Origin of the sequence: Aquicoccus porphyridii (assembly GCF_008369105.1) — a bacterium.
GTDB classification, from domain to species: Bacteria; Pseudomonadota; Alphaproteobacteria; order Rhodobacterales; family Rhodobacteraceae; genus Aquicoccus; species Aquicoccus porphyridii.
The window spans coordinates 1-57,105 of record NZ_VINQ01000013.1 but is presented as its reverse complement, the minus strand read 5'-3'; the positions used below and the strand labels follow the sequence as shown (position 1 = coordinate 57,105).

57 protein-coding genes (1 of these 57 only partly in view) are annotated in these 57,105 nt (G+C 64.6%); 41 read left to right on the top strand and 16 right to left on the bottom strand.

Features of this window, described 5'->3' with window-relative positions; genetic code table 11:
• The 5 genes from FLO80_RS15420 to lpdA all read left to right on the top strand — a co-directional run.
• A protein-coding gene (locus FLO80_RS15420) for a 2-oxoglutarate dehydrogenase E1 component (protein ID WP_111367304.1) crosses the window boundary here: on the top strand, positions 1-316 show its 3' portion. It extends 2,651 nt beyond the left edge of the window; only the last 316 of its 2,967 coding nucleotides appear in the window; its start codon lies beyond the left edge, outside the window; it ends in the stop codon at positions 314-316.
• Positions 317-319: 3 nt separating this feature from the next.
• Entirely contained in the window at positions 320-1,921 is a 1,602-nt protein-coding gene (gene odhB / locus FLO80_RS15415) for a 2-oxoglutarate dehydrogenase complex dihydrolipoyllysine-residue succinyltransferase (protein ID WP_111367301.1), read from the top strand.
• Between the two features lie 59 nt (positions 1,922-1,980).
• Positions 1,981-2,283, top strand: coding sequence for a hypothetical protein (locus FLO80_RS15410; protein ID WP_146611047.1), 303 nt, complete (start codon positions 1,981-1,983; stop codon positions 2,281-2,283).
• 109 nt (positions 2,284-2,392) lie between these two features.
• The gene (locus tag FLO80_RS15405; protein ID WP_111367296.1) at positions 2,393-2,788 is read left to right on the top strand and encodes an MAPEG family protein; all 396 of its coding nucleotides are present in this window, start codon (positions 2,393-2,395) and stop codon (positions 2,786-2,788) included.
• Positions 2,789-2,883: 95 nt separating this feature from the next.
• A complete protein-coding gene (lpdA, locus tag FLO80_RS15400) occupies positions 2,884-4,272 on the top strand; it encodes a dihydrolipoyl dehydrogenase (RefSeq protein ID WP_111367294.1) in 1,389 nt (462 codons plus the stop codon).
• A 60-nt stretch (positions 4,273-4,332) separates the two neighbouring features.
• Here the strand turns inward: lpdA and FLO80_RS15395 are convergent, their stop codons facing one another.
• The 4 genes from FLO80_RS15395 to FLO80_RS15380 are packed head-to-tail and all read right to left on the bottom strand — an operon-like array spanning position 4,333 to position 7,244.
• On the bottom strand, positions 4,333-4,947 hold the full coding sequence (locus FLO80_RS15395) for a pyridoxamine 5'-phosphate oxidase family protein (protein WP_111367292.1): 615 nt from the start codon (positions 4,945-4,947) through the stop codon (positions 4,333-4,335).
• Positions 4,913-5,665: a lysophospholipid acyltransferase family protein gene (locus FLO80_RS15390; protein WP_111367290.1), complete on the bottom strand. Its 753-nt coding sequence runs from the start codon at positions 5,663-5,665 to the stop codon at positions 4,913-4,915. Before FLO80_RS15390 ends, FLO80_RS15395 begins: the two co-directional genes overlap by 35 nt.
• Entirely contained in the window at positions 5,665-6,570 is a 906-nt protein-coding gene (locus FLO80_RS15385; protein ID WP_111367288.1) for a cell division protein FtsX, read from the bottom strand. Before FLO80_RS15385 ends, FLO80_RS15390 begins: the two co-directional genes overlap by 1 nt.
• Entirely contained in the window at positions 6,567-7,244 is a 678-nt protein-coding gene (locus tag FLO80_RS15380) for a cell division ATP-binding protein FtsE (RefSeq protein WP_111367484.1), read from the bottom strand. The genes FLO80_RS15385 and FLO80_RS15380 overlap by 4 nt, the downstream gene beginning before the upstream one ends.
• A 212-nt stretch (positions 7,245-7,456) precedes the next feature.
• On the opposite strand from FLO80_RS15380, the gene FLO80_RS15375 reads away from it, so the two are divergent.
• Together FLO80_RS15375 and FLO80_RS15370 are read left to right on the top strand one after the other, a co-directional pair.
• On the top strand, positions 7,457-8,515 hold the full coding sequence (locus FLO80_RS15375; RefSeq protein ID WP_111367286.1) for a zinc-ribbon domain-containing protein: 1,059 nt from the start codon (positions 7,457-7,459) through the stop codon (positions 8,513-8,515).
• 111 nt (positions 8,516-8,626) lie between these two features.
• The gene (locus FLO80_RS15370) at positions 8,627-9,265 is read left to right on the top strand and encodes a LysE family translocator (RefSeq protein WP_111367283.1); all 639 of its coding nucleotides are present in this window, start codon (positions 8,627-8,629) and stop codon (positions 9,263-9,265) included.
• Positions 9,266-9,460: 195 nt separating this feature from the next.
• Here FLO80_RS15370 and FLO80_RS15365 read toward each other — a convergent pair whose 3' ends face one another.
• From FLO80_RS15365 to argH, 5 genes are all read right to left on the bottom strand, one after another.
• Positions 9,461-12,085, bottom strand: coding sequence for a TIGR02302 family protein (locus FLO80_RS15365; RefSeq protein WP_342781742.1), 2,625 nt, complete (start codon positions 12,083-12,085; stop codon positions 9,461-9,463).
• Between the two features lie 51 nt (positions 12,086-12,136).
• A complete protein-coding gene (gene lysA / locus FLO80_RS15360) occupies positions 12,137-13,402 on the bottom strand; it encodes a diaminopimelate decarboxylase (protein ID WP_111367482.1) in 1,266 nt (421 codons plus the stop codon).
• A gap of 84 nt (positions 13,403-13,486) precedes the next feature.
• Positions 13,487-14,692, bottom strand: a complete 1,206-nt coding sequence (locus tag FLO80_RS15355) for a sugar-transfer associated ATP-grasp domain-containing protein (protein ID WP_111367278.1) — start codon at positions 14,690-14,692, stop codon at positions 13,487-13,489.
• A 153-nt stretch (positions 14,693-14,845) separates the two neighbouring features.
• Positions 14,846-15,019 carry a hypothetical protein gene (locus FLO80_RS22900; protein WP_188078310.1) on the bottom strand — a complete coding sequence of 58 codons (174 nt, stop codon included), beginning with the start codon at positions 15,017-15,019 and terminating at the stop codon, positions 14,846-14,848.
• Entirely contained in the window at positions 15,016-16,407 is a 1,392-nt protein-coding gene (argH, locus tag FLO80_RS15350) for an argininosuccinate lyase (RefSeq protein WP_111367276.1), read from the bottom strand. The genes FLO80_RS22900 and argH overlap by 4 nt, the downstream gene beginning before the upstream one ends.
• 27 nt (positions 16,408-16,434) lie before the next feature.
• Between argH and FLO80_RS15345 the strand changes: the two genes are divergently transcribed.
• The 4 genes from FLO80_RS15345 to FLO80_RS15330 all read left to right on the top strand — a co-directional run bounded on the left by FLO80_RS15345 (position 16,435) and on the right by FLO80_RS15330 (position 19,472).
• On the top strand, positions 16,435-17,037 hold the full coding sequence (locus tag FLO80_RS15345; protein ID WP_111367273.1) for a TlpA family protein disulfide reductase: 603 nt from the start codon (positions 16,435-16,437) through the stop codon (positions 17,035-17,037).
• Positions 17,038-17,172: 135 nt separating this feature from the next.
• Positions 17,173-17,550 (top strand): hypothetical protein, encoded by a 378-nt coding sequence (locus FLO80_RS15340; RefSeq protein WP_111367270.1) that lies wholly within the window; start codon positions 17,173-17,175, stop codon positions 17,548-17,550.
• A gap of 381 nt (positions 17,551-17,931) precedes the next feature.
• Positions 17,932-18,810 (top strand): S-methyl-5'-thioadenosine phosphorylase, encoded by an 879-nt coding sequence (locus FLO80_RS15335; protein WP_111367268.1) that lies wholly within the window; start codon positions 17,932-17,934, stop codon positions 18,808-18,810.
• A gap of 131 nt (positions 18,811-18,941) precedes the next feature.
• Positions 18,942-19,472, top strand: a complete 531-nt coding sequence (locus FLO80_RS15330; RefSeq protein WP_111367265.1) for an adenine phosphoribosyltransferase — start codon at positions 18,942-18,944, stop codon at positions 19,470-19,472.
• Between the two features lie 34 nt (positions 19,473-19,506).
• Here the strand turns inward: FLO80_RS15330 and FLO80_RS15325 are convergent, their stop codons facing one another.
• The gene (locus tag FLO80_RS15325) at positions 19,507-20,931 is read right to left on the bottom strand and encodes a TldD/PmbA family protein (protein ID WP_111367262.1); all 1,425 of its coding nucleotides are present in this window, start codon (positions 20,929-20,931) and stop codon (positions 19,507-19,509) included.
• Between the two features lie 196 nt (positions 20,932-21,127).
• Between FLO80_RS15325 and coxB the strand changes: the two genes are divergently transcribed.
• The 17 genes from coxB to FLO80_RS15245 all read left to right on the top strand — a co-directional run bounded on the left by coxB (position 21,128) and on the right by FLO80_RS15245 (position 37,480).
• Positions 21,128-22,033, top strand: a complete 906-nt coding sequence (gene coxB / locus FLO80_RS15320) for a cytochrome c oxidase subunit II (protein WP_111367260.1) — start codon at positions 21,128-21,130, stop codon at positions 22,031-22,033.
• 60 nt (positions 22,034-22,093) lie between these two features.
• Positions 22,094-23,050 carry a heme o synthase gene (gene cyoE / locus FLO80_RS15315; RefSeq protein ID WP_111367258.1) on the top strand — a complete coding sequence of 319 codons (957 nt, stop codon included), beginning with the start codon at positions 22,094-22,096 and terminating at the stop codon, positions 23,048-23,050.
• 3 nt (positions 23,051-23,053) lie between these two features.
• Positions 23,054-23,221, top strand: coding sequence for a cytochrome c oxidase system small membrane protein (locus FLO80_RS22895; RefSeq protein ID WP_188078309.1), 168 nt, complete (start codon positions 23,054-23,056; stop codon positions 23,219-23,221).
• Positions 23,221-23,814, top strand: a complete 594-nt coding sequence (locus FLO80_RS15310) for a cytochrome c oxidase assembly protein (protein WP_111367255.1) — start codon at positions 23,221-23,223, stop codon at positions 23,812-23,814. Before FLO80_RS22895 ends, FLO80_RS15310 begins: the two co-directional genes overlap by 1 nt.
• A gap of 39 nt (positions 23,815-23,853) precedes the next feature.
• A complete protein-coding gene (locus tag FLO80_RS15305; protein WP_111367252.1) occupies positions 23,854-24,654 on the top strand; it encodes a cytochrome c oxidase subunit 3 in 801 nt (266 codons plus the stop codon).
• A gap of 163 nt (positions 24,655-24,817) precedes the next feature.
• Positions 24,818-25,501: an SURF1 family protein gene (locus FLO80_RS15300; RefSeq protein ID WP_111367250.1), complete on the top strand. Its 684-nt coding sequence runs from the start codon at positions 24,818-24,820 to the stop codon at positions 25,499-25,501.
• Complete coding sequence (gene thrC, locus FLO80_RS15295; RefSeq protein WP_111367248.1) at positions 25,498-26,886, top strand: threonine synthase; 1,389 nt, start codon at positions 25,498-25,500, stop codon at positions 26,884-26,886. The genes FLO80_RS15300 and thrC overlap by 4 nt, the downstream gene beginning before the upstream one ends.
• Positions 26,883-28,148, top strand: a complete 1,266-nt coding sequence (locus tag FLO80_RS15290) for a M16 family metallopeptidase (protein ID WP_111367245.1) — start codon at positions 26,883-26,885, stop codon at positions 28,146-28,148. The genes thrC and FLO80_RS15290 overlap by 4 nt, the downstream gene beginning before the upstream one ends.
• Positions 28,148-28,735: a GNAT family N-acetyltransferase gene (locus FLO80_RS15285; RefSeq protein ID WP_370330626.1), complete on the top strand. Its 588-nt coding sequence runs from the start codon at positions 28,148-28,150 to the stop codon at positions 28,733-28,735. The genes FLO80_RS15290 and FLO80_RS15285 overlap by 1 nt, the downstream gene beginning before the upstream one ends.
• A gap of 77 nt (positions 28,736-28,812) precedes the next feature.
• Positions 28,813-29,640, top strand: a complete 828-nt coding sequence (locus FLO80_RS15280) for an MBL fold metallo-hydrolase (RefSeq protein ID WP_111367240.1) — start codon at positions 28,813-28,815, stop codon at positions 29,638-29,640.
• 61 nt (positions 29,641-29,701) lie between these two features.
• Entirely contained in the window at positions 29,702-31,117 is a 1,416-nt protein-coding gene (locus FLO80_RS15275; RefSeq protein WP_111367237.1) for an FAD-binding oxidoreductase, read from the top strand.
• 89 nt (positions 31,118-31,206) lie between these two features.
• Positions 31,207-32,412 (top strand): DNA-processing protein DprA, encoded by a 1,206-nt coding sequence (dprA, locus tag FLO80_RS15270; RefSeq protein ID WP_111367234.1) that lies wholly within the window; start codon positions 31,207-31,209, stop codon positions 32,410-32,412.
• 406 nt (positions 32,413-32,818) lie between these two features.
• Positions 32,819-35,353, top strand: a complete 2,535-nt coding sequence (gene topA / locus FLO80_RS15265) for a type I DNA topoisomerase (protein WP_111367231.1) — start codon at positions 32,819-32,821, stop codon at positions 35,351-35,353.
• A 113-nt stretch (positions 35,354-35,466) separates the two neighbouring features.
• The gene (locus FLO80_RS15260) at positions 35,467-35,688 is read left to right on the top strand and encodes a hypothetical protein (protein ID WP_111367228.1); all 222 of its coding nucleotides are present in this window, start codon (positions 35,467-35,469) and stop codon (positions 35,686-35,688) included.
• A 96-nt stretch (positions 35,689-35,784) separates the two neighbouring features.
• Complete coding sequence (locus tag FLO80_RS15255) at positions 35,785-36,483, top strand: CoA transferase subunit A (RefSeq protein WP_111367225.1); 699 nt, start codon at positions 35,785-35,787, stop codon at positions 36,481-36,483.
• A gap of 14 nt (positions 36,484-36,497) precedes the next feature.
• Positions 36,498-36,731, top strand: a complete 234-nt coding sequence (locus FLO80_RS15250) for a hypothetical protein (RefSeq protein WP_111367223.1) — start codon at positions 36,498-36,500, stop codon at positions 36,729-36,731.
• 122 nt (positions 36,732-36,853) lie between these two features.
• On the top strand, positions 36,854-37,480 hold the full coding sequence (locus FLO80_RS15245) for a CoA transferase subunit B (RefSeq protein ID WP_111367220.1): 627 nt from the start codon (positions 36,854-36,856) through the stop codon (positions 37,478-37,480).
• 128 nt (positions 37,481-37,608) lie between these two features.
• Here FLO80_RS15245 and FLO80_RS15240 read toward each other — a convergent pair whose 3' ends face one another.
• Positions 37,609-38,424, bottom strand: coding sequence for a lytic transglycosylase domain-containing protein (locus FLO80_RS15240; RefSeq protein ID WP_111367480.1), 816 nt, complete (start codon positions 38,422-38,424; stop codon positions 37,609-37,611).
• A gap of 380 nt (positions 38,425-38,804) precedes the next feature.
• On the opposite strand from FLO80_RS15240, the gene FLO80_RS15235 reads away from it, so the two are divergent.
• From FLO80_RS15235 to FLO80_RS15180, 13 genes are all read left to right on the top strand, one after another.
• Positions 38,805-38,996: a hypothetical protein gene (locus FLO80_RS15235; RefSeq protein ID WP_111367217.1), complete on the top strand. Its 192-nt coding sequence runs from the start codon at positions 38,805-38,807 to the stop codon at positions 38,994-38,996.
• A gap of 155 nt (positions 38,997-39,151) precedes the next feature.
• The gene (locus tag FLO80_RS22890; RefSeq protein WP_188078308.1) at positions 39,152-39,328 is read left to right on the top strand and encodes a Flp family type IVb pilin; all 177 of its coding nucleotides are present in this window, start codon (positions 39,152-39,154) and stop codon (positions 39,326-39,328) included.
• A 304-nt stretch (positions 39,329-39,632) separates the two neighbouring features.
• Positions 39,633-40,481 (top strand): Flp pilus assembly protein CpaB, encoded by an 849-nt coding sequence (gene cpaB, locus FLO80_RS15230; protein ID WP_111367214.1) that lies wholly within the window; start codon positions 39,633-39,635, stop codon positions 40,479-40,481.
• A gap of 220 nt (positions 40,482-40,701) precedes the next feature.
• Positions 40,702-42,132, top strand: a complete 1,431-nt coding sequence (locus FLO80_RS15225) for a type II and III secretion system protein family protein (protein ID WP_111367211.1) — start codon at positions 40,702-40,704, stop codon at positions 42,130-42,132.
• A 21-nt stretch (positions 42,133-42,153) separates the two neighbouring features.
• Positions 42,154-42,810: an OmpA family protein gene (locus FLO80_RS15220; RefSeq protein ID WP_111367208.1), complete on the top strand. Its 657-nt coding sequence runs from the start codon at positions 42,154-42,156 to the stop codon at positions 42,808-42,810.
• A gap of 340 nt (positions 42,811-43,150) precedes the next feature.
• Positions 43,151-44,401: a CpaE/TadZ family protein gene (locus tag FLO80_RS15215; RefSeq protein ID WP_111367205.1), complete on the top strand. Its 1,251-nt coding sequence runs from the start codon at positions 43,151-43,153 to the stop codon at positions 44,399-44,401.
• 14 nt (positions 44,402-44,415) lie between these two features.
• Positions 44,416-45,879, top strand: coding sequence for a TadA family conjugal transfer-associated ATPase (locus FLO80_RS15210; protein WP_111367203.1), 1,464 nt, complete (start codon positions 44,416-44,418; stop codon positions 45,877-45,879).
• A 5-nt stretch (positions 45,880-45,884) separates the two neighbouring features.
• Positions 45,885-46,853, top strand: coding sequence for a type II secretion system F family protein (locus tag FLO80_RS15205; RefSeq protein ID WP_111367200.1), 969 nt, complete (start codon positions 45,885-45,887; stop codon positions 46,851-46,853).
• 19 nt (positions 46,854-46,872) lie between these two features.
• Entirely contained in the window at positions 46,873-47,847 is a 975-nt protein-coding gene (locus FLO80_RS15200) for a type II secretion system F family protein (RefSeq protein WP_111367198.1), read from the top strand.
• A 152-nt stretch (positions 47,848-47,999) separates the two neighbouring features.
• Positions 48,000-48,575 carry a tetratricopeptide repeat protein gene (locus FLO80_RS15195; protein ID WP_111367196.1) on the top strand — a complete coding sequence of 192 codons (576 nt, stop codon included), beginning with the start codon at positions 48,000-48,002 and terminating at the stop codon, positions 48,573-48,575.
• A gap of 53 nt (positions 48,576-48,628) precedes the next feature.
• Positions 48,629-49,486 (top strand): tetratricopeptide repeat protein, encoded by an 858-nt coding sequence (locus FLO80_RS15190; RefSeq protein WP_111367193.1) that lies wholly within the window; start codon positions 48,629-48,631, stop codon positions 49,484-49,486.
• Positions 49,487-49,501: 15 nt separating this feature from the next.
• Positions 49,502-49,996 (top strand): prepilin peptidase, encoded by a 495-nt coding sequence (locus tag FLO80_RS15185; RefSeq protein ID WP_111367190.1) that lies wholly within the window; start codon positions 49,502-49,504, stop codon positions 49,994-49,996.
• 245 nt (positions 49,997-50,241) lie between these two features.
• Entirely contained in the window at positions 50,242-51,549 is a 1,308-nt protein-coding gene (locus FLO80_RS15180) for a DUF8689 domain-containing protein (RefSeq protein ID WP_111367478.1), read from the top strand.
• A gap of 34 nt (positions 51,550-51,583) precedes the next feature.
• Here FLO80_RS15180 and FLO80_RS15175 read toward each other — a convergent pair whose 3' ends face one another.
• The 5 genes from FLO80_RS15175 to FLO80_RS15155 all read right to left on the bottom strand — a co-directional run.
• On the bottom strand, positions 51,584-52,288 hold the full coding sequence (locus FLO80_RS15175) for a LytTR family DNA-binding domain-containing protein (RefSeq protein WP_111367187.1): 705 nt from the start codon (positions 52,286-52,288) through the stop codon (positions 51,584-51,586).
• Positions 52,289-52,479: 191 nt separating this feature from the next.
• Positions 52,480-53,397 (bottom strand): bifunctional methylenetetrahydrofolate dehydrogenase/methenyltetrahydrofolate cyclohydrolase FolD, encoded by a 918-nt coding sequence (gene folD, locus FLO80_RS15170; RefSeq protein WP_111367184.1) that lies wholly within the window; start codon positions 53,395-53,397, stop codon positions 52,480-52,482.
• Positions 53,398-53,484: 87 nt separating this feature from the next.
• Entirely contained in the window at positions 53,485-55,161 is a 1,677-nt protein-coding gene (locus FLO80_RS15165) for a formate--tetrahydrofolate ligase (protein ID WP_111367181.1), read from the bottom strand.
• A 150-nt stretch (positions 55,162-55,311) separates the two neighbouring features.
• Positions 55,312-55,911, bottom strand: coding sequence for an MOSC domain-containing protein (locus FLO80_RS15160; RefSeq protein WP_111367178.1), 600 nt, complete (start codon positions 55,909-55,911; stop codon positions 55,312-55,314).
• A gap of 168 nt (positions 55,912-56,079) precedes the next feature.
• A partial coding sequence (locus tag FLO80_RS15155) for a peptidoglycan -binding protein (protein ID WP_149187082.1) occupies positions 56,080-57,105 on the bottom strand: 1,026 nt, incomplete at its 5' end.

Genomic DNA, 57,105 nt, shown 5'->3' with positions numbered 1-57,105 from the left:
GGCCGGGATCGACGATATCTACCTGCTCAGGATCGAACAGTTCTATCCCTTCCCCGCGCTGAGCTTCGTGAAAGAGCTCGAGCGGTTCAAGGATGCCGAGATGATCTGGTGCCAGGAAGAACCCAAGAACCAGGGCGCATGGAGCTTCATCGAACCCAATATCGAATGGGTGCTGGGCCGCATCAAGGCCAAGCACGCGCGCCCCGTCTATGTCGGCCGCACCGCTGCGGCCTCGCCCGCGACGGGGTTGGCAAAACAGCACAAGGCACAACAGGAGGCGCTGGTGAACGAGGCGCTCAATCTGGAAGGGAACTGATACATGGCAACCGAAGTCCGCGTGCCCACCCTGGGCGAAAGCGTCACCGAAGCCACCGTCGCCACCTGGTTCAAGCAACCCGGCGATACGGTCGCGGTGGATGAAATGCTGTGCGAGCTGGAAACCGACAAGGTCACGGTCGAGGTGCCCTCGCCTGTCGCCGGAACATTGGGCGAGATCGTCGCCGCCGAAGGCGACACCGTAGGGGTGGATGCGCTGCTTGCCAGCATCTCGGAGAGCGGCGAGGCCGCGCCCGAAAAGCCGAAATCCGAGGCCAAACCCGCCAAGGCGGACAAAGGCGATAAGGACGACAAGGGCGGCAAGGACACCGGTAAGGACAAGACCCCCGCGAAGGGCGGTGGCGACACGGTCGACGTGATGGTGCCGACGCTGGGCGAAAGCGTGAGCGAGGCCACGGTCTCGACATGGTTCAAGCAGGTGGGCGACAGCGTCGCGCAGGACGAAATGCTGTGCGAGCTTGAGACCGACAAGGTCTCGGTCGAGGTGCCCGCCCCGGCTGCCGGCGTTCTGGCCGAGATCCTCGCCGAAGAGGGCAGCACGGTCGAGGCCAACGCCAAACTGGCCCGGATCAGCGGCTCGGCCGACGGCGCGGTCGACCCCGCACCGCGCCCACAAGCCGAAGAGGCGCAGGACAGCAGCGAGGATCAAGCCTCGGGCAAGGACGTCGAAAACGCCCCGTCGGCCGAAAAGATGATGGCCGAGGCCGGGCTCGACGCCTCACAGGTCAAGGGCACGGGCCGCGACGGGCGGATCATGAAGGAAGACGTGCAAAAGGCCATCGCCGCGGGCACGTCCGAGCCGCGCACCAGCGCCCCAGCCACCCAGGCATCCGAGGCGAAACCCGCCGCCAGCGCGCCGCGTGCCCCGGTTCCCGCCGACGACGCCGCGCGCGAGGAACGGGTCAAGATGACCCGCCTGCGCCAGACCATCGCCCGCCGCCTCAAGGAGGCGCAGAACACCGCCGCGATCCTCACCACCTATAACGAGGTCGACATGGGCGCGGTCATGGACCTGCGCAGCACCTACAAGGACGAGTTCGAGAAGAAGCACGGCGTGCGCCTTGGCTTCATGTCGTTCTTCACCAAGGCCTGCGTGCATGCCCTCAAGGAGGTGCCCGAGGTCAATGCCGAGATCGACGGCACCGATGTCGTCTACAAGAATTTCGTGCATATGGGCGTCGCCGCGGGCACCCCGCAGGGCCTCGTCGTGCCGGTGATCCGCGACGTCGATTCCAAATCCTTCGCCCAGATCGAGAAGGAAATCGGCGAGAAGGGCAAACGCGCCCGCGACGGCAAGCTCTCGATGGCCGAGATGCAGGGCGGCACGTTCACGCTCTCCAATGGCGGCGTCTATGGCTCGCTCATGTCCTCGCCGATCCTCAACCCGCCGCAATCGGGCATCCTCGGCATGCACAAGATCCAGGAGCGTCCGATGGTCGTCGGCGGCGAGATCGTGATCCGCCCGATGATGTATCTGGCGCTGAGCTACGATCACCGCATCGTCGACGGCAAGGGCGCCGTGACCTTCCTCGTGCGGGTCAAGGAGGCACTGGAAGATCCGCGTCGGTTGCTGATGGATTTGTGAGGAATGGAGGATGGGTGAAATCACCCATCCTACTACCCAGTTAGTAGGGGAGCACCAAGTTGGGCTTCATCGCAGGTTGCTTTCTTGTTGCAATGATCGCAAAGGTTTTTTGGGATTTTTTCACTGGAACCTCGGAAAAAAGGCGAGCGATGTTGCAGGAATATGCAAGTAGACCGTTCGAACACATTTTTCTTACCGTTTGGATGACCTTCTCCGTGATGTTCTTTTTTGGAATTTTCTTTCCACTATTTGGAGAGATACTTCTAACTAATGGCGGCTGGCAAGTTTGGGAAGTTGGTATAATCGGATTCTTTGGGATGACCGCGATACATATCTTCATCAACGAAAATAAGAAGAAATGACCCCCGAACTCACTACCCCCAGGCTGGAGTCTCCCGCGCCCCGGCCTCCGCGCCGGGGCCTCATGGCCAGCCCCGAGGTCCCGGGTCAGGCCCGGGACGGGGCGCGCACATGACCCCCGAACTCACCGCCCTCACCCTCGCGGCCCTCCTGCAGGCCGTGCAATTCGTCCTCTACGCCGTGCCCGCCAACCTTGAGCTTGGCCCCGGCTACACCATGTCGGCGCGCGACCGTGAACCATCGCGCCCGCTCTCGCCCCAAACCGCCCGCCTCGGGCGCGCGATGACCAACCATTTCGAGGGGCTGGTCCTCTTTACCATCGCCGTGGTCGTGGTCACCTTCACCAAGATCACCAGCCCGCTCACCGCCGCCTGCGCCTGGACCTACCTCGCCGCGCGCATCCTTTATATCCCGGCCTATTACTACGGGCTGCGCCCCGGCCGCTCGCTGATCTGGGGGGTGGGGTTCGCCGCCACGCTTCTCATGCTCTTGGCAGCGCTCTTCTGATGCTTCATCTTGCTCAAAATACTCCGGGGGAGTCGCCGCTTGCGGCGACGGGGGCAGCGCCCCCGCCTCCAACGCAAAAGAAAGGACACTGACCCATGGCCTCTTATGACGTGATCATCATCGGCGCCGGTCCAGGCGGATATGTCTGTGCCATCCGGTGCGCCCAGCTCGGGCTCAAGACCGCCGTGGTCGAAGGGCGCGGCACGTTGGGCGGCACCTGCCTCAATGTCGGCTGCATCCCCTCCAAGGCGCTTTTGCATTCAAGCCACATGCTGCACGAGGCCGAACACAATTTCGCCGCCATGGGTCTCAAGGGCAAATCGCCCAGCGTCGACTGGAAACAGATGCTGGCCTACAAGGACGAAACCGTCAGCCAGAACACCGGCGGAATCGAATTCCTGTTCAAGAAGAACAAGATCGACTGGATCAAGGGCTGGGCCAGCATCCCCGAGGCGGGCAAGGTCAAGGTCGGCGACGACACCCATGAGGCCAAGAATATCGTCATCGCCACCGGGTCGGAACCGGCCAGCATCCCCGGCGTCGAGATCGACGAGAAGACGGTGATTTCGTCGACCGGCGCGCTCGAACTCTCCAAGGTTCCGAAGAAGCTGGTGGTGATCGGCGCGGGCGTGATCGGGCTCGAACTGGGCAGTGTCTATGCCCGCCTCGGCAGCGACGTCACCGTGCTGGAATACATGGACGCGATCTGCCCCGGCATGGATGCCGACGTGCAGCGCACGTTCAAGCGCATCCTCGAAAAACAGGGGCTCGAGATCATCACCGGCGCGGCGGTCAAGGGCACCGAGGCGCTGAAAACCAAGGCCAAGGTCACCTACGCGCCCAAGAAGGGCGGCGACGACGTCACACTCGATGCCGATATCGTGCTGGTCGCAACCGGGCGCAAACCCTATGCCGATGGGCTCGGCCTCAAGGATCTGGGCGTCAAGATGACCGATCGCGGTCAGGTCGACGTCGATGACCATTGGAAGACCTCGGTCGACGGGATCTATGCCATCGGCGACGTGATCCCCGGCCCGATGCTCGCCCACAAGGCCGAGGACGAGGGCATGGCGCTGGCCGAGGTGCTGGCGGGCAAGCATGGCCATGTGAATTACGGCGTGATCCCCGGCGTGGTCTACACCACCCCCGAAGTCGCCACCGTCGGCCAGACCGAAGCCGAGGCAAAGGAGGACGGGCTAAAGCCCAAGGTGGGCAAGTTCAACTTCATGGGCAACGCGCGGGCCAAGGCGGTGCATCAGTCCGAAGGCTTCGTCAAGATCATCGCCCATCCCGAAACAGACCGCATCCTCGGCGCCGCCATCATCGGCCCGGCAGCGGGCGAGTTGATCCACGAGGTCTGTGTCGCGATGGAATTCGGTGCCTCGGCCCAGGATCTCGCGCTGACCTGCCACGCGCACCCGACCTATTCCGAAGCGGTGCGCGAGGCGGCACTGGCCTGCGGCGACGGGCCGATCCATAGTTGACTGACAACGAATGCGGGGGGCACCGTTCAGACGGTGATCCCACCCGCCTTCACGCGTCTTCTACCAGAGCGTTTTATTCAACCGTTCGGGCAGCTTTTCGTCATAGTCCCGCGCCGCGATCTCGCCCTCGGTCATCTCGGCGAGGAACTCGCCCAGCGTGGGCAGCCCGGCGCTGTCATCGCGGTTCCAGATCCCCGCCCGGAGCAGCGATTTGGGACATTGCGCATAGACCTCGGCCAGATCGATCCCGATCACCGTCGCGGGCAGGCGCCCTTTCTGCTCGAACCGCTCGCACAGGCGGGCATCGTCGCTCACCCACGCCCGCCCGTTGACCCGCACCACCATCTTGTCGCCCGGCACCATGAACATGACCGCGATCCGCCCGTCGCGGACGATGTTGCGCAAACTGTCCAGCCGGTTGTTGCCACGCCAGTCGGGCATGAGCAGCGTCCGGTCATCCAGGATCTCGACCACCGGGCCATCGTCGCCGCGCGGGCTGGCGTCACAGCCCTCTTCGCCCACGGTCGAGATCACGCAGAACCGCGACGCCATGATCCAGCGGCGATAAAGCGGCGTCAGCCGCGGTGCCACCTTGCGCAGTGCCGCATCGCTGGGCGCCCCGTAAAGCGTCTCCAGATCCTCAAGCGTTTCGAGCTTTCGGTAACTCTCCGTCATATCCCGCCTCCCTCATCAGCGCGTTCGATCCGGCCTCGATCTCGTTTTCAAGATGCGCCATGAACGGCGCCTGCGCCATCCCCGGCTCAAGCCGTGGCATGAATTCGACCACCGCATGCCCCGGCTTGCGCAGCATCGTGCCCTTGGGCCAGAACAGGCCCGCATTCGTCGCCGTCGGCACGCAGGGCTGGCCCAACTGGTTGTAAAGCACGTAAGAGCCCACCTTGAACGGCTTGTAATCGCCCGGTTTCACCCGCGTGCCCTGCGGATAGATCACCAGTTGCCCGGGCGGCACCCGGCCCGATCTGACGTCTTCCATCATCCGCCTGATCGCCGCGCCGCGCTTGCCCCGCGCCACCGGCACACAGCCCAGCCGCCAGGCGTAGATCCCGATGATCGGCGTCCACAAAAGCTCGCGTTTCATGATGAAACGCGGGCGCGGCACGGCCTGGAAGATGATCAGGATATCGAGAAACGACTGGTGCTTGGCCACGATCAGGCATTCCTCGCCGGGCACGTCGCCGCGCAATTCCCAGGTGATGCCGACCAGCCAGCGCGCGGTGAACTGCACCCAATAGGTGTAACTCTTGCACGCGATCAACGCACCCTGCGGCGACAGCACCGCCCATGGCAGGAACACGATACCGAGGATCGCCATCACCACGGCGTTCACCACCACGAACAGGATCGACATGATCCAGCGCCAGATCAGCACCATCAACTGAGTCCTCTCAACGTCTTGCGCGCCGCGTTTCGGGTCGCGGCAAAGCCCACCCCCGCCGCCAGCGGTGGAATGATCAGCGGCCAGAGCCACCCCGCCCCGGCAAAGCCGAGACCGGTCAGGAAACCGCCGGCTTCCTGCGCCTCGGGCAGGAACCACACCGCGACCAGCCCCGCCACCATGCCAACCGCTGCGCCTGACAGCGCGCGCAGCGTAAAGCGGCGCTCGAAAGCGGCGGCGATATAGCTGTCGCGCGCACCCACCAGCCGCAGCACCGCGATCACCTGGGCATTCGCCGCCAGCGCCGCGTTGGCCGCCAGCGTGATCATCGCCGCCATCGCCGTGAAGATAAGACCGATCGACAGCCAGCCCAACGCAAGCAGCCGCGACGCGGCCTCGATCAGCGGCCGCCGCCAGCGCGTGTGATCGTCGAGCACCGCGCCCGGCACCTCGGCCTGAAGCCTGAGGCGCAGCCCGTCGGCATCATAGCCCGGATCGCCCTCTATCACCTCGATCAGTTGGGGAATGGGCAATGTCTCGACCGGTATGTCCGGCCCGAACCACGGTTCAAGCAGCGCGCGCTGCTCATCCTCCGACAGCGCCCGCGCGCTTGCGACCCCCGCCGTTGTTTCCAGCACCCGGAGCGCCGCCGCCGTCTGCTCGGCCATCTGTTCCGCCGGGGCCGAGATGCGCAGCGTGGCCGAACGGCTCAACTCTTCACCCCAGCGTTCCGCGAGCCGCCCCGCCGCCAGCGACAAGGCCAGCGCAAACACCGCCAGGAACGCCATGATCGCCGAGGTGAGCAGCGTCAGCCGCGCCGTGAACCCCGTAGGCGGTACCAGCCGGTCGGCCTGCGGATCGCCCACCAGCAGGGCCGATATCTCCGACAGGGCCCGCCTCACAGGTCCGCCCCCGCAAGATGCAGCTGCCGGTTGGCGATGCGCAGAACCCGCGCCTGCACCTGCGTCTTGGCGGCCCGGATCAGGCCAAGATCGTGCGAGGCGATCATCACCGTCTTGCCCATCCGGTTCAACTCGACCAGCAGTTTCAACAGCCGCTGCGACATCTCCCAATCCACGTTCCCGGTGGGCTCGTCCGCCAGGATCACGTCGGGCGACATGATCACCGCCCGGGCCAGCGCTGCGCGTTGCCGCTCGCCCCCCGACAATTCGGGCGGCAGCGCATCGGCCCGCGCCTTGAGCCCGACCCAGCCGAGCAATTCGCGCAGGTTGGCCAACTCGTCGAGATGCGCCCGTCCCGACACGGTAAGCGGCAGCGCCACGTTATCCGCGACCGGCAGATGATCGAGGAATTGCACATCCTGGTGCACCACCCCGATCCGGCGGCGCGTCATCGCCACGTCATCGCGGCTCATCGTCCGCACGTCGCGGTCAAACAGCCGCACATGCCCCGATGTCGGCACCAGCGCGCCGTAACACAGCTTGAGAAACGTGGTCTTGCCCGATCCCGAAGGGCCGGTCAGGAAATGGAACGATCCGGGCTGCATCGCGAAACTGATGCCGCTGAGGAGTTCCCCCCCGCCATAGCTGTAGGCCACGTTGTCAAGCTCGATCACGGTCCGGCCCCCTGCCATGCCTGCCCGGTCGGGTCCACCGCCCCGGTCGGCCCTTATTGCCCCAGCATTGCACAGGATTCAATCCAGCCTGACATGCCGAAAAGGCACGCAATGGCCCGAATGCAGCAATTGCTTTGCGTTTTTCGCGTGAAAGGTTACAAGATATGGTAAATTGGTGAGGCATATGCCGGTCAACGGCGACAGGTGAGACGATGCGGCTGATCTGCCCGAATTGCGGAGCCCAGTACGAGGTGCCCGACGACATCATCCCGGCAACCGGGCGGGACGTGCAATGCTCGAATTGCGGCGATACGTGGTTCCAGAAACATCCCGACCAGGACGCGGATCTCACCGAAGCGCCGGACCAGCCGCCGGGCGAAGGCGAATGGAGCGACGGCGACGCGGCGTTGACCGAGGAGCCGCACGACGATGAGCCCCCGGCCGCCGAGGCCGAACCGACCGAATCCACATGGCCGGACACATGGCCAGACACCGGGGACCGGGACGCGGAGCAGGCCGGGGACCTGACCGGCGAGTTGACAGGAGAGTTGACCGGGGACAACCCGCCCCCGCAACCCCCCGCCGAGGACGCGCCCGAAGAGGACGCATGGGACGACGACACGCCGGTCGAAGATCCCCCCGCCGAACAAGCCCCCCCGCCGCAGCCGCGCGAATTGCCCGAAGATGTACGCGAGGTTCTGCGCGAAGAGGCCGAACGCGAACGCGAGGCCCGCGCCGCCGCCGCGTCTGCGGGCGGGCTCGAAACCCAGCCCGATCTCGGTCTTGACGATACCGGCGACGATACCAGCCAACAGGAACGCGAGGCCCGCCTGCGCACGGCGCGAATGCGCGGCATGTCCGAGAAAGAGGCGATGACCGCGGCCGGCCTGTCAAAACTTTCCGCCAATGCCTCGCGCCGAGATCTGCTGCCCGATATCGACGAAATCAATTCGACCCTGCGCAAGGAATCCGAGCGCCAGCCCTCCAACAGCCCCGATCCGGAAAATGATCCCGCACCGCCCACCGAATCCTCGGGTTTTTCGCGTGGATTTTCCTTCATGCTGTTGCTCTTCGCGATCCTGCTCGCGGTTTACGTCTTTTCCGGCAAACTGGCCGAGCTGGTGCCCCAGCTTGAGCCGGCGCTTGAAAGCTATGTCAACTGGGTGAACCGTGGGCGGCTCTGGCTTGACGGGCAGGCGGCCGCGCTGGTGCAATGGCTCGACACCATGACCTCCGAAGCCGCCGCGCCGACCGGTGATGGCGAAAGCTGACCGGGGCGTTCGGCGGACCCGACGACCCTGAACCAAACTTGCAGGGTGACAGCCCGAAACTTGTGTGCCTAGATCGGGGTCGCAACATTATCGACCACAGGGGAGGGTGTCATGATCCCGATATACGCTCTGACATGGCTGGGTGTTCTCGCCGCCCAGGTCTCTCCGGGGCCGAACCTTGCCGCCGTCGCATCGGTTGGATTGGCGCAAGGGCGACGTCCCGCGCTTTTTGTCGTGACCGGGATCTCCTCCGGCATGCTTTTATGGTCGATGGCGACCGCCTTGGGTCTCGGCGCGCTTATTGAGGCCTTCCCCTTGTCGCTCTTGCTGCTGAAGCTGCTTGGCGGCGGCTACCTCCTCTTTCTCGGCATCAAGGCCGCTCGCGCGACATTCAGAGGCGGGGCAAGCGCGGCTATTGCAGCGGACACGCGGCCCCTGAGCGATCGAGAGGCCTGGCAACGCGGCTTTCTCGTTCTCCTGACCAATCCCAAGGCCGCTCTGATGTGGGCGGCGGTTGCATCCTTTTTGTTCGGTCAGGGGATGAGCGCCTGGCATGTGCTTGCTTTTGGTCCGCTCGGCGCCCTGTCTGGCCTCGTTATCTATGGAACCTACGCCATGCTTTTCTCAACCGGCGTGGCAATGCGCGGCTATGCGCATTTCTCTCGCTGGGTCGAGGGCGTATTCGCCGCCGCATTCGGTGTGATGGGGGCAAGCCTGTTGTGGTCGGGATTGCGTGAAACACGAAACTGATCTTGTCTCGAAAAGCCGACACGCGAGCAGGCAGACCAAACGTCCGCCTTATCCCGCTTCGGCCACCCCTCGCGCCCCGTAACATATCGCACCGGACCCGAAATCTGACCGCCCCGGCCCCGAGACGGGGCCTCTCACCTTTGTCATGGGCCCCGGCTCAAACCCGGGACAGGTGTTTCCAATCAAACGCGCGCCCTAGAACCGGTCCAGCAACCGCTCGATATAATTGCGCTCGGTCTCGGGCCGCGCGGTCTCGCCCGAGCGGCGGCGCAACTCGTCGAGCAGGTCGCGCGCCCGGCGATAGACATCCTCGCCCTGAAGCATGTTGTCCTCGACCCCCGCCGCGCCCCGCTGGTTGCGGCCCAGCGGGTCCGAGCGGTTCTGCCCCGGCATCGCATCCGCCGCCTGCCCCTGCTGGCCGGGGTTGTTGCGCTGCTCCTCGGCCATCTGCTCGCCCAGCTCGCGCATGCCGTCGCGCAGGTTGTCCATCGCCTCGGCCTGCCGGTCGATCGCCTCGGCCAGGTCGCCCTCGCGCAGCGCCTCTTCGGCGCCGTCCATCGCCCGGCCCGCCCGGTCAAGCGACTCGCGCGCGGCATCGCCGCCCGGCGTGCCTGCCCCCGGAAGGGCGCCGCGCTGCTGGTCGAGCTGGCGGCGCAACTGGTTCTGCCGCTCGGCCAGCGACTCGCCCAGATCCTGCGGCCCACCCTGTTGTCCCGGGCGCTGGCCCTCGCCCTGCTGACCCGGTTCCCCGGACTGGCCTTCGCCCTCGCCTTCGTGCTGCTCGCCTCGGCCCATGCCGCCCGAGCGGCCCTCGTTGCCGCGCGATTGGCCGGAATTGGCGCCCGGGTTGAACTGTTCCTGCAAATCGCGGAACGCCTGATCCGACAGCCCCTGCTGATCGCGCAGCGTCTCGGCCAGGCCCTCCATCGCCTGTTGCCCCGGCGACTGGCCGCCCTGCCCGCCCTGACCTTCGGTCATGCGCATGTTTTCCATCATCTGCTGCAACTCTTCCAGCGCCTGCTGCGCCTCGGCCATGCGGCCCTGTTCCATCAGCTCCTGGATGCGGTCCATCATGCGTTGCAGGTCGTCCTGCGTCATGGTCATCGTGTTCTCGTCGCTCTCGCCCTGATCGGGCTGATCGGTGCCGTCACGCTGGTTCTGCTCGGCAAATTCGCGCTGCAACTGTTCGAGGTAATCGCGCGTCGCCTCGCGCAGCTCGTCCATCAGCCGCGCAATCTCGGCCTCCGACGCCCCGTTCTTCATCGCCTCGCGCAACCGCTCCTGCGCCTGGCGCATCCGTTCCAGCGCATCGGCCAGCGTCCCCTCTTCCAGAAGCAGCGCCAGATCCCACAGCGCCTCGGCGATCTCGTCGCGGGTCTCGTCCGACATGCCATAGCGGGCGCCGGTCTCGATCCGGCGCAGGATGAACCGCAGCCTGAGGTAATCCGATTCGCGGTCGAACATCCCCTCTTCGGGCTTGTAGGACACCGCCCGCAGCACCTGCGCGATACGCCGCGCATTGTCGCGATTCCACAAAAGGTCGCGGCGCATCTCGACCACCACCGCCGCCAGCGGGTCAAAGAACCGCCGCGCGGCAAGGTCGATCTCCTGCACCGGGCTTTGCCCCAGGTTGCCACCCGCATCCTCGGCCCTGAGTTCAAGCTTGACCGGCAGGTTGGCCCAGGCGTGCTGGCTGAAATCCTCGATCAGCACATCCTCGAAATCCTCCCGCCCCCGCGCAACGGGCAAGGGCAGCGGCACCTCGATCGCGTCGCGCGGTTCCGGCTCGATGGCCAGCCCGTAACGCCGGTCCACCCGCTCCTCGTCCAGCGTGATCCGCGCCCGCCCGGCGACCACGCCGTAATCGTCGCGCGCCTCGAAGGGCATGGTAAAATCGCCCACCGCGCTGGCCTCGGCCGGGCCGGTCGCGTCGATCTGCGGTGCCATGTCGGGGATCAACGCCATGTCCCAGCGCCGCCCGCCCGGCCCCTCGATGGCAAGGCTGCCCGCCCGGGCCAATGCGAAATCCTGCGCCGGCTCGGACTCCGTCTCGGCGGCCTCGGCGTCACGCACGGGCGCGCCCGACACGTCCTCGATCACCCGGAGCGCCCCCGCAGGCCCGTAAAGCCGCAGCGTGATCCGGCTGCCCTCGGGCGCGGCAATCTCGCCCGCCTTGAGATCATTGAGGTAAAGCGTCGGTCGCCCGGTATAACCCGGCGGCGCGATCCAGCCTTCCCAGCTCGGGCCGATGGCGGCCTCGGCGCTGCCCACGCCCGGGGTCATGTCGGCCACGCTGCCCACCCGGACGAGCGAGCCAAAGAGAAGCGCCACCAGGAGCACCAGCGCCGCCATGTATCGCAAACCATAGGGATCGCGCGCCGAGACCCGCAGATCGGGCCGCACCGCGCGCGCCGTTTCGGCCCGGGCGCGCATCCGCCCCTGGTGCGCCTCCCAGACCGCGCGCGACGCCGGATCGCCCGCGCCAATCGCCTGCGCATCCATCAGCGCCTGAATCGGCCGCCCCGCCATCGTCGCGTCGAGCCGTGCCAGAACCTCGTCTTCGCGCGGCAGGCGAAACGCCCGCACACCGTGCACCAGCAGGGCCAGCCCTGCCACCAGCGTCACGACCGCCCCGGCCCAGACCGCCTCGACCGGCACCATGTCGTGCAGGCCCAGCATCAGAACACCGAGCACGGCCATCGCCAGCGACCAGAACGGCCAGAACGCGCGCGTGCCCCGCTCGGCCACCATGCCATACCGCGTCAGCCCGATGGGCCAGCGCAGGCGGCTCAGAATCTCGTGGCCGGTCCGATTCGCGATAACGGCGCTCCTTTCACGGCAGGTGCCCCATCATCATGGCGGCATCCGCCTTTACAACCAACACGGAATGCTATCGCGATTCAGCATCTCGTCCAAGGTGGGTCTGGCCCGGATGACAGCGAATTGATCGCCCTGCACCAGGATCTCGGGCACCAGTGGGCGGGAATTGTATTCGCTCGCCATCACCGCACCATAAGCCCCGGCCCCGCGAAACGCCACCAGATCGCCGGGCGCGACCGCCGCCATGTCGCGCGCCCGGGCAAAGGTGTCACCGGTCTCGCAGACCGGCCCGACCACGTCATACCGCGCGCCTTCCGCCCCCGGCGCGGGTTCGCGCACCGGCACGATGTCGTGATGCGCATCATACATCGCGGGCCGAATGAGGTCGTTCATCGCCGCGTCGAGGATCAGGAAATCACGCCCCTCGCCCGATTTGACGTAAATCACACCGGCCACCAGGATTCCCGCGTTCCCCGCGACAAGCCGCCCCGGCTCGATCTCGATCTCGCACCCGAGATGACCCACCGTCTCGCGAATCACCGCGCCGTAATCGCCGGGCAGCGGCGGCACCTCGTTCGACGTCGTATAGGGAATTCCCAATCCCCCGCCGAGATCGAGCCGCCTTATGTCATGCCCGTCCGCGCGCAGGGTCTCGGTCAGCTCGGCCACCTTGGCATAGGCCTGCCGGAACGGTTCGAGATCGGTCAACTGGCTGCCGATATGCACGTCGATGCCCACCACCTCGAGACCCTCAAGCGCCGCCGCCTCGGCAAAAACCGCGCGTGCCCGCGAAATCGGGATGCCGAACTTGTTCTCGCTCTTGCCGGTGGCGATCTTGGCATGGGTGCGCGCATCCACGTCCGGGTTGACCCGCACCGTCACCGGCGCGCGCGCGCCCATCGCGCAGGCCACCTCGCTCAGCGCCCGCATTTCCGGCTCGCTCTCGACGTTGAACTGCCGGATGCCACCTTCAAGCGCCATGCGCATCTCGGCGCGGGTCTTGCCCACCCCGGAAAAGACGATCCGCTCGCCCGGCACACCGGCCGCCTTGGCACGGGCATATTCGCCGCCCGACACCACGTCCATCCCCGCGCCCATGTCGCCCAGAAGCTTCACGATGGCGAGGTTGCTCGCCGCCTTCATCGCGTAGCAGACAAGGTGATCCATCCCCGCCAGCGCCTCGTCGAACAGGCGGTAATGCCGTGTCAGCGTCGCCGCCGAATAGCAATAGAACGGCGTGCCCACCGTCGCCGCGATCTCGGCGACGGCGACATCCTCGGCGAAAAGCTCACCGTCGCGGTAAAGAAAATGATCCATGGCGGCGGTCATAGCAAAACCACCACCGGGATCAATGGGCATTGCATGTCAGGTCGCGATGCCCGCACCCGTTCCGCGCGCGGGCTACTCGCCGCGGCGCTGCCGTTTGCGCTCGGATTTCCGGGCGGCCTTGTTGCGCTTGACCTGCGCCGCCTGACGCGCCGCGATCACGTCGAAGACGGGGGTAAAGCGGGGATTCATCACGCCTTCGCCGGTGGCGAGTTGATACAGGGTGTGAAACGGCGAATTGTTGCCTTCCACGATCAACGGCCCATCCTCGGACACGCCGACATCCCAGCCCATGACCCCGACATTGGGAAACACGGCATGCGCCTGTTCGGCCAATGCCTTGATCTCGGACCAGAACGGGATGCGCGCCCCGACAATGGGCTGCCCGGTGACCGGATGATCGTCGACCCGCGCGGTATCGAGCCCCGTTCCGCGCCGACATCCCAGGACTTCGCCGGTGTCGATATCGACATTCGCCAGCATCGAACCGCTCTGCCAGAAATTGTCGGACATGGCGTCTGGCGACGGGATTTTCCACAAGACATAGAGCACCCGGGGCCGGTCTGCCTCTTCGGTCACGGTCACCACCCGGATCGTGCCCAGCGCGGGGCCCGCGATCGCTGTCAGCGTCGGATGCTGGCGCACGGCGCTCTGGAACAGGAACCCGCGCTTGGCGTGATGCTTGAGAACCTCCTGCGCAAATGCCTCGAGCGCCACCGTCTTGCCATTGCCGAAACGCAGCATCTCGTCCTCCGCGTCCACCCCTTCGATCAGCGCCGATCCGACGCTGAGCGAGCCGAGGGCGGGCTTGGCAAAGAGCGGATAGCGCGCGTCGTTCAACAGGAAATTGCGGATCTCCGCAGGGTCGCGCAGGACGGTCATCTTGCCGAACGAGCGGGAAACATTCACGATCGCCTGGGTTTCCGTCGTCCGCAGCCCCAGCCCCGACAGAAAGGTCGAGAACATCGACTTGTCGTTCATGAGGTCGAAATGCTGGCGCAGGCTCTTGGGCGACAGGCGCAGGTTGAGCCTGTGGCTCCCCACGGTGCCGACGAACTGCGCACGCTCCTCGGCGCTGTAGCGCGGGGCGTAAAGCTCGAAATCGTAATACTCGCTGGTATGTATCCCGGTTCTTTTCATCTGCAGCGACATCATCTGCCCGAACTGGGTCAGCGGCCCGACCCCGTGTTCCCGCGCAACCCGCACCAGTTTCGGTGCATCCGGGGCCTTTTTTCGGGGCGGCCCGGCAAGCAGAGAACTTTCAGCGGCGGCACTGGTCATGAGAACCCTCCAATGTGCAACGTCAGTTGCCCCTAGGTTCCCCAAGAATGTGGCCGGAATAGGTCAAAAAGTGACAATTATTCGAGGCGACCACGAACTGTTTCTGATGTGAGAACAATCCCCGCGCCGGTCGCGCCCCGCATCACGCGCGGCTCAGAATCGCCGCCCGGTGCCCGGCGCGCCACGCACCCAGCCGACGCTGAGCGATCCACTCACCCCCGACTCGCTCACCTCAGCCCCGGCGTTGCGCGTGGGCGTTTCCGGCTCGCCATCCGCGCCGCAACCCGCCAGCACCGCCACGAGGCCCAGAATCGCCAGTTGTCTCATTCCAACACCGCCTTCCAGCGCGCCACCTGCTCGCGCACCCGCAGCGGCGCCGTGCCGCCATACGAGACCCGCGAGGCCACCGAGTTCGCCACCCCCAGAACCGAGAACACGTCCCCGGTGATCGCTTCATGCACCGATTGCATATCGGCAAGCGTCAGGTCGGGCAAATCACAGCCGCGGGATTCCGCCAATGCCACAAGGCTCCCGGTGACGTGATGCGCGTCGCGAAACGGCATGTCGAGCGCCCGCACCAGCCAGTCGGCCAGATCGGTCGCGGTCGAGAACCCGGTCGCCGCCGCCGCCTCGAGCGCGGCGCGATTGGCCTGCATGTCGCCCACCATCCCGGCCATCGCGGCAAGGCCCAGCATCAGGTTGTCCGCCGCGTCAAAGACCTGTTCCTTGTCCTCCTGCATGTCCTTGGAATAGGTCAGCGGCAGCCCCTTCATCACCGTCATCAACGCCACGTTCGCCCCGAAAATCCGCCCGATCTTGGCCCGCAAAAGCTCGGCCGCGTCCGGGTTGCGCTTTTGCGGCATGATTGACGACCCGGTGGACCAGCGATCCGACATCTTCACGAAGCGGAACTGCGCCGAGGACCAGATCACCAATTCCTCCGCCAACCGGCTCAGATGCATCGCGCAGATGCTCGCAGCCCCCAGGAATTCCAGCGCGAAATCGCGGTCGCTGACCGCGTCGAGCGAATTGGCGCAGGGCCGATCAAAACCCAGCTCGCGCGCCGTCATCTCGCGGTCGATCGGAAACGACGTCCCCGCCAGCGCCGCAGCCCCCAGCGGGCATTCGTTCATCCGCGCCCGCGCATCGCGAAACCGCGAGAGGTCACGGCCCAGCATCTCGACATAGGCCATCATGTGATGCCCCCATGTCACCGGCTGCGCGACCTGCAGATGGGTGAACCCGGGCATCACCCAATCCGCCCCCGCCTCGGCCTGCCCCAGAAGCGCGCGCATCAGCGCGATCAAGGCCCCGTCCACCGCGTCGACCTGGTCACGCACCCAGAGCCGGAAATCCGTCGCCACCTGGTCATTGCGCGACCGCCCGGTGTGGAGCCGCCCCGCCGCCTCGCCGATCAGATCCTTGAGCCGGGCCTCGACATTCATGTGAATATCCTCAAGCGCGGTGGAAAACTCGAATTTCCCGGTCTCTATCTCTGACAATACGGTGAGCAGGCCTTCCCTCATCGCCTCGGCATCATTATCACTCACGATGCCCGTCGCGGCCAGCATGGCGGCATGGGCCCTTGAACCGGCAATATCCTGTGCCGCCATCCGCTGGTCGAACCCGATCGAGGCGTTGATCGCCTCCATGATCGCATCCGGCCCCGCGGCAAAGCGGCCGCCCCACATCGCGTTCGAGGTTTTTTCGGTCATGTCACCTGGCCCATGGAAGGAAAGTCAATGTCGCGTTCCGCGCTGATCTATACCGCCCTTGCCGCAATCGCAATCGTGGCGGTGGCCCTCTTTGCCCTGCGCGACCCGGCCCAGCCGATCCCGGCAACGTTGGAAAACCGTGCCGAGCTGGAAAACCTGCGCGAAGGGACGATGAAGAAACTCGCCTTCCACACCGCCCCCAAACCGGTGAGCACGGCGGAATACGAAACCGAATCCGGGGCCAGGGCCACGCTGGCCGATCACCAGGGCCGCTATGTGCTGTTGAATTTCTGGGCCACGTGGTGCGCGCCCTGCCGCAAGGAAATGCCCATGCTCGCCACCTTGCAGGACGAATTCGGCGGCGAGTCGTTCGAGGTGCTCACCATCGCCACCGGCCGCAACAACCCCGCACAGATCAAGAAGTTCTTCGACGATATCGGCACGTCCAACCTGCCGTTGCACCGCGATCCCTCCTCGGCGCTGGCGCGCGACATGGCGGTGCTCGGCCTGCCCGTGACCGTCATCCTCTCGCCCGAGGGGCACGAAATCGCCCGCATGACCGGGGACGCCGAATGGGACTCGGACAGCGCGAAGGCGATCATCGCCACCCTCCTGGACAACGGCGGCTGACTGGCGGCCCGCGGCGGGTGCGCCCGCTATGGCAGCATTGCCCGCATGGCTTTCAACCAAAGCCAGAACGCTCCCGGATTCTCCGGTATTATGGTAAGCTCGAGTCGTGATCCTATCGTTTGAAAGGCAAAAATCATGACTCGTTTCCTGATCTGTTTTTCAATTATTGCCACCCTTTACCCCGCAAGCCTGCCTGCCGATGGCGGCGGCATAGACTTGAGCTACCGCATGCGAATCGTGACCGAAGCGGACTTCCGCGAACATGTCGTCGACCGGCGCGCGGTCGGACGCAACGGCGATTGGAACCTGTCCCGAAGCAATGGCCGATTGCAGGGCATCTATGGCGGTCGGCAGTTCAAGGGGATGTGGAGGTGGTCCAACGTAAACTGGTGCCGCAAGGGAACCCTGGGCGGGGCAATGGTCGATGATTGCTGGCGGCTCGAAATTGACGGCGGCAAATTGCGCGTCGCACCGGCCAAGGGCGGCAATACCTACACCTACAGACTGAACTGACCGACAGGCAGTTCGGCCACCGAGATCGCCGTCATCGGGATGGGCACGGCTGCGAGTGAGCGGTTGCCAGATTGCGTGCCTGCGGCACACAGGATTCCTTGTCTGGGGGCGCTGCCCCCAAGGTGCAAAATCCCATCGGGATCTTGCACCACCCCCGGAGTATTTTCGGCAAGATGAAGCATGGGGCGGCGGTCGAAAGGTTAACGATTCGCCACGCCCGGACGGCCCGTTTTCCCGGCAGCCGGGCGGCAGCCGGGCGGTGCACGCATATCACCCCCCGGTTTCGCGGCGCTTTGCCCCGGTTAACACGGCGCGCGCCGCCTTGCGTTCGAACCGCGACAGGGACAAGAATGCTACCGGATCGGACAAGGAAGACAGGCCATGACAGACACCATGATCGCCGTGATCGGCGGTTCCGGGTTATATGAGATCGACGGGCTCGAAGGGGCGGAATGGCGTGACGTGGAAACCCCATGGGGCGACCCCTCGGACCAGATCCTGGTTGGCACCTTGAATGGTGTGAAGATGGCTTTCCTGCCCCGCCACGGGCGCGGTCATGTGCATTCGCCGTCCTCGGTGCCCTACCGTGCCAATATCGACGCGTTGAAGCGGCTGGGTGCGACCGACGTGATCAGTGTCTCGGCCTGCGGCAGCTTTCGTGAAGAGATGCGCCCCGGTGATTTTGTCGTTGTGGATCAATTCATTGACCGCACATTCGCGCGCGAGAAATCGTTCTTCGGCCCCGGTCTCGTGGCCCATGTCAGCGTCGCGCATCCGACCTGTCCGCGGCTCTCGGCGGCCTGTCTCGCGGCAGGGCGCGACGCGGGCATCACCCTGCATGAAGGCGGCACCTATCTGGCCATGGAAGGCCCGCAATTCTCCACCCTGGCCGAGTCGAAGATGTATCGCGAAGCCTGGGGCGCCGACGTGATCGGCATGACCAACATGCCCGAGGCGAAACTCGCCCGCGAGGCCGAGCTTTGCTATGCCTCGATCGCCATGGTGACCGATTTCGACAGTTGGCATCCCGAGCATGGCGAGGTTGATGTGACTGAAATCATTGCCATTCTGATGGGCAATGCCGACAAGGGGCGGGCCATGGTGCGCGGGTTGCCCGCGCTTCTGGGCACCGAGCGCACGCCCTGCCCGCATGGCTGCGACCGGGCGCTCGAATATGCCATCCTGACCGCGCCCGACGCGCGTGATCCGGTGATGGTGGACAAGCTCTCGGCGGTGGCCGGGCGCGTGCTCAACGTTTGATAAAGGCGTTCCGCGAAAAACCTGGCTCGCAGCTTTTCGTGGAACGCGCGCTTTGTTGATATGATGTTCTGCGTTCCACCTTATCCCTGTCTCGGATATAAGGCGGAACGCTTTAGGGGAAGCCTGCAAACATGAAGACCGTCAAGGATTACATCCGCACCATCGTCGATTTCCCACATGAAGGGATCATGTTCCGCGATGTCACCACGCTGTTCGCCGATCCGCGCGGGTTTCGCATGGCCATCGACCAGATGCTGCACCCGTTCGCGGGGCAGGAGATCGACAAGGTCGTGGGGCTTGAGGCGCGCGGTTTCATCCTCGGCGGGGCCATCGCGCACCAGCTTTCCACCGGTTTCGTGCCGATCCGCAAGAAGGGCAAGCTGCCCGGCCCGGTGATTTCCGAGGAGTACCAGCTCGAATATGGCGAGGCCGTGGTCGAGCTGCATGACGACGCGATCAGCGCGGGCGAGAAGATCCTCGTCGTCGATGATCTTCTCGCCACCGGCGGCACCGCCGCGGCGGGCATTCGCCTGATCGAGCGGCTGGGCGGCGAGATCGTGGGCTGTTCCTTCATCATCGACCTGCCCGCGCTGGGCGGCCGCAAGAAGCTCGAAGCCATGGGCATGGGTGTCGAAACCCTGTGCGAATTTGACGGACTTTAAGGTTTAAAACCAATGGTCTGGACGATTTTCGCCCTTACCCCGCCGCCGAGCCGCCGACGGTCAGCCCGCCGATGAGCGTGGTCGGCTGACCCACGCCCACGGGCACCCACTGGCCCGCCTTGCCGCAATTGCCCATGCCCGGATCAAGCGCCATGTCATTGCCAAGGCCACGGATGTTCATCAGCGCCGTCGCCCCGTCCCCGATCAGGGTTGCGCCATTGACCGGTGCGCCGACCTTGCCGTCCTTCACGCGATAGGCTTCGGTGCAGGAAAAGACGAACTTGCCATTGGTGATGTCCACCTGTCCGCCGCCGAATCCAACCGCATAGATCCCGTCCTTCAACTCCGCCAGCAGATCGCCGGGATCGGCTTCGCCACCCAGCATGTAGGTGTTGGTCATGCGCGGCATCGGCGCGTGGGCAAAGCTTTCGCGGCGGCCATTGCCGGTGGGTGCGGCCCCCATCAGGCGAGCATTCTGCCGGTCCTGCATGAAGCCGGTGAGAACTCCATCCTCGATCAGCGTGGTGCGCGAACTGGGCGTGCCCTCGTCGTCGAAACTGATCGAGCCACGGCGGTCGGGGATCGTGCCATCATCCACCACCGTCACGCCCGGCGCGGCGATCCGCTGGCCCATGAGACCCGCGAAGGCCGAGCTTCCCTTGCGGTTGAAATCGCCTTCAAGGCCATGGCCAATCGCCTCGTGCAAGAGGATACCGGGCCAGCCCGGCCCCAGCACCACGTCCATCACCCCTGCCGGGGCCGGTTCGGCCCGCAGGTTCACGAGCGCGATGCGCAATGCCTCGCGCGCTTTGGCCTGCCAGTCCTCGGGATCAAGCAACCCCGACAGCGCCACGCGCCCGCCACCGCCGGCCGATCCGCTCTCGCGACGGCCATCCTGTTCGACGATCACGCTCACGTTGAGGCGCGTCATCGGGCGCACATCGCGCAAATGCTGGCCATCGGGGCGCACGATCTCGACCTCCTGGCACGAGGCCGCGATGCTGGCCGAGACCTGCACCACCCGCGGATCGAGCCCGCGCAGAAAGGCGTCGATCTCGCGCAGGGTCTCGATCTTGACCGGGAATGCCGCGTCCCCGATCGGGTCGTGATCGGCGTAAAGGCGGCGATTGGTTGGCGCGGGCCCGGCGGCCATCACGCCGCCGCCCTGACCCACGGCCAGGCGCGCGGTTTCGACCGCGCGGGTCACGGCGGCATGCGAAATCTCGGTCGAGCGGCCATAACCCGCCACCTCGCCACGCACCGCGCGCAGCCCGAATCCTTCGGAGGCGTCATAGCTCGCGGTTTTCACTCGCCCATCGTCGAAATGCAGCGCCTCGGCGCGGCGCCGTTCGAGGAAAAGCTCACCATCATCCGCCCCGTCGGTCGCCTGGCGTAACAGATCAAGGGTCTTCTCAAGGTCGAGCGCCTGCTCGAAGGGGCGGAAAGATATCTGGGACATTCCTGTTTCTTCCTGTCTTCCATGCACGCCGAATTTGATCTATGTCAAAAAAAGCGTCCGTTTGCCGCGGTTGGATTTCTTGTTTCTTCCCTCAGAATATGGTTTTTAACCGTGGCAAAACAACGGGCAATTGCCCGCGCAATCTGCGCTCCGCCTAATGAACAGAAGAACCACAGAAAACCGACCAGGGTGTCCCATGCGAATTTTCACTAGCTTCCTGACCCTCCTGACCGCCATCGCGGCCATGCCCGCACTGGCCCAGAGCGGGTTGGAAACCATCGGCAAACCCGTCAACCGTGCGACCGGGTTTCAGCCCGCCTCGACGGAGCTTGCCCGCGACCTGCAATGGCTTGACGGGATGATCAACGTGATCATCATCGGCATCTGCCTTCTGGTCATCGTCCTCGTCGGGGTCATCATCCTGCGCTACAATCGCCGCGCCAACCCCAGCCCGGCAAGCTTTACCCACAACACGCCGATTGAAATCGCCTGGACGCTCGGCCCGGTGGTGATCCTGGTGTTCATCGGGGCCTTCTCGCTTCCGGTCCTGTTCAAGCAGCAGGAAATCCCCGAAGGGGACGTCTATATCAAGGCAACCGGCCATCAGTGGTACTGGTCCTATGAATATACCGATCACGATATCCTCTTCGACAGCTACATGATCGGCCAACCCGCCAGCCTCAACGACTCCGCGCGCCCGGCCGACGCCGATGTCACGCCTTATGTTCTCGACGATGCGATGCGCGCCAAGCTGGTCGATGCCGGCTTCAACGAAGACGAATTCCTGCTGGCGACCGATACCTCCGTGATCGTGCCGGTCAACAAGACCGTGGTGATGACCGTCACCGCAAGCGACGTGATCCATTCCTGGACCATCCCGGCCTTCGGCGTGAAACAGGACGGCGTGCCCGGACGTCTCGCGCAGCTTTGGTTCAAGGCCGAGAAAGAGGGCATCTATTTCGGCCAGTGTTCCGAGCTGTGCGGCAAGGATCACGCCTACATGCCGATCACCGTCAAGGTGGTCAGCCAGGACACATACGACGCATGGGTCGAGGCGATGCAGGACAGCCTGGATTACGTGCAACTGGCCGCGCTCGACTGAAATGACATGACCGGCCCCGGGCCCAAAAGGTTCGGGACCGCGTGACAAAAGGCACCCGGGATGACCGACACGAGCATCAACAACCAGGCAAGGGCAGGCGCCGGCGACGCCGGGTTCGGCGATTACTTCGCCCTGCTCAAGCCGCGGGTGATGTCGCTCGTGGTGTTCACCGCGCTTGTCGGTCTGCTGGCGGCGCCGGTGAACGTGCATCCCGTGATCGGTTTTGCCTCGATCCTGTTCATCGCACTGGGCGGCGGCGCGTCGGGCGCGCTCAACATGTGGTGGGATGCGGATATCGACCGCATCATGAAGCGCACCCAAAGCCGCCCGATCCCCGCCGGAAAGATCACCGAGGGCGAGGCACTGGCGTTCGGCGCCTTCCTCTCCGCACTTTCGGTCGTGATGCTGGGCCTTGCGGCCAATCTCGTCGCGGCGGCAATCCTCGCCTTCACCATCTTTTTCTACGTGGTGGTCTATACCATGTGGCTCAAACGCTGGACGCCGCAGAACATCGTGATCGGCGGTGCTGCCGGGGCATTTCCTCCGATGATCGGCTGGGCCGTGGCCACTGGCGGGATCAGCGTGGAATCGGTGCTGATGTTCACCCTCATCTTCATGTGGACGCCACCGCATTTCTGGGCGCTGGCCCTGTTCATGAAGTCCGATTATCACGAGGCCCGCGTGCCGATGCTCACCGTGACCCACGGTCGTCGCGCCACAAGGGCGCATATCCTGATCTATACCCTGCTGCTCGCCCCCATCGCGCTTGGCACAGGCTTCACCGCCATCGGCGGGCCGGTCTACCTGGTCGTGGCGCTGGTGCTCAACGGGCTGTTCCTCAAGGGCGCCTTCGACATCTGGCGCCGCGACGAGGCCCAGGCCGAGGCCGACGGCTACCGCGCCGAGAAAAAGCTCTTTGCGCTGTCGCTCGTCTATCTCTTCGGCCATTTCGGCGCGATCCTCGCGGAATCGACGCTGGCCCAGTTCGGGGCGCAATTCGGTCTGGGGGGCTGGTGATCCATGGCAATCAAGGTCGAACATGAACTGCACAAACGCCGCCTTGGCCGAAATGTCGGCCTTGGGCTCGTGCTTGTGGGGTTCGTCGCGCTGGTCTTCGGGCTGACCGTGGTCAAGGTCGAACGCGGTGATCTCTCTGCCACCCCGCCAAGCGCGGAAGGAGGGAACTGATGGCCATGGACGGCAAACAGAAGACCCTGCTGCAAACCGTGGCCGTGGTCGTGACCATGGGCGCGCTGGCCTGGGCCTCGGTGCCCTTCTACGACTGGTTCTGCCGCGTCACCGGCTTTGGCGGCGTCACGCAAGAGGCCAGGGCCGACAGCGACGTGATCCTCGATCGCACCATCAAGGTGCGTTTCGACGCCTCCAAGGCCCGCGGTTTCGCCTGGGAGTTCAAACCCATGCAGCGCGAGATGGAGCTGCGCATCGGCGAGACCGGCCTTGCCTTTTACGAGGCCTACAACCCCACCGACCGCCCGATCGCGGGACAGGCGAGCTATAATGTCACCCCCTACGAGGCCGGTGGCTTTTTCTCCAAGATCGACTGTTTCTGCTTTACCGAACAGGTGCTGCAACCGGGCGAACGGGTCGAGATGCCGGTTACCTTCTTCGTCGACCCCGAAATCGTCGACGACCGCGATGCGAAATATGTCCACACCATCACGCTGGGCTATACATTCTACGAAATCGACCTGCCCGAAACGGCAGGCCCGAACGCACAGGCCGCGCTCGACGCGCAGCCGCAGCAGAGCAACCTGAACTGATCAAGAAGCCTCCCACAAGGGAACACGACGAGGGAAACCATGGCGCACGAAAAGAACCACGACTATCACATTCTGAACCCCTCCATCTGGCCCTTGCTGGGCGCACTGGCCGGGTTCATCATGCTCTTCGGGGCGGTGCTCTATTTCCACGACGTGACCGCATGGATGATGATCCTGGGTTTCGTCTTCACCTGCTATGTCATGTATGGCTGGTGGTCCGACGTGGTGGCCGAGTCCCATATCGGCGATCACACCCCGGTGGTGAAGATCGGCCTGCGCTATGGCGTGGTGCTCTTCATCATTTCCGAGGTGATGTTCTTCTCGGCCTGGTTCTGGACCTTCTTCAAGCACGCGCTCTACCCGATGGGCCCCGAAAGCCCGATCGTCGATGGCCAGTGGCCCCCCGCCGGGATCGAAACCTTCGACCCCTGGCACCTGCCGCTGATCAACACGCTGATCCTGTTGTGCTCGGGGATGGCCGCAACATGGGCGCACCATGCGCTGGCCCATGAAAACAACCGCGACGACATGAAATGGGGCCTGGTCATCGCCATCGTCCTGGGCGTGTTCTTCACCATCCTGCAGGCCTATGAATACAGCCACGCCGCCTTCGGCTTTGCCGGCAACATCTATGGCGCGTCCTTCTTCATGGCCACCGGCTTTCACGGCTTCCACGTGGTCATCGGCACGATCTTCCTCGCGGTCTGCCTGTTCCGCCTGATGGCCGGGCATTTCACCCCCGAAAGCCATGTCGGCTTCGAGGCCGCGGCCTGGTATTGGCACTTTGTCGATGTGGTCTGGCTCTTCCTCTTCGCCTCGATCTATATCTGGGGCGCCTGAGCCCCCGCCGCACAGGCCCAGAACACCCGGACGCCCCGCCTCGCAGCGGGGCGTTTGCTTTCTATGGACCGGCGCCTTGCGTCACGCCCGCCCCCTTGGCCGCCGCTCTGATCCGGGCTAGAACCCGACCCTGCGACAAACCCGCATTTCCCCGAGGCCCCGCTTGCGCCGCAACCTGCCCTTCCTGATCTTTTCCCTCGCCGTGCTGGCGGTGTTTGTCAGCCTCGGCAATTGGCAGGTCCGGCGTCTGGCCGAGAAAGAGGCCTATCTCGCCGAGATCGAATCCCGCATCGGCGCCGCCCCCACCGCCATCCCCGCCGCACCCGACCCCGAGACCGACCGCTTTCTCGCCGTCACCGCCACGGGCCGCCTCACCGGCCCCGAGATTCATGTCCTCGTCTCGACCCGCGATCTGGGCGCGGGTTATCGCGTCATCCGCGCGTTCGAAACCGAAGGCCGCCTTGTGCTCGCCGACCTGGGCTTCATCCGCCTGACCGACAAGGACAGCCCCCGCCCCGCCCGCGACGTCACGCTCACCGGCAATCTCTACTGGCCCGACGAGACCGACAGCTACACCCCCGAGAACGACCACGCGGCCAACATCTGGTATGCGCGTGACGTCCCGCCACTGGCCGCCGCCTTGGGCACCGAGGAAACCATGATCATCGCGCGCGAGATCACCCCGCCCAACCCCGCCATCACCCCCCTGCCCACCGACACGTCCGGCATCCCCAACCGGCACCTCGAATACGTGTTCACATGGTATGGATTGGCGGCAACTTGGGTGGTAATGACCCTCTACTTTCTCTCCCGCCGCCGCACGACCCGCAAGAAAGGCAGCCGATGAACTATCTATCGACCCGTGGCACCGCCCCGGTGTTGGATTTCGAAGACACGATGCTCACCGGTCTTGCCCGCGACGGTGGGCTTTACCTGCCCGAGAAAATCCCCTCGTTTTCGCCTGACGAGATCGCGGCGCTGGAGGGGCTTTCCTACGAGGAATGCGCCTTTCGCATCATGCGCCCCTTCATCGGCGACACCTTCACCGACGACACGTTCCGCCGCCTGATCGCGCGCGCCTATGGCGGCTTCGACCACGCCGCCCGCGCGCCCATGGTGCAGCTTGCCCCGGGGCATTTCCTGCTCGAACTGTTTCACGGCCCCACGCTCGCGTTCAAGGATTTCGCGATGCAGCTCATCGGGCAGATGTTCCAGGCCGCGCTCGAACGCAACGGCAAGCGCGTCACCATCGTCGGCGCCACCAGCGGCGACACCGGATCTGCGGCGATCGAGGCGTTCAAGGGGCTCGACAATGTCGATGTCTTCATCCTGTTCCCGCATGGCCGCGTCTCCGAGGTCCAGCGCCGCCAGATGACCACCCCGACCGAGGCCAATGTCCACGCCCTCGCCGTGACCGGCGATTTCGACGATTGCCAGGCCCGGGTGAAGGACATGTTCAACCATTTCGACTTCCGCGACCGGGTCGGGCTGGCCGGTGTGAACTCGATCAATTTCGCCCGGGTGCTGGCGCAGGTGGTCTATTACTTCACCTCCGCCGTGTCGCTCGGCGCGCCCGCCCGCCCGGTCAGCTTTACCGTGCCCACCGGCAATTTCGGCGACATCTTCGCGGGCTACCTGGCCAAGCGCATGGGCCTGCCCATCGACCGGCTCGTTGTGGCCACCAACCAGAACGACATCCTGCACCGCTGCCTCTCGACCGCCGATTATCGGCCCGACGGCGTGACCCCCTCGATCAGCCCGTCGATGGATATCCAGGTCAGCTCGAATTTCGAACGCGCCCTGTTCGAGGCGTATGGCCGCGACGGCGCCGCCGTGGCGCAGCTCATGGACGAATTGAAAGCGGGCGGGTTCAGTGTCAGCCAAGGCGCGTTGCAGGCCCTGCGCGAGGTTTATGACAGCGGCCGCTGCTCCGAGGACGAGACCCGCGCCACCATCGCGCGCCTGCACCGGACAACCGGCGAACTGCTCTGCCCGCATTCCGCCGTGGGCGTCAAGGTGGCCGAAGAGAAGCGCAACCCCGCCACGCCGATGATCACGCTGGCCACCGCCCACCCGGCGAAATTCCCCGACGCCGTGCAAGAGGCCACCGGCATCCGCCCCGACCTGCCCGCGCGCATGTCCGACCTGTTCGAGCGCCCCGAGCGCATGACCCGCGTCGAAAACGACCTTTCCGCCATCGAAACCCTGATCGAGGAGCGCCGTCGCCCGTGACTGTCCAGATCACCACCCTCACCAACGGCTTTCGCATCGTGACCGAGCGCATGCCGGGGCTGCAATCCGCCTCGGTCGGCATCTGGGTCACCGCCGGTGGCCGCAACGAGCGCGAAGACCAGAACGGCATCGCCCATTTCCTCGAACACATGGCCTTCAAGGGCACCAAGCGGCGCAGCACGCTCCAGATCGCCGAGGCGATCGAGGACGTGGGCGGCTACATGAACGCCTATACCTCGCGCGAGGCCACGGCCTATTATGCCCGGGTGCTGGGCCAGGATGTGGGCCTCGCGCTCGACGTGATCGCCGATATCCTCCTCAACCCGGTCTTCGCACCGGAAGAAATCGACATCGAACGCGGCGTGATCCTGCAAGAGATCGGCCAGGCGCTCGACACGCCCGATGACGTGATCTTCGACTGGCTTCAGGAACGCGCCTATCCCGACCAACCCATCGGCCGCACCATCCTCGGGCCGCCCGACCGGGTGCGCGCCTTTTCGCGCGAGGATCTGCGCGCCTTCGTGGCCGAACATTACGCACCGGGCAACATGATCCTCGCCGCCGCGGGCGATGTCGATCACGACGCCCTCGTGCGCCAGGCCGAAGCCCTGTTCGCCCACCTGTCCCCCGTGCAAGGCGCACTGATCCAGCCCGCGCGCTTCGCGGGCGGCGAATTCCGCCAGGAAAAACCGCTCGAACAGGCCCATCTCGCGCTGGCCTTCGAGGCGCCCGACTATCTCGACCCCGAGATCTACACCGCACAGGTCTATGCCAATGCGCTTGGCGGCGGCATGTCCTCGCGCCTGTTCCAGGAAATTCGCGAGAAACGCGGCCTCTGCTATACCATTTTCGCCTCGGCCGGGGCCTATTCCGATGCCGGGCTGATGACGATCTATGCCGGGACCAGCGGCGAACAAATGCCCGAACTCGCCCGCATCACCATCGACGAGATGCGCCGCGCCGCCGATGACATGAGTGAAGCCGAGGTCGAGCGCGCCCGCGCCCAGATGCGCGCGGGGCTTCTCATGGGGCTCGAAAGCCCGTCGAACCGCGCCGAGCGGATGGCGCGCATGGTCCAGATCTGGGGCAGCGTGCCGACGCCGGAACAGGTGGTCGAGAAGATCGACGCCGTGAACCGCACCGCCGTGCGCGATTTCGCCGGTCGCATGATCGGCGAGGCGGGCGCGGTGATGGCACTTTACGGGCCTGTCTCGGATGCCCCCGATCTGGCCGCGCTCGACCGGCAAAGGCGCGCCGCGTGATGCTCTCGCGGGTGCATCGCAAGCTGCGGGTCGAGACCGACCGGCTGACCCTGCGTGCGCCCCTGCATTCCGATTTCAACGCCTGGACCGGGCTGCGCCGCACCTCCGAGGCGTTCCTGACCCCGTGGGAACCGGCCTGGGCGCATGACCACCTTAGCCGACGCGCCTTCACCAACCGCGTCTACTGGGCGCAACGGTCGATCGGCACGGGCACGGCATTGCCGCTTTTCATGCTGCGCCGCGCCGACAACGTGCTTGTCGGCGCGATCACGCTCGACAATATCCGCCGCGGCCCGGCACAGGCGGGCACGCTGGGCTACTGGGTCGGCGAAAGCTTTGCCCGGCAGGGCTATATGCGCGAGGCGATCGAGGCCGTGGTGCATCACGCCTATCACCGCATGGATCTCAGCCGGATCGAGGCCGCCTGCCTGCCCGAGAACAGGGCCTCGCGCGCGGTGCTGGAAAAATCCGGTTTCAAATACGAGGGCGTCGCGCAAAGCTATCTCCAGATCAACGGACGCTGGCGCACCCATGTGCTTTATGCCGCGCTGCGCAGCGACCGGCGCGGGCGCACCGACACGGGCTGACAGCGGGCGCAGACAGCGCGGCGCCTCGCTCACCGAAACGTCAATTGCTTTCACGGCAAAGCTGCTACACTGCGCGCATGCTGCGTTTGATCCTTGCCTTCGCCCTTGTCGTCATCGCCCCAGCCGTGCAGGCCCAGACCCGCACGCCCAGCCATTGCATCGCCATCGCCGATGCCGCGCCCGGCCTTCAATACCTGCACAAGGCCAGTTTCCGCGACCCGGTCGCCGATTATACGGTGCGCATCAGCTATATCGCCCATGCCGCCTTCCTGATCCAGACGCCTGCGGGAGTGAACGCCGTGACCGATTTCACCGGCTTCATCGGCAACACCACGCTGATCCCCGACATCATCACCATGAACCACGCCCATGAAACCCACTGGACCGCCAACCCCGACCCGGCCATCCCCCATGTGCTCAAGGGCTGGGGCGACGAGTTCGGCGAGGGCGTCGATCACTATCTCGAATATCGCGACATGGCGGTGCGCAATGTGCCCACCGATATCCGCTCGGGCTTTGGCGGGACCGAACCCTTCGGCAACTCGATCTTCGTGTTCGAGGTCGAGGGCCTGTGCATCGGCCATCTCGGCCACCTGCACCACGAACCCAACCCGGCGCAATACGCCGCACTCGGGCGGCTCGATGTGGTCATGGCCGCGGTCGATGGCGGCATGACCGTGGACCTGCCAACGATGATCCGCATTCTCAAGCGGTTGAAATCCTCGGTGGTGATCCCGATGCACTGGTTCGGCGATTACACGCTCGACCGTTTCATCGCCGGAATGCGCGACGAGTTCGACATCGTGCGCCCGGGCGAGTCGAGCCTCACCGTCTCGCTGCGCGATCTGCCCGCACGGCCGACGGTGCATGTGCTTGTGCCGCGCTACCTGCGCGACGCGGACTGACCGCGCCACGACGGCACGTCGCATCTCGACGCCCATGCAGGCAGCGCGTAAGACTTGGGCCATGATGCTCAATCCCGTTGATGACAGCTTTCGCGCCACGCTGGCCCGCCTCCTGCCCGACCGTGCCCTGCGGCCGATCGCACCGCATTATCTCGAAGAACCGCGCGGCAAGTGGACGGGCCGGGCCGGCGTGGTCGTTGCCCCCGCGACCGTCGAAGAGGTCTCAGTTGCCCTTGGGGCCGCCAACGCCGCGCGCGTGCCGGTCGTGCCCTATGGCGGCGGCACCGGCCTGGTCTGTGCCCAGGTCATGCCCGACGGCCCCGATCCGATGATCCTGTCGCTCGAACGGATGACCGCGATCCGCGGGATCTACCCGCGCGAAAACGTCGCCATTGTCGAGGCCGGTGCGATCCTCTCGGACATTCACGATGCCGCCGCCCGCGAAAATCGCCTCTTCCCGCTGTCCATCGCCGCCAAGGGCTCGGCCCGGATCGGCGGCAACCTCGCCACCAATGCGGGCGGGGTCAACGTGCTGCGCTACGGCAATGCCCGCGAACTCTGCCTCGGGATCGAGGCGGTGCTGCCCGACGGGCGGGTGATGAACACGCTGTCACGGTTGCGCAAGGACAACACCGGCTATGACCTGCGCGACCTCCTGATCGGCTCCGAAGGCACCCTTGGCGTGATCACCGCGGCCAGCCTGAAACTCGCCCCTCTTCCGGCCGCGACCGGCACGGCAATTCTGGTGGTCGAAAGCCCCGCCGCCGCGCTCGACCTCCTGGCCATGACGCGCGATCAGGTCGGCGAAGCGGTCAGCGCGTTCGAGCTGATAAATGGCGCAGGCTTTGCGTTCCTGCGCGAGGTGATGCCCGAGGTGCGCCTGCCCTTCGCGACCGATCCCGACTGGTGCGTGCTCGTCGAACTGGGCCTGCCGCGTGGGCTCGACCCGGCCGAGACGCTGGAAGCGCTGTTCGCCGACGCCCTTGAGGCCGGGCTGGTCAGCGACGGCATCATCGCGCAATCGCTGGCCCAGCACGAGGCGCTGTGGGAGATCCGCGAGCAACTGCCCGAAGCCAACCGCCGAATCGGCTCGATCTCGTCGCATGACATTTCCCTGCCGCTCTCGGCCCTGCCCGATTTCATCGCCCGCGCCGACGCCGCCCTGCCCGAACTGGGTGAGTTCCGCACCAATTGCTTTGGCCACCTGGGCGACGGCAACCTGCATTACAACGTCTTCCCGCTCAAGGGGCGCAACCGTGCCGACTATCCCGGCATGGACGAAAAGGTGCAGCGCCTGATCCATGACATCACGGTCGGGATGAGCGGCTCGTTCAGCGCCGAACACGGACTCGGGCGGCTCAAGACCGGCGATCTCGAACGCTATGGCGATCCGGTGAAACTCGCGCTGATGCGGCAGATCAAACAGCTTTTCGACCCCAATGGCATCATGAACCCGGGCGCGGTCCTGCGCGGCTGACGCGGAAAAGCGACCGGCGGGTGGCACCGGTTTACCGGGCGTTAACCATCCGTGCGCTAGAGATGAGTCCGCAGCAAGGCGGAGTCACAATGTCCGAAGGTAGTCATCCTTCCACTCACCCCCCACTCCCACCCACCACGGAAGATGATCGGGTGTTGTGGCTTCGCCTGCTGCGCTCGCGCCGGGTCGGGATTTCCACGTTCTACCGGCTGATCGGCGAACATGGCAGCATCGCCGCCGCGCTCGACGCATTGCCCCGGGTCGCGCGCGAGGCGGGGCTGAACGACTATACCCCCTGCCCCGAAACCGTGGCCGTGGCCGAAATGCGCGCCGCCCGCAAGGCAAGGGCACAGATGATCTGCATCGGTGAGGCCGCGTATCCCGCGCAGCTTCTTGACCTCGCGGACCCGCCGCCGATCCTCTGGGCGCAGGGCGATCCCTCGCTGCTCACGCGTCCGATGATCGCGCTTGTGGGGGCGCGCAACGCCTCGTCGCTGGGCGGGCGCATGGCGCGCGCGCTGGCTGCCGATCTCGGCAACAAGGGCCATGTCGTCGTCTCGGGGCTGGCGCGCGGCATCGACACCGCCGCGCACAAGGCCAGCCTTGCCACCGGCACGATCGCCGTGATGGCGGGCGGGGTCGACGTGGTCTACCCGTCCGAGAATACCGCGCTGGCCGCCGAGATCGAGAAATCCGGCCTGCGCCTGTCGGAAATGCCCATCGGCACGATCCCGCAGGCCCGGCATTTCCCGCGCCGCAACCGGCTCATCTCGGGGCTGGCCGGGGCCGTGGTGCTGGTCGAGGCGGCGGCAAAATCCGGCAGCCTCATCACCGCGAAATGCGCCCTCGACCAGGGGCGCGAGGTGCTGGCCGTGCCCGGCCACCCGTTCGATGCCCGCGCGGCGGGCTGCAACATGCTGATCCGCGATGGCGCGCGGCTGGTGCGCGACGCCGCCGACGTGATCGAGGCGCTTGCCCCCCTCGCCCCGGCCGCACCCGAACAACGGCAGGCCGAGATGCCGCTCGTGGCCGACATCCCCCCGCCACCCCCCGAGAAGCGCAGCCTGAGTGACACCGCGAAACTGCACCGGATGATTCTCGACCGGCTGGGCCCCTCGCCGCTGGCCGAGGATCAGCTGATCCGCGATCTCGGTGCCCCCGCCAACACCGTGGCCCCGGTGCTGGTCGATCTCGAACTCGACGGCCGGATCAACCGGCAATCCGGCGGCCTGCTCAGCCTTGCAGAGACCGGCCCGACCCAATCCGCGCGCACCCCGGACAGAACAGCGCGGTAAACCGCACTCACTCAATCAAACGCAACGCGCTTGCGGCGCCCCGGTCCGTTGACAGGACCGAACCGGGGCGCACCGGGCGTTAACCTTTGTTCGCGCAAAAGGTTAACGCCTCACCCGGCAGCCGGATGGCAGCCGGGAGTCAGCCGCAAAACACCCCCCGGTTTTCGCCCTCTGTTAAGAGGTTAACATGCGAAACGCTCCTGGATCGCGTTAACGACACCGGGCACGATCCCGGCAATCAAACCGATGATGATCCGCATCGCTGTTCCAGTCGTAGCCTTGAAACACCCGAAGATCGGGCCAAATCATGTGGAAAATCCGGGGTTTTCACGACGCATTGACAATACCCCCTTCCCCAACCCATGTTCCGCCGCCATAGAGGCGCCGTCGAGTCGAAAGGAATTCAATGCCAGTTGTTGTTGTGGAATCCCCCGCCAAAGCGAAGACGATCAACAAGTATCTTGGCAAGGATTACACCGTGCTGGCATCCTATGGCCATGTGCGTGACCTGCCGCCCAAGGACGGCTCGGTCGATCCCGACCACGATTTCGACATGACATGGGAGATCGGCGCCGACAGCCGCAAGCATGTCAAAGCCATCGCCGACGCGCTCAAGGATGACAACGCGCTCATCCTCGCGACCGACCCCGACCGCGAAGGCGAGGCGATCAGCTGGCACCTCGAAGAGGCGCTGCGCAAACGCCGCGCGCTGAAAAAGGACACGCCCGTGTCCCGCGTGGTGTTCAACGCCATCACCCAATCGGCCGTGACCGAGGCGATGAAGAACCCGCGCCAGATCGACCAGCCGCTGGTCGATGCCTATCTCGCCCGCCGCGCGCTCGATTACCTCGTCGGCTTCAACCTCTCGCCGGTGCTCTGGCGCAAACTGCCCGGCGCCAAGTCGGCCGGCCGGGTGCAATCGGTCTGCCTGCGCCTCATCGTCGAGCGCGAGATGGAAATCGAGGCCTTCACCCCCCGCGAATACTGGTCCGTCAAGGCCCGCCTCGCCACCCCGCGCGGTCAGGATTACGAGGCACGGCTGACCGTCCTTGCCGGCAAGAAGCTCGACAAGTTCGACATCGAGAACGCCACACAGGCCGAGTTGGCGGTTCAGGCCGTCGAGAGCCGCGATCTCACCGTGAAATCGGTCGAGGCCAAACCGGCGAGCCGCAACCCCGCGCCGCCCTTCATGACCTCCACGCTTCAGCAAGAGGCCAGCCGCAAGTTCGGCATGGGCGCCCGTCAGGCCATGGCCGCCGCCCAGCGCCTCTACGAGGCCGGGCACATCACCTATATGCGGACCGACGGCATCGACATGGCCCCTGAGGCGGTCACCGCCGTGCGCGACGCGATCGGCGCGCGGTTCGGCGCCGAATTCGTGCCCGACAAGCCGCGCATCTACAAGAACAAGGCCAAGAACGCGCAAGAGGCGCATGAATGTATCCGCCCGACCGACATGGCCGCCGACGCCGAGGCGCTCAAACTCAAGGATACCGATCAGCGCAGGCTCTATGACCTGATCTGGAAACGCACGCTGGCCTGCCAGATGGAAAGCGCACGGTTCGAGCGCACCACCGTCACCGTCGCCAGCCGCGACGAGCAGGTCGAGCTGCGCGCCACCGGTCAGGTCGTGCTTTTCGAGGGCTTCCTCAAGGTCTATGAAGAGGGCCGCGACGACCAGGTCGTCGATGAAGACGACCGCCGCCTGCCCCAGGTCATGCAGGGCGAATCCGCCGCCAAGCGCGATGTCGCCTCCGAACAGCATTTTACCCAACCCCCGCCCCGCTATACCGAGGCGACGCTGGTCAAGCGCATGGAAGAGCTCGGCATCGGGCGACCCTCGACCTATGCCAGCATCGTCACCACGATCCAGGAGCGCGAATATGTCCGCAAGGAACAGAACCGCCTCATCCCCGAGGACAAGGGACGGATCGTCACCATCTTCCTGCTGAATTTCTTCCGCAGATACGTGGGCTATGAATTCACCGCCCAGCTCGAGGAAGAGCTTGACGAGGTGAGCGCGGGCCAACGCGATTACAAGGCCGTGCTGGCGCAGTTCTGGCGCGACTTCTCCGCCGCCATCTCCGAGACCTCGGAACTGCGCATCACGCAGGTGCTCGACGTGCTCGACGAGGCACTCGCCGATCAGCTTTATCCGCCGCGCGAGGATGGCTCCGACCCGCGGGTCTGCCCCAAGTGCGGGGTCGGGCGGCTCCATCTCAAGACCTCGCGCACCGGCGGCTTCGTCGGTTGCGGCAACTATCCCGAATGCACCTATACCCGCCCCATCGCCGGCGAAGGCGCCGAGGGCGACGAGCGGGTCCTTGGCGAGGATCAGGGCGACGAGATCTGGCTCAAGTCGGGGCGCTTCGGGCCTTACGTCCAACGCGGCGAACCGACGCCCGAAAACAAGAAGCCGCCCCGCGCCTCGCTGCCCAAGGGCTGGTCCAAGGACGAGATGACGCTTGAAAAGGCGCTCACCCTCCTGAGCCTGCCGCGCGTGGTGGGCGAACATCCCGAGGGCGGGACGATCTCCGCCAATTTCGGCCGCTACGGCCCCTTCGTGATGCACCAGCTCCCCGACGAGGCCAAACCGGTTTACGCCAACCTCAAGGAACAGGGCGAAGTATTCGAGATCGGCATGAACCGCGCGGTCGAACTGCTGGCCGAAAAACGCGCCAACCCCGGCCGCAACCGCCGCACCACCGCCAAACCGCTCAAGGAGCTGGGCGAGCATCCCGACAAGGGCGGGCCGGTCAACGTGATGGACGGGCGCTATGGGCCTTATGTCAAATGGGACAAGATCAACGCGACCCTGCCCAAGGACACCGACCCGGAGGCGGTGACCATGGAAATGGCCGTCGCCCTGATCGACGAGAAGGCCGGGAAAAAGGGCGGGTCAAAAGGCGCCAAGAAAACCACGCGGCGCAAGGCGGGCTGATTCCCACGGCTTCCCGCTGCGCCCCGTTTTCACGTTCCTTGCCCGCTCTTGCCCTATTGCGGCCACGTTCCGCCGTTAGACCGCACCGCGGTTGCGACAAGACGGAGAGCGTCATGAAGATGCTTGGCAAATATTCCATCTGGCTGCTGGCGGGCACGGTGTTCGGGCTGGTCCGTGGCGGCAACAGCCTTCTGGCGCAGATGGGCGCGGGCGAGCATGAGACATCCTTTGCCACCGCGCAACTCATCCTCGCGGCCTTGCCCTATACCGGGTTGGCGCTGCTCATGTGCTTTATCTTTCGCCGCGTGACCGGCCAGGGCCGCACAACGGCCTGACAATCTCCGCTTCAGATCCCGATCCGGTCCGGCGATGTTGACTTCCCGGCGGTCGCGCGTCACATAACGGGCCAAGCACCGAGAGGGAGTTTTCCGATGAGCAAGATCTATCCCAACGCCGCCGCCGCACTCGATGGCATCCTGCATGACGACATGCTGATCGCCGCCGGCGGATTCGGCCTGTGCGGCATCCCCGAACTTCTGCTCGACGCGATCCGGGATTCAGGTGTCAAGGACCTGACCTTCGCATCGAACAACGCGGGCGTTGACGATTTCGGCATCGGCATCCTGCTGCAAACCAAGCAGGTCAGAAAGATGATGGCCTCCTATGTCGGCGAGAACGCCGAATTCATGCGCCAGTATCTCTCGGGCGAGCTTGAGCTTGAATTCAACCCCCAAGGCACGCTGGCCGAGCGGATGCGCGCAGGCGGCGCGGGTATTCCCGGTTTCTACACCAAGACCGGCGTCGGCACGCAGATCGCCGAGGGCAAGGAACACAAGGACTTCAAAGGCGAGACCTATATCATGGAGGAAGGCATCTTTGCCGACCTCTCGATCGTCAAGGCGTGGAAGGCCGACACCACCGGCAACGCGATCTTCCGCAAGACCGCGCGCAACTTCAACCCGCCCGCCGCCATGTGCGGCAAGATCTGCGTGATGGAGGTCGAAGAGATCGTCGAACCCGGCACGCTCGACCCCGATCACATTCACCTGCCCGGCATCTATGTCCATCGCCTTATCCAGGGTGAGCATGAAAAGCGCATCGAACAGCGCACCACCCGCCCGGCGGCCTGACGGAGGCGCAAGACATGGATCGCGATGAGGCTCTCAGCCGCCGCGGCGACCTGATCGAAGAGCGAACGACCGAGTATATTCGCCGTGCGAAGCGAATGGTTCTCGATGTGTTCGGGATCGAAGCGGCCAAGGAACAATCTACCCTGACGCTGCAACTCGCCACCGCCATGATCCATCTCGAAGCGGCCGAGCTTAATGCCGCATCGCTGCGCCGCATCGCGAGGACACTCGAACAGAAAGACGGCTGATCATGACCCGTCATCTTCCGGCGCCCGACCATGGGCGCACCGGCCATTGCAAAACCTTGGCCGCAATTGCATAACAGCCTCGAACGACCCCCGGCCCTTTGTCGATAAAGGAGAGCGAATAAATGCCCTGGGACCGCAATCAAATGGCCGCCCGCGCCGCGCAAGAACTCGAAGACGGCATGTATGTGAACCTCGGCATCGGTATCCCAACGCTGGTGTCGAACTACATCCCCGAAGGCGTCCACGTCACGCTGCAATCCGAGAACGGCATGCTTGGCATGGGGCCCTTCCCGGTCGAAGGCACCGAAGACCCCGACCTGATCAACGCGGGCAAGCAGACCATCACCGAACTGCCGCACACCTCCTATTTCGACAGCGCCACCAGCTTCGGCATGATCCGTGGCGGCAAGATCGCGATGGCGATCCTCGGCGCGATGGAGGTGAGCGAAAAGGGTGATCTCGCTAACTGGATGATCCCCGGCAAGCTGGTCAAGGGCATGGGCGGCGCGATGGACCTCGTCGCCGGGGTCGGGCGCGTGATCGTGGTGATGGACCACACCAACAAGGCCGGTGAGTCCAAGCTTCTCAAGGAATGCACCCTGCCGCTCACCGGCAAGGGCGTGGTGGACGTGATCATCACCAACCTCGCCGTGCTGGAGGTCGAGCACAAGGGCCTGCACATCATCGAACTGGCCCCCGGTGTCACCCGCGAAGAGGTGATCGCCGCCACCGAGGCGCATATCGTCTGAGCCGAATCCGGCCGTGGATTGCATGTCGCGCCGGAACGGAGTTTCGCCGCTCCGGCCTTGAGCCGGGGCGGGCGTTTCCAGCCCGGGGCGACACGCCCTGACGCAAGGCCCCGACCCCGGAGCGACCCTCAGCCGTCCTTTCTCACGTCGACATTGAAAACACAGCCGTCACTGACCAGTTGCGGCGTCGTAAGGCATAGCCCCCGTGCTGTCTGGAACGCGGCCAGCACCTTGGGCACGTAATCGCGGGTTTCGGCATAGGGCGGCACCCCCTTGTGGGTTTTCACCGCGTTCTCGCCCGCGTTATACCCCGCCAGCACGAGGATCGGATCGCGGTCGAACTCTTTCATCAGGAAATCGAGAAACGCCACCCCGCCCTTGATGTTGTCGGTGGCCAGAGACACGTCGCCGACCCCGAACCGCGCCGCCGTCGCCGGCATGAGCTGCATCAGGCCCGAGGCCCCCGCATGGCTCACCGCGTCGGCTCGGCCCGACGATTCCACCGCGATCACCGCCAGAACCAGCGCCGGTGAAACCTCGGTGCCGACCGTCGCGCGCAGGATGTCCGCGCCCTGTGCGCGGGCGATGTCCTGCAAGCCCTGAAGCCGTGGCGCCCCCACAGCCGCCGCGCCACCGGGCGGATTGGCAATCCTTATCAACGCCTCTTCCAGCCGCCCGGGGCCGCTTTTCTCGATCTCGGGCGAAATCGCGTCCCAGAACCAGCCATAGCGCCCCGTGGCATCGCCCGTTTCCGGCGCAGGTGCAGGTGGAGCCGCCGCCGGTTGCGCCGCCGCACGGTCCTCGGGTTCGATCTGGATGGTGATGCGCTTGCCCGTGCCCTGCTTGGGCGGCTTTACCCGCTTGAAGGTAAACTCGGGAAAGGGCGGCGGCGTGTCCGCAGGCGCCGGGCCCAGACCCAGCGCAACCACAGCAATGGCCGCCATCGTGAAAACCGCACGCATGATCGCGATATGTCCTGCCTCGTTTTTCGTTGGATGAATGATCGCAGAAATCGCGCGCCCGAGCCAGATTGCAGGGCGAGATCCTTAGGATTTATGCCACATTTGCCACGCGATTCACCTTCAAATTATATCACAAACATATTTCTCAGACTTATTTTCCATTAATTTCAATGCATTACGATAAAAGTGCCGATTGCCCGCGAAATTTACCGGAAATGCTGAAATCGCGCCAAATTCCCGCCCGATTCCAATGGCCATATAGGGTCATACCAAGACGGCGACGGGCCAAGTGAGAGAGAAACGGTCCATCACCTCGCCGACAAGGTTACGAAAACCTAAGCGATCCTTTGGAGGGACGAACCATGATCAAATTCTTCAAGAACATCTGCACAGACGAAGACGGCGCAGTCACGGTTGACTGGGTTGTCCTGACCGCAGCAGTCGTGGGCCTGGCCGTGGCCGCCTACACCTCGATCGAAACCGGCGCAACCGGCCTGACCGACGCGACCTCGACCTATATCGGCGAGCAAGCTCCGGGCACGACCACCCCGTAATATGCGGTTGACTTGAACAATCACAGGGGGGCCGTTTCCAATCCGGATACGGCCCCCTTTTGCCACAAGGCCAGCTTGGCAAGATCCGGGCCGTCACGCCCCGCGTGGCAAGGCCCGCCATCCGGTCCGGCTTTGGTATCTCGGGAGTTATGAGCATGAAACAGTATCTCGAATCCTTCGCCAGGGACGAAAGCGGCGCCGTTACGGTTGACTGGGTCGTGCTGACCGCCCTTGTCGTGACACTTCTGGCCGCCGGCTACGGCCTGATGGAAAGCGCCACGACCGACACCGCAGGCGCCACCGCGACCTACATGACCGACTGGTCCTTCTGACCGTCGCAGGCCCGCGCACGATACCCACGCGAAACGCCCCGAGCACAAACCGGGAAACCTGCCTCCAAGGGCCGGTTTTCGGTGTTGCCCCCGGGGCGAACGATATTTCCAGAACTCCATCGCGTTCCCCGAACCCGCGTTCGACAATCGCATCGGGCGACACCGTGCCCTGAAAAGCCGCCGGAGCTTCACGCGCCTTCCCCAATTTCGTCATAATCCGATGGCAAACCGTTGTGGAATGCATCCGTAATTGTCCGCGGCCTTCGCCATCGGGGCAGGATGCAAGTATTAGAAAGGGTAAATCATGCGTGCCGTATTCGGACTCGTTCTCATCGCCGGGCTGGGTCTCGCCGGCCTTGCGGTCTACATGATCCAGGAAAGGTTCACCGCCTACGAAAACGAAATCGCCCGACAGCGCGCCGCGAATGGCGGGCTGATCGACACGGTCGAACTTTACGTGGCAAACCGCCCAATGAAATACGGCGACGAGATCAAACCCGAAAACGTGCGGCTGGTCAAATGGCCCGCCAACCTTCAACCTCAGGGCGCCTTCCACGACGAGGCTGCGCTCTTTCCCGATCCCACCCGCCAGCGCGTGATGCTGCGCGCGATCGAACCGAACGAGGCACTGACCGCGGTCAAGGTGACCAAACCCGGTGAAAGCGCAGGCATCACCTCGCTGCTCGACCGCGGCATGCGCGCCTTCGCGATCAAGGTCGATGTCGCCTCGGGCGTCTCGGGCTTCCTGCGCCCGGGCAATTCGGTCGATATCTACTGGTCGGGACAGGTCCAGAGCGCCCAGATGAACCGCGAAGTGACCAAGATGATCGAGGCCGGGGTCAAGATCATCGCTATCGACCAATCCGCCAATGTCGATGCGCCCGGTGCCTCCATCGCCCGCACCGTTACCGTCGCCGTGCGCCCCGAACAGGTCGCGGGCTTGGCCCAGGCGCAATCGACCGGCCGTCTGTCGCTGTCCCTAGTTGGCAACAATGACGACACCATTTCCGAAACGATCGAGATCGACCAGAACCGGCTTCTAGGTATCGCCGAGGCCCCGGCCCCCGAAAGGGTGGTCGAAAAAGAGCAATGCACGATCCGCACCCGCCGCGGTGCCGAGGTGGTCGAAATCCCGATCCCGTGCACCAATTGATGGGGATGGGTTGAAATCACCAACCACATAAGGGGGGTACCGAACCGGTGCCCCCTTCCCACTTGAACTACCCCAGATGCCCGCCTGTTGCGGGTTACCCACATAAAGGAAGACCCGGAAGCCTTTGATTCTTGCAAAAAAAGCGAAATTGACGCATTGTCTCGACAATTGCGGGCGCAAAGACCCGAAAACCGAGGCGTGATCGGAGAGGCAGGTCACTATGAAGAAGAGCAGTTTTCTCACCGCGGCCCTCATGGGTCTGGCACTTGGGTGGTTTGCACATCTGCCCGACGCGGGGCTGGCGGACACGCTCAGGGTCGTCAAAAGCGGCACATCGGCCAACCTGAACGTGCCGATGAACCGGGCCATCGTGGTCGAAAGCGATGTTCCCTTCGCCGAACTCAGCATCGCCAACCCCTCGATCGCCGATATCTCCTCGCTCAGCGACCGCACGATCTATGTCCTGGGCAAGGCGCCCGGACTGACCACGCTCACCATTCTCGATGCCGCCGGCCAGCTCATCACCAATGTCGATGTGCGGGTCTCGGCCGATATCAGCGAATTCAAGGAACGCCTGCGCCAGATCCTGCCCGGCGAAAAGATCGAGGTGCGCACCGCCAATGACGGCATCGTCATATCCGGCACCATTTCCTCGGCCCAGAAGCTGCAACGCGCGCTCGATCTGGCCGAGCGTTACGCGCCCGAACGCGTCTCAAACCTGATGAGCGTCGGCGGCGTGCAGCAGGTCATGCTCAAGGTCCGCTTTGCCGAGATGCAACGCACCGTGTCGAAATCGCTGTCCACCTCGCTTGCCCTCAACGGCAACATGTTCGGCGGCGGGCTGGGCGTGAACGGCGGCACCAACACCAACAATAATTCCGGCGCCATCGGCACTTCGCTGGGCGGCAACGTTCCGGCCGTGTCCGAAAACAACGGCGCCATGCTCTTTGGCTTCAACGCTGGCGCGGTCGAAGTTGGCGTTCTGCTCGAAGCCCTTGAATCCAAAGGTGTCGTGCGCACCCTCGCCGAACCCAACCTGACCGCCCTCTCGGGTCAGGAGGCGAAATTCCTCGCCGGTGGCGAATACCCGATCCCGGTCTCGCAGGACAACGGCGCGATCAGCATCGAATTCAAGCCCTTCGGGATCGAGCTGAGCTTCATCCCGCGCGTGGTCGATGGCGACCTGGTCAACCTCGAACTCAAGGCCGCGGTCAGCTCGATCGACCCATCGAACGCCGCAACTTTCAACAATTTCTCGGTCGATGCCTTCCGCCGCCGCGAAACCTCGACCACGGTCGAGATGCGCGACGGAGAGAGCTTCGCCATCGCCGGCCTGCTTCAGGACGATTTCCGCGACCTGAACGGACAGGTGCCGTGGCTCGGCGACATCCCGGTTTTGGGCGCGCTCTTCCGCTCGGCCAATTACAGCCGTGAACAATCCGAACTGGTGATCATCGTCACCGCCCACCTGGTCACGCCGACCCGGGGCGAGGCGCTGGCGCTCCCGACCGACCGGATCAAACCGCCAAGCGAGAAAGACCTGTTTCTCAACGGTATCGTGGCCAACGACGCCCGCCGCCCGACCCGCGGCGCCGCCGGCGAGGTTGCCAAGCAGGATTTCACCGGCTCTTACGGCTATGTAATGGACTGAGGCAATGCGGGGCATTCGACCATGAGACTTCTCATCACACCCATCGCCCTTCTGGCACTTGCCGGATGCTCGGCCGAAGACCCCACGGGACAGTCCTTCTTCCGCGAGGCCGGGTCCAATGTCGACGGCGGTTATTTCGGCAACGCCACGATGAACAACACCCAGATCATGTCGGGCGAGAAGAGTTACGTCCACTCGCTGGCCAACCGGTTCGCCCAGGAAGTGCCCTCGGCCATTAATTTCGCCTTCGATTCCGCCCAGCTCGATGCCGGCGCCCGCGACACGCTGCGCCAGCAGGCGCAATGGATTCGACAATTTCCCGAGGTGCGCTTTCGCGTCTATGGCCATGCCGACAAACCCGGGCCAGCCACCTATAACAAGAGATTGGGCATGCGCCGGGCACAGGCCGTGGTCGCCTACCTGACCAGCCAGGGCATTTCGCGCTCGCGGCTCGAGGCCGTCGCCTCCTTCGGCGAAACCCGACCGATCATCGCCACCGAAAGCCGCGACCGGCGCAACCGCCGCGCCGTGACCGAGGTGACAGGCTTCGTGCGCAGCCATCCCACCGTGATGGACGGCAAGTATGCGCAGGTGGTCTATCGCGACTATGTCGAAAGCGCCAGGGCGCCCACCGGGCTGACCGGAAGCTCCAGCTCGAATCGCCAGACCTCGGAATGATCCTCGCCACGATATGATCACACGGGCGCTCGCTGCGGCGCCCATATGCACAACAGCGCAGTGATCCCACCAATCCCCCGGGAAGCGAGTCCGCCGCGCCCCGGTTTCGCCACGGGTGAAAATTCATGAACGATCCGCCAACATGGCTTTGATCGTCTCATGTTACCGCACAATTACGATCTTTTGGCCCTAATGTTGCCCCGTTTTCACGCAAGATAACCCCCAGTTCAACGAGTCTGCCCCAGGTAACGCGGGGCACGGCCCGATCCGACTGGCGGGGTAATCAGGTGTGCCCGCCGCATTGAATACCGGACGGCCGAATCAAAAGGGACACGAGGCAATGACGGATAACGAAACTCTGCAAACTGATCTCAGCCCGGTTCTGGCCTGCACGATCAGTCGTGACGTGCAGAACTTCGACCTGTTGATCGAGGACATGGAAGCCGCGCTGGGCGAGCAATGGGGCGATCTCGGCTTTACCGAGGCCAAGGCGTTCTTCAATCAGCCCGAGGCCGAGGCGCTCGAATTCGTTGCCATCGCCATCGACGAAACCGACGAGGAAAAGCTCGTCATGCTGGGCGAAATCATCGAAACCGCCAAGCAGAAGGGCATCAAGGTCATCCTGATTGCCGAAGACGTCAGCCCCGCCGCCCTGCACCAGCTCCTGCGCCAGGGGGCCGACGAATTCGTGCCCTACCCCCTCCCCGAGAACGAGCTTCAGGCCGCGATTGACCGGCTCCACGCACCCGAACCCTCCGAACCCGTCATGACCCAGGCCGCAGCGGCCCCGATGGCCCACGCCGCACCCAGCAATCGCGACGGCGTGATGCTGGCCGTGCACGGGCTGGCTGGCGGCACCGGCGCAACCACCTTCGCCGTCAATCTCGCATGGGAACTGGCCATCGTCGACAAGGCCAACCCGCCCAAGGTCTGCCTGATCGACCTCGACCTGCAATACGGCTCGGTCGCCACCTTCCTCGACCTGCCCCGCCGCGAAGCCATATTCGAGCTGTGGTCCGACACCGAAAGCATGGATGACGACGTGTTCAAACAGGCGCTCGTGAGCTACGAAGACAAGCTTTCCGTGTTCACCGCCCCCTCCGAAATGCTGCCGCTCGACCTGATTTCCTCAAGCGATGTCATCGCCGTGCTCGACCACGCACGCCGCCATTTCGACTACGTGGTGATCGACATGCCCTCGACCATGGTCCAGTGGACCGAGGCGGTGCTGAACGCCGCCCAGATCTATTTTGCCACGCTCGAACTCGACATGCGCTCGGCCCAGAACGCGCTTCGCGTCAAGCGCGCGCTCCAGGCCGAGGACCTGCCGATCGAAAAGCTGCGCTACGTGCTCAATCGCGGACCGAAATTCACCGACCTGAACGGCAAATCCCGCGTCAAGCGCCTGGCCGATAGCCTCGACATCTCGATCGAGGTGCAATTGCCCGATGGCGGCAAACCGGTCACGCAAGGCGCCGATCACGGGCTGCCGCTGGCCAATGCCGCCGCCAAGAACCCGCTGCGCAAGGAAATCGCCAAGCTCGCATCGTCCCTGCACGAACTGGGCCGCGACGAAGCCGAAGCCGCCTGAGGAGTTAGACCAAGATGTTCTCGCGATACAAGAAAAGCGCAAACCCCGGCAAACCCGCAGGCGCCGCACCCAGGGGCAAGATCGCCGAACTGCCGAAGAAAAACGCAGCCGGGGCCGAAGAGGCCACCGATGCACCAACCTCGCTGCGACGGCAAAAACCCGCCGCGCCCGCCCGGTCTGCCACCGCCGACAAGGACCAGAAACGCAAGGAGCGCATGGCCGAGCTCAAGCTCGACCTGCACCGCGAACTTCTGGAAAACCTCAATCTCGCGGCGCTCGACACCGCGAGCGAACAGGACCTGCGCGCCGAGATCAACGAGATCACCAACGAGGTGCTGAACCAGAAAGCGGTCGTGCTCAACCGCGACGACCGCACCCAGCTCAACCAGGAGCTTTATTTCGAGGTCAAGGGGCTCGGCCCCCTCGAAACGCTTTTGCAGGACGACAGCGTGAACGACATCCTCGTCAATGGGCCGCAACAGATCTTCGTCGAACGTGATGGCAGGCTGCAACTGACCGACATCACCTTCAAGGATGAAAAGCACCTGATGCGGATCATCGACAAGATCGTGTCCGCCGTGGGCCGTCGCGTCGATGAATCGAACCCCTATGTCGACGCCCGTCTTGCCGATGGCTCGCGCTTCAACGCGATGGTGCCGCCGGTCGCGGTCGATGGCAGCCTCGTGTCGATCCGCAAATTCAAGAAAGACAAACTCGGCATCGACGACCTGGTGCGTTTCGGCGCCTTCTCCGAGGAAATGGCCGCCTATCTCCAGGCTGCCGTGGCCTGTCGGCTCAACATCATCGTCTCGGGCGGGACCGGCTCGGGCAAGACCACCACGCTCAACGCGCTCAGCTCGTTCATCGACGATGCCGAACGCATCCTCACCATCGAGGACACGGCCGAACTCCAGCTCCAGCAAACCCATGTCGGCCGGATGGAAAGCCGCCCGCCCAACGTCGAGGGCAAGGGCGAGGTCAGCCCCCGCGACTGTCTCAAGAACGCGCTGCGGATGCGCCCCGACCGGATCATCGTCGGCGAGACCCGTGGCGAAGAGGTGATCGACATGCTCCAGGCCATGAACACCGGCCACGACGGCTCGATGACCACGATCCACGCCAACAACGCCCGCGACGGCATCTCGCGGCTCGAAAACATGATCGCCATGGCCGGTATCGAAATGCCCCTGAAGGCCGTGCGCTCGCAGATCGCCAGCGCCGTCAACCTCATCGTGCAGGCCAACCGCCTTCAGGACGGCTCGCGCCGGATGACCTCGATCACCGAGATCACCGGCATGGAGGGCGACGTGATTTCAATGCAGGAGGTCTTCCGCTTCCAGCGCGTCGGCCTCACCCCCGAGAACAAGATCATCGGCCATTTCACCGCCACCGGCGTGCGCTCGCATTATTCCGAACGCTTCCGGCTCTGGGGCTATGACCTGCCGCCCTCGATCTTCGAACCCATAGCAGCGGAGTAACACCCATGGCCATCAGTGCAGAACTCATCATCTACGGGCTGATCTTCATCGGTGTGCTTGTCCTCGTCGAGGGCCTCTATCTCACGGTCTTCGGCAAGTCGATCTCGCTCAACAGCCGGGTCAACCGCCGGCTCGAAATGCTGCAAAAGGGCACCAACCGCGAGGAGGTGATGGAAAAGCTCCGCAAGGAGATGAGCCAGCACATGCGCTCGCGCTCCATCCCGCTCTACTCGCTGCTCGCCTCGCAGGCGCAAAAGGCCGCCATCGCCTTTACCCCGAAACAGCTCATCATGATCATGATCGGCCTGTCGGGCATTTCCTTTCTGGGCATGACCGTCGGCACCGAAACCTCGTTGCCGCTGCGCGCGGCCCTGTCGGTGATGATGGGCGTCGGCGGCGTCTATTTCTGGGTCAGTTCCAAGGCCAAGAAACGCATGTCGATGATCGAGGAGCAACTCCCCGACGCGGTCGAACTCATGGTGCGCTCGCTGCGCGTCGGGCACCCGTTTTCCTCGGCCGTGCAGATCGTCTCGAAAGAGGTCAAGGACCCGCTGGCCACCGAATTCGGCATCATCGCCGACGAATCCGCCTATGGCCGCGATATGGGCGAGGCGTTGAAGGACATGGCCGAACGGATCGACCTTCAGGATCTGCGCTTTCTCGCCGTCGCCGTCACCATCCAGCAGCAATCCGGCGGCAACCTCGCCGAGATCCTCGCCGGTCTGGCCAAGGTGATCCGCTCGCGCTTTCGCCTGTTCCGCCGGGTCAAGGCGATCACCGCCGAGGCAAAATGGTCGGGCAAGTTCCTGTCGGCCTTCCCGGTTGTCGCCCTGATCGCGATCAACGTGCTGGACCCGAATTACTATGACGAGGTGCTCGACCATCCCTGGTTCATCCCCGCCTGTCTTTTCGTCGCCGGTTTCCTGACGCTCAACCTCATCGTCATGCGCTGGCTGACCAACATCAAAGTCTGAGCCGCGAAAGGGTTTCACGATGCAAGGTATCAACGATATGCTGGTCGACGCGCTCGGGCCGATGGGGCCGCTGATGGCGGTCGGCATGCTGGGTGTCCTGATGGTGCTTCTCACCCTGCCCATGTTCCTCGCCAAGCGCGAAGACCCGCTTGAAAAGCTCAAGAAGGAACAGAAGAAGCCCCGCAGCGGCTTTGAATCCAAGGAAAGGCTGCGCACCAAGCAGCGCAACGACAAGCTTGAAAAATACGCCTCCTTCCTCGAACCGAAAAGCGAAGAGGAAATGGCCGGGATCAAGCTCAAACTGTTGCAGGCGGGTTACCGCGACCGCGACGCGGTGCGCTATTTCCACTTCGCGCAATTCGCGCTGGGCATTCTCTTCCTGGTCCTCGGCGTGGCCTATTTCGTCACCTTCAAATCCGGTGCCGAGGCGACGACCCAGCAGACCATCATGTATATCCTCGGTCCCGGCGCCGCAGGCTACCTGCTGCCGAGATACTGGGTCACCAAACGCCAGGGCGCCCGGCAGGAGGAAATCACCAACGGCTTTCCCGACGCGCTCGACATGATGCTGGTCTGTGTCGAGGCCGGTCAGTCGCTCGACCAGGCGATCATCCGCGTCGCCCGCGAGATCCGCGCCTCCTTTCCCGCGCTGGCCGATGAGTTCGAGATCGTCGCGCTCGAAATGAAGGCCGGCAAGGACAAGGCCACCGTGTTCAACGACCTGGCCGAACGCTGCGGCGTGCAGGACGTGTCGAGCTTCACCACCGTTCTGGTGCAGTCGCAGGCCTTCGGCACGCCGATTTCCGACGCACTGCGCGTCTTTGCCAGCGAGATGCGCGACAAGCGCGTGATGCGCGCCGAAGAGGCCGCCAACAAGCTGCCCACCAAGATGACGCTGGCCACGATGATGCTGACCGTGCCGCCGCTGCTGATCATCCTCGTGGGGCCGTCGGTCCACGGCATCACCCAACTGGGCAACATGGCAGGCCCCTGAGAGGTTACATCCGCCACGCGCGCCCGCCCGGGTGATGCACGAACGCGCCGCCCCGCACCAAAACCATCGCCTCAACCGGCGAAATCGCTTAGCCCTGTGGCGTTCCTGTCGTAAAGAGGCACTCAACGATAACACCGACCCCGTTCGGAACCATGAGCAGACCGCATCTTCGCCCCATCGCCGCATTGGCCGCGTTCGCCGCGATACTCGCACTTGCGGGCTGCGCGCCGCGCCTCGGCCCTGACGGCGACGGCCCCTTCGCACCCGGCGTCGACCCCGGTGCCGCCGCGGTGGACGGGCTCACCGTCGGCCACCGCCTGATGCAGGCGGGCGAGAACGAACTGGCGCTCGAGGCCTTCACCCGCGCGGCCGCGCAGGAGGGGCTCACCCCCGACGTGATCGCGGCACTGGGCACGGCCAATCTCGGGCTGGGGCGTCTCGGGCAGGCCGAAACCCTCCTCCGTCGTGCAATCCGTACCGACGAGGCGGTGCCCGAAGCCTGGAACAATCTCGGTGTGGTTCTGATGGAAAAGGGCGACTATGCCGAGGCCAGCCAGATGTTCCGCCGCGCCTATGCGCTCGACAATGGCCAAAGTGACTCAATCCGCGATAATTTGCGCTTGGCCCTCGCAAAAATCGAAAATCCCGACTATGATGAGGCCGAGCAACAAGATTACAAACTGGTCCGGCGGGGCAGCAGCGATTACCTGATCCGCCAAATTCCATAATAACGGGACCAGAAAAGAGAACGAGGCCGAGGCAGTAAAAGGACGCAGGCAACATGCGCCAGATCAAGTTTCTTTCCCTGTGCCTGTCGGGTGCGGTGCTTCTCGCTGCATGTGACAAAACCACCGATGACGAAGTCAACCGCGCCTTGCAGAACGTCAACGTGGTGGACGAAAGCAACCTCAACGACATCATGCTCACCGTGGCCGACCCGAACGAGGCGGTGACCTATTTCAAACGCGCCACCGCCGATCAACCCGACCGCACCGACCTGCAACGCGGGCTGGCGCAATCGCTGATCCGGGCCAAGCGCCCGACCGAGGCGGTCTCCGCCTATGACAAGCTGGTCAAGATGGCGGGCGCCACCGATGACGACCGCGTCGATCTGGCCGATGCCCTCATTCGCGCGGGCAACTGGAAACGCGCCAAGGCCACGCTTGATGCAGTGCCCCCCACCCACGAGACCTTCAAACGCTACCGGCTCGAAGCGATGGTCGCCGATTCCGAGAAGAACTGGAAAAAGGCCGACAGTTTCTATGAAACCGCCGTGGGCCTCACGACCAAACCCGCCGGCGTGCTCAACAACTGGGGCTATTCCAAGCTCACCCGCGGCGATTATTCCGAGGCCGAGCGCCTGTTTTCCGAAGCGCTGACGCAGGACAAGACGCTCTTCACCGCCAAGAACAACATGGTGCTGGCCCGTGGCGCGCAACGCAACTACAACCTGCCCGTGATGCCGATGGACCAGACCGAGCGCGCCCAGCTTCTGCACACGCTAGGGCTTTCGGCGATCAAGCAGGGCGATGTCGAGATCGGCAAGGGCCTCCTGCGCGAGTCGATCGACACCCACCCCCAACATTTCGAGGCCGCCGTCCGCTCGCTGCGCGCGCTTGAATCGAACGTCATAAACTAGGGTCTGTTGGCAATCATGCATCTTTCGGCCCAAACCGCGCTCTGGTTCGCGCCCCTCGTCTGGCCGATCTGCATTTGGGTCGCGTGGTCCGACATGGCCACCATGCGCATCCCCAACAAGGCGGTGATTGCGCTGACGCTGGTCTTTGTCGGCCTGGGGCTCATTCTCATGCCGTGGGACATGTTCCTCTGGCGCCTGTCGCAACTGGCCATCGTTCTGGGGATCGGCATTTTCCTGAACGCCGCCGGCATGGTCGGCGCGGGCGATGCGAAATTCGCCGCCGCCGCCGCACCCTTTATCGCGCTGGGCGACCTGCGGCTGTTGCTGGCGCTCTTCGCCGCCAACCTCCTCGCCGCCTTCGTCACCCACCGGCTGGTCCGGCATTCGCCCCTGCGCCGCCTCGCTCCGGGCTGGGAAAGCTGGCAACGCGGCTGGGATTTCCCGATGGGCCTCAGCCTCGGCGCGACCCTCGCGCTTTATCTCGGTCTTGGCATCTTCTACGGGCGCTAACCCCGCCCGCGCGCACCCCCCGGCATGGTTTTGGCGATGACTCCGCCTCCTCCAATCAGGCCGTCCTGCAGGCCGGATTGCCCCAAACTTTCCTCGGAATTGCCACGATCTGCGCCCCACCCACCATGATTTGCCCATTTTGCAAAGGCAATCTGCACGTCAAACAGGCCTTTGTTTCCGCCCCGACCCGCGACGGCAGGGCGGTGTGGCCACCAATGAACAAACGCCAGAACGAGGCCACCCAGATGAACATGCAAGCCACCACCGTCCTGGCCCCCCCGCCGCCCAAGTCGCTCGCCGAGATGCAACTTCCCGTCATCATGATGCGCGACATCCTCCTCAAGACCATGTTCCGCAAGAATGTCAGCGAAGTGAGCGAGATCGCCCGCGCGATCTGCCTGCCCCGGCAGGTCACGCAGGATCTGGTCGACATGGGCCGCGACCAGCGCCTGATCGAGGCGACCGGCACGCTCAACGCCAATTCGGGCGGCGAAATGGGCTATCAGCTCACCGATGCGGGCAAGGCGCGCGCGCTCGACGCGCTGGCGCAATCGGAATATTTCGGCGCCATGCCGGTGCCGCTCGACGTCTACCGCGAACAGGTCAAGCGCCAGTCGATCCGCAACGTCCAGATCACCCGCGAGCAACTCACCAATGCCATGGGCCATCTCGTCCTGCCCGAAAGCCTGCTCGACCATCTCGGCCCCGCCGTGGGTGCGGGCCGCTCGATCCTGATGTATGGCCCGCCCGGCAACGGCAAAAGCTCGATCTCGAACGGCATCCGCGACGCGATGGGCGACAAGGTCTTCGTGCCTCGCGCGATCGAGTATTCCGGCCAGGTGATCACCGTCTATGACCCGATCGTGCATTCCAAGGCCGAAGAGGAACATGACGACCCCAATTCCCTGCGCCGCCGCGCGACATTCGACACGCGCTATGTGAAATGCGACCGCCCCACCGTGATCACCGGGGGCGAATTGTCGCTCTCCATGCTCGATCTCGTCTACAACCCCACCGCGCGCACCTACCAGGCGCCGCTGCAACTCAAATCGACCGGCGGCATCTTCATCGTCGACGACCTCGGCCGCCAGGCCGAACCGCCGCAGGCGCTGGTCAACCGCTGGATCGTGCCGCTCGAGGAATCCAAAGACATCCTCGCCCTGCAATCGGGCGAGAAATTCGAGGTGCCGTTCGACACGCTGGTGATCTTCTCCACCAACTTCCACCCCAACGAGATCTTCGACCAGGCCGCGCTGCGCCGGATCTTCTTCAAGATCAAGATCGACGGCCCCGATCAGGAGGGCTTCCTCAAGATCTTCGCCATGGTCGCTGCCAAGAAGGGGATGGAACTGGACGAAACCGCGCTCATCCACCTGCTCAAGGAAAAGTATCCCACGATCAAGAACGTCTACGCCAACTACCAGCCGGTGTTCCTGATCGACCAGATGATCGCGATCTGCGATTTCGAAGGCATCCCCTACAAGATGTCGCGCGACCTCATCGACCGGGCCTGGGCCAACATGTTCGTCAAGGACGAAAAGATCGTGAAGTGATCCGCATCGCGGGGCGGCCCGATCCGATGCCACGTCAAAGCGTGTCTACGACCCGCGCCGCTTCCAGGTCCGGGCGATACTTGCGGCTCAATGGTACCCGGTCACCATTGCGCAACACGACCCACCATTTCGCGCCGCTTTCCCTCTCGATCCGCTCGATGGCCTGCCGCGCCACCCAATGCGACCGATGGGTGCTATAGCCCTCGAACGGCTCCATCTCGCGGATCGCGTCGGCGAGCCGCATCCGCAACGTCACCGTCCCCTGTGTCGTGACCACCTCGACATGATGATCCCGCCCCGACAACCGCAGGATCGGGCCACGCCTCTCGCGGGGCAGGCGCTCGGCCAGTCGCGGCTGCGGCTCGCCATTTCCGTTCACCGTCGGCTCGATCCGCACCGCGCGCCTGAACCCCAGAACGATAAGAACAATCGCCAGAACCGAACCGGTGACAGACACGCCCGAAGGCAAGACCAGCGCCTCGGCACCCGGCATGACCGGCACAAGTCCCAGAACGACGAGGGTAATCACCGGCACGGTCGTCCCCACGTGAACCACGTCACCAACCCACGCAGGCCGACCAGGCATGAAGGTTTCAAGCGCGACCCGCGTTCCGCGCCCCACGACGATCGCAAGCCCCACGAAAAGCGCCCAGAACAACGCCCGTTGTGGCAGCGTCATCACCTCATAGGTGCCGTAGGGCCCGGTCAGCGTCGCAACCGCCCCGATCACCCCCCACATGAGCAGACTGACCGGGGAGAAAATCCTTGAAATCAGTATCCTCACCTGAACTCGATCACGCTCAAACTATTGCTCGAAGGGCGCCAGCCACGCCGCACCCACCCCCGGGATTTAGCCCGGGAAACCGGGGCAGTACAACCCCGCGCTGATGTGACTTGGCGTTCCTCTACCGATGGCCGGTTCGCCCGGGCTCAGGCGGTCAGCCCCTCGGGCTCGGCCAGCCCGTGCATCCGGCAACAGGCCGTCACGGTATTGGCCAGCAGGCAGGCTATGGTCATCGGCCCCACCCCGCCCGGCACCGGCGTGATCGCACCGGCCACCTCGGCACAGCTCTCGAAATGGCAATCCCCGACAAGCCGGGTCTTGACGCTGCCATCCTCGTTGGTGCCCTTCTCGGGCGCGTCGACGCGGTTGATGCCGACGTCGATCACCGTCGCACCGGGCCTGATCCAGTCGCCCGTGACCATCTCGGGCCGCCCCACCGCTGCAACCACGATATCGGCGCGCCGCGTGACCTCTTCGATCTCTTTCGTGCGGCTATGCGCGATCGTCACCGTGCAACTGTCGCGCAACAAAAGCTGCGCCATCGGTTTTCCGACGATGTTGCTGCGCCCGACAACCACCGCGTTCATCCCCGACAGGCTCCCGTGGTGTTCGCGCAGCATCATCAAGCAGCCCAGCGGCGTGCAGGGCACCATCGCCTTCTGCCCGGTGGCCAACCGCCCGACATTCGAGATGTGAAACCCGTCCACATCCTTTTCCGGCGCAATCGCATTGATCACCAGGTCCTCGTTGAGATGCGCCGGAAGCGGCAATTGCACCAGTATCCCATGCACATCCCGGTCGGAATTGAGTTGCTCGATCAGCGCCAGCAATTCCGCCTCGCCGGTGCTCGCATCAAGCCGGTGCTCATAGGAATTCATCCCCGTCTCGACCGTCTGCTTGCCCTTCGAGCGCACATAGACCTGGCTTGCCGGGTCTTCACCCACCAGGACCACGGCCAGCCCCGGAGTCACCCCGTGCGCTTGCCTGAGATGCGCGACATGGCCCGCCACCTTCTCGCGCACCTGCGCCGCGAATGCCTTGCCGTCAATGATCTGCGCGCCCATGGCCCTGCCCTTTCATCTTGCCCCAAATACTCTCGCCAAAGGCCCGGCCAGGCCCGGCTCGATGCCGGGTCTGGCCGTTTTTCGCCCTCAGAACAAGCCCTCGATCTGCCCCATGTCATTGAGCCCGATCTCGAGCGCCGCAGGCTTGCGCGGCAGGCCCGGCATGGTCATGATCTCGCCGCAGATCACCACGACGAACCCGGCCCCCGCCGACAGGCGCACCTCGCGCACCGGCACGCTGTGCCCGGTGGGCGCGCCGCGCAGGTTGGGATCGGTCGAGAAGCTGTATTGCGTCTTGGCCATGCAGACCGGCAGATGACCAAACCCCGCCTCTTCCCATTGCCGGAGCTGGTCGCGGATCTTCTTGTCGGCCAGAACCTCGTCGGCACGGTAGATCGCCGTGGCGATGCGCTCGATCTTCTCGAACAGGCTCAGGTCATCGCGGTAAAGCGGCGCGAACTGGCTCACGCCGCTCTCGGCGATCTCCGCCACCCGCGTGGCAAGCTCCTCGGTGCCCTCCGAGCCCTTGGCCCAATGCTGGCACAGGATCGCCTCCGATCCTTGCGTGGCCACGTAATCCTTGACCGCCTGCACCTCGGCATCGGTGTCGGTGACGAAATGGTTGATCGCCACCACCACCGGCACGCCGAACTGCTTGAGATTGCCGATATGACGGCCGAGGTTGGCACAACCCTCGTTGACCGCATCCACGTTCTCGGCCCCGAGATCGGCCTTGGCCACCCCGCCATTCATCTTCATCGCCCGCACCGTCGCGACAAGCACCACGCAATCCGGCGCAAGACCCGCCTTGCGGCACTTGATGTTCATGAACTTCTCGGCGCCAAGGTCGGCCCCGAACCCGGCCTCGGTCACCACGTAATCGGCGAGCTTGAGCGCGGTGGTGGTGGCGATGACCGAATTGCAGCCATGCGCGATATTGGCAAACGGCCCGCCATGCACGAAGGCAGGGTTGTTTTCCAGCGTCTGCACGAGGTTGGGCTGCATCGCATCCTTCAAGAGCACGGTCATCGCCCCGTCCGCCCCGATATCACGGGCATAGATCGGCTCGCGCTCGCGGGTATAGGCCACGATGATATCGCCCAACCGCTTTTCCAGGTCACCGAGATCGCGCGCAAGGCACAGGATCGCCATGACCTCGCTGGCCACGGTGATGTCGAACCCGGTCTGGCGCGAGAACCCGTTCGGCACACCGCCAAGGCCCACAACGACATCACGCAGCGCCCGGTCGTTCATATCCATCACCCGGCGCCACACGATCCGGCGCTCGTCGATCCCCAACTCGTTGCCCCAATAGATATGGTTGTCGATCATCGCCGACAGCAGGTTGTGCGCGCTGGTGATCGCATGGAAATCGCCGGTGAAATGCAGGTTCATCTCTTCCATCGGCACGACCTGCGCATACCCGCCACCCGCGGCGCCGCCCTTCATGCCGAAACACGGGCCGAGGCTGGCCTCGCGGATACAGACCGCCGCGCGCTTGCCGATCCGGTTGAGCCCGTCACCAAGGCCCACCGTGGTCGTGGTCTTGCCCTCGCCCGCGGGCGTCGGGTTGATCGCGGTGACAAGGATCAGCTTGCCATCCGTATTTCCCTGGACGCTGTTGATGAAATCCTGGCTCACCTTGGCCTTGTCATGGCCATAGGGCAGCAGGTGATCGGCATCTATGCCAAGCTTGGCACCGATCTCCTGGATCGGGCGCTTGCTGGCGTCGCGGGCGATCTCGATGTCGGATTTATGGCTCATGGGGCGCAGACCTCTCTGATGGCGCTTCGTGTGCGTGTCTGGTTTCGCTCATACGCGTCCAATCCCCGCAATGGCTGCGCGAATCCGACATAATCGCCCCCGCTTGCGTCGGTCTCGCCCGGGGGGCGTTTGCGGGCGGAAAATACGCGCCTATCCGCGCCGTGCAACCTCCAGATGCTCCCATGGCCGCTGGTCAGGTACATGCAGCCGCATCGCATCGCCCAGCCGCAGCGCACCGGGCCGCTCGACCCATGCGGTCACGCCACGCCGCCCCTCGGCGGCCCGCCTGAACGCCCGCCCGAACCCGGGATGCACCGCCTCGATCTCGCACGCGGGCAACTGGCAGGGCCGGTTCTCCATGTCGATCACAAGGGTCGCGCCATCGGGCGCCTGCAACCGCGACGACGGCGGCAGATGGGTGAAATCCGGCAACCCGCGCAGCACCAGCGAAGCCCCAAGCAGCCCCGGATCAAGCGCCGCCAGCCCCATTTCCGCGGCAATCGCCTCCAGCTCCTCATGCGACAGCACCGAAAGCTGGCGCACATTGGCAATCTCCGTGCCGCGCGGATGCTGGTCGAGCACACGCGAACACGACGCCCGCGTCACCCCGCCATGCGCCTCGCCCTCGATGCCGCCCCAATCGAGTTCCACCGCCTCCAATGGCTCCGCCGCCAGCGCCGCGTCGCGATCCGCGACCCGACCCAGCCACACCACCTCGCCGTGAAAATCCGTCGCCATCAATGCCGGCATCGCGCGCCCTCCTTTGCTTCGGCCACAACCTGCCGCGCGCACCGGTCCTGCGCAACCGCGAACCGGTCTTCATCTGACCCAAAATACCTCGGGGAGGAGGCCCGGAACGGGCCGGAGGGGCAGCGCCCCTCCGAGAAAGGGCGGATGGGCGGCCCGCCCTTCCGCGTCTCACCGCTCGGTCAGCTTGAGCTCGATCCGGCGGTTCTGCGCCCGCGCCTCGGGGCTGTCCCCGAGGGCCACGGGCTGAAACTCGCCGAACCCGTTGGCCGACAACCGGAACGGCGGCACCCCCAACTCATCGGCCATGTAACGCACCACCGACAGCGCCCGCGCCTGGCTCAACTCCCAGTTATCCTCGAACCGCGCCCCGGCTATGACCGGCACGTTGTCGGTATGCCCGTCGACCTGGATCACCCAGTCGATCTCCTGCGGAATATCCGCCGCCACCTCGGTCAACAATCCGGCCACGCGCGCGATCTGGGCTCGGCCCCCATCCGACAATTCGGCACTGCCCGGCGCGAACAGAACTTCCGACGGGAACACGAATCGGTCGCCCACGATACGCACCCCCTCGCGCCCCGACAGGATCTCGCGCATCCGGCCAAAGAACTCGCTGCGGTATCGCTCCAGGTCCTGCTTTTCGGCCTCCAGCCGCGCCTTTTCCTCGGCCAGCCGCCGCGCCTCGGCCTCTTCCAGCTCGCGCCGCCTGCGCTCTTCCGCCGCCGCCCGCGCCAGGGCGGCGTTGAGATCGCGGCCCAGCGACTGCACCTCGACATTCGCCGCCGCCTCGCGCTCCTTGTAATCGTCCAGCAGCGCCTGAAGCGATCCCAGTTGCGAGCGCAGCGCCGCCACCTGCTGGTTCAAAAGCGCCTGCCGCCGTTGCGCCTCGGCCGATTTTTCCTCTTCCCCGGCCAACTCGCGCCGCGCCGTGGCCAGAAGCGCCGCGCGCTCTTCTGCCGCGCTCATCGCCTCTTCGGCCTCTTGTTCGGCGGCCCGTTGCGCGGCCAGCGCGCGGGCCAGTTGCTGGCGGATGTCATCGCGATCGCTCATCGCCTCTTCGGCTGCCTGCTTTTGCGCCAGTGCCGCGGCAAGCCGCCGCCGCAAATCACCGATTTCGCCCTCTGCCTCCTCGGCGGCCCCCGCCTGCGCCGCGAGCCGCGCCTCCGCCGCATCGAGCCGCGCGGCCAGCTCGGC

Bases quoted from the DNA above. Each gene is read 5' to 3' on its own strand.
- FLO80_RS15160 (WP_111367178.1), bottom strand. From the start codon at position 55,911: ATGCCGGCATTGATGGCGACGGATTTTCACGGCGAGGTGGTGTGGCTG.
- FLO80_RS15175 (WP_111367187.1), bottom strand. From the start codon at position 52,288: ATGTGGGGGGTGATCGGGGCGGTTGCGACGCTGACCGGGCCCTACGGC.
- FLO80_RS15190 (WP_111367193.1), top strand. From the start codon at position 48,629: ATGCGCCAGATCAAGTTTCTTTCCCTGTGCCTGTCGGGTGCGGTGCTT.
- cyoE (WP_111367258.1), top strand. From the start codon at position 22,094: ATGACCGACACGAGCATCAACAACCAGGCAAGGGCAGGCGCCGGCGAC.
- lysA (WP_111367482.1), bottom strand. From the start codon at position 13,402: ATGGATCATTTTCTTTACCGCGACGGTGAGCTTTTCGCCGAGGATGTC.
- FLO80_RS15325 (WP_111367262.1), bottom strand. From the start codon at position 20,931: ATGTCCCAGATATCTTTCCGCCCCTTCGAGCAGGCGCTCGACCTTGAG.
- topA (WP_111367231.1), top strand. From the start codon at position 32,819: ATGCCAGTTGTTGTTGTGGAATCCCCCGCCAAAGCGAAGACGATCAAC.
- FLO80_RS15225 (WP_111367211.1), top strand. From the start codon at position 40,702: ATGAAGAAGAGCAGTTTTCTCACCGCGGCCCTCATGGGTCTGGCACTT.
- FLO80_RS15255 (WP_111367225.1), top strand. From the start codon at position 35,785: ATGAGCAAGATCTATCCCAACGCCGCCGCCGCACTCGATGGCATCCTG.
- argH (WP_111367276.1), bottom strand. From the start codon at position 16,407: ATGACCGAAAAAACCTCGAACGCGATGTGGGGCGGCCGCTTTGCCGCG.
- FLO80_RS15195 (WP_111367196.1), top strand. From the start codon at position 48,000: ATGAGCAGACCGCATCTTCGCCCCATCGCCGCATTGGCCGCGTTCGCC.
- dprA (WP_111367234.1), top strand. From the start codon at position 31,207: ATGTCCGAAGGTAGTCATCCTTCCACTCACCCCCCACTCCCACCCACC.
- FLO80_RS15390 (WP_111367290.1), bottom strand. From the start codon at position 5,665: ATGGTGCTGATCTGGCGCTGGATCATGTCGATCCTGTTCGTGGTGGTG.
- FLO80_RS22890 (WP_188078308.1), top strand. From the start codon at position 39,152: ATGAAACAGTATCTCGAATCCTTCGCCAGGGACGAAAGCGGCGCCGTT.
- FLO80_RS15180 (WP_111367478.1), top strand. From the start codon at position 50,242: ATGAACATGCAAGCCACCACCGTCCTGGCCCCCCCGCCGCCCAAGTCG.
- folD (WP_111367184.1), bottom strand. From the start codon at position 53,397: ATGGGCGCGCAGATCATTGACGGCAAGGCATTCGCGGCGCAGGTGCGC.
- cpaB (WP_111367214.1), top strand. From the start codon at position 39,633: ATGCGTGCCGTATTCGGACTCGTTCTCATCGCCGGGCTGGGTCTCGCC.
- FLO80_RS15310 (WP_111367255.1), top strand. From the start codon at position 23,221: ATGGCCATGGACGGCAAACAGAAGACCCTGCTGCAAACCGTGGCCGTG.
- FLO80_RS15275 (WP_111367237.1), top strand. From the start codon at position 29,702: ATGATGCTCAATCCCGTTGATGACAGCTTTCGCGCCACGCTGGCCCGC.
- FLO80_RS15210 (WP_111367203.1), top strand. From the start codon at position 44,416: ATGTTCTCGCGATACAAGAAAAGCGCAAACCCCGGCAAACCCGCAGGC.
- FLO80_RS15355 (WP_111367278.1), bottom strand. From the start codon at position 14,692: ATGACCAGTGCCGCCGCTGAAAGTTCTCTGCTTGCCGGGCCGCCCCGA.
- FLO80_RS15280 (WP_111367240.1), top strand. From the start codon at position 28,813: ATGCTGCGTTTGATCCTTGCCTTCGCCCTTGTCGTCATCGCCCCAGCC.
- FLO80_RS15215 (WP_111367205.1), top strand. From the start codon at position 43,151: ATGACGGATAACGAAACTCTGCAAACTGATCTCAGCCCGGTTCTGGCC.
- thrC (WP_111367248.1), top strand. From the start codon at position 25,498: ATGAACTATCTATCGACCCGTGGCACCGCCCCGGTGTTGGATTTCGAA.
- FLO80_RS15200 (WP_111367198.1), top strand. From the start codon at position 46,873: ATGCAAGGTATCAACGATATGCTGGTCGACGCGCTCGGGCCGATGGGG.
- FLO80_RS15340 (WP_111367270.1), top strand. From the start codon at position 17,173: ATGACTCGTTTCCTGATCTGTTTTTCAATTATTGCCACCCTTTACCCC.
- FLO80_RS15220 (WP_111367208.1), top strand. From the start codon at position 42,154: ATGAGACTTCTCATCACACCCATCGCCCTTCTGGCACTTGCCGGATGC.
- FLO80_RS15260 (WP_111367228.1), top strand. From the start codon at position 35,467: ATGAAGATGCTTGGCAAATATTCCATCTGGCTGCTGGCGGGCACGGTG.
- odhB (WP_111367301.1), top strand. From the start codon at position 320: ATGGCAACCGAAGTCCGCGTGCCCACCCTGGGCGAAAGCGTCACCGAA.
- FLO80_RS22895 (WP_188078309.1), top strand. From the start codon at position 23,054: ATGGCAATCAAGGTCGAACATGAACTGCACAAACGCCGCCTTGGCCGA.
- FLO80_RS15370 (WP_111367283.1), top strand. From the start codon at position 8,627: ATGATCCCGATATACGCTCTGACATGGCTGGGTGTTCTCGCCGCCCAG.
- FLO80_RS22900 (WP_188078310.1), bottom strand. From the start codon at position 15,019: ATGAGACAACTGGCGATTCTGGGCCTCGTGGCGGTGCTGGCGGGTTGC.
- FLO80_RS15250 (WP_111367223.1), top strand. From the start codon at position 36,498: ATGGATCGCGATGAGGCTCTCAGCCGCCGCGGCGACCTGATCGAAGAG.
- FLO80_RS15245 (WP_111367220.1), top strand. From the start codon at position 36,854: ATGCCCTGGGACCGCAATCAAATGGCCGCCCGCGCCGCGCAAGAACTC.
- FLO80_RS15235 (WP_111367217.1), top strand. From the start codon at position 38,805: ATGATCAAATTCTTCAAGAACATCTGCACAGACGAAGACGGCGCAGTC.
- FLO80_RS15395 (WP_111367292.1), bottom strand. From the start codon at position 4,947: ATGACGGAGAGTTACCGAAAGCTCGAAACGCTTGAGGATCTGGAGACG.
- FLO80_RS15165 (WP_111367181.1), bottom strand. From the start codon at position 55,161: ATGAGCCATAAATCCGACATCGAGATCGCCCGCGACGCCAGCAAGCGC.
- FLO80_RS15330 (WP_111367265.1), top strand. From the start codon at position 18,942: ATGAAGACCGTCAAGGATTACATCCGCACCATCGTCGATTTCCCACAT.
- lpdA (WP_111367294.1), top strand. From the start codon at position 2,884: ATGGCCTCTTATGACGTGATCATCATCGGCGCCGGTCCAGGCGGATAT.
- coxB (WP_111367260.1), top strand. From the start codon at position 21,128: ATGCGAATTTTCACTAGCTTCCTGACCCTCCTGACCGCCATCGCGGCC.
- FLO80_RS15375 (WP_111367286.1), top strand. From the start codon at position 7,457: ATGCGGCTGATCTGCCCGAATTGCGGAGCCCAGTACGAGGTGCCCGAC.
- FLO80_RS15285 (WP_370330626.1), top strand. From the start codon at position 28,148: ATGCTCTCGCGGGTGCATCGCAAGCTGCGGGTCGAGACCGACCGGCTG.
- FLO80_RS15185 (WP_111367190.1), top strand. From the start codon at position 49,502: ATGCATCTTTCGGCCCAAACCGCGCTCTGGTTCGCGCCCCTCGTCTGG.
- FLO80_RS15305 (WP_111367252.1), top strand. From the start codon at position 23,854: ATGGCGCACGAAAAGAACCACGACTATCACATTCTGAACCCCTCCATC.
- FLO80_RS15335 (WP_111367268.1), top strand. From the start codon at position 17,932: ATGACAGACACCATGATCGCCGTGATCGGCGGTTCCGGGTTATATGAG.
- FLO80_RS15240 (WP_111367480.1), bottom strand. From the start codon at position 38,424: ATGGCGGCCATTGCTGTGGTTGCGCTGGGTCTGGGCCCGGCGCCTGCG.
- FLO80_RS15205 (WP_111367200.1), top strand. From the start codon at position 45,885: ATGGCCATCAGTGCAGAACTCATCATCTACGGGCTGATCTTCATCGGT.
- FLO80_RS15405 (WP_111367296.1), top strand. From the start codon at position 2,393: ATGACCCCCGAACTCACCGCCCTCACCCTCGCGGCCCTCCTGCAGGCC.
- FLO80_RS15345 (WP_111367273.1), top strand. From the start codon at position 16,435: ATGTCGCGTTCCGCGCTGATCTATACCGCCCTTGCCGCAATCGCAATC.